The 56,643-nt window shown below is 43.8% G+C and carries 45 protein-coding genes and 3 pseudogenes (2 of these 48 only partly in view); 36 read left to right on the forward strand and 12 right to left on the reverse strand.

Annotated elements, in window-relative coordinates:
• From LFX17_RS04925 to LFX17_RS04955, 8 genes and pseudogenes are all read left to right on the forward strand, one after another.
• Positions 1-3,563: the end of a TIGR04388 family protein gene (locus tag LFX17_RS04925; protein WP_238745376.1), read on the forward strand. Its footprint begins 6,139 nt before the window's first position; only the last 3,563 of its 9,702 coding nucleotides appear in the window; the start codon falls outside the window, past its left edge; the stop codon is at positions 3,561-3,563.
• A complete protein-coding gene (locus LFX17_RS04930) occupies positions 3,545-4,369 on the forward strand; it encodes an NADase-type glycan-binding domain-containing protein (RefSeq protein ID WP_238745378.1) in 825 nt (274 codons plus the stop codon). Before LFX17_RS04925 ends, LFX17_RS04930 begins: the two co-directional genes overlap by 19 nt.
• Before the next feature lie 18 nt (positions 4,370-4,387).
• A complete protein-coding gene (locus LFX17_RS04935; RefSeq protein ID WP_238745382.1) occupies positions 4,388-4,597 on the forward strand; it encodes a hypothetical protein in 210 nt (69 codons plus the stop codon).
• A gap of 427 nt (positions 4,598-5,024) precedes the next feature.
• Positions 5,025-7,776, forward strand: a pseudogene (locus LFX17_RS20945) (TIGR04388 family protein); the annotation flags it as partial.
• A gap of 371 nt (positions 7,777-8,147) precedes the next feature.
• A complete protein-coding gene (locus LFX17_RS20955) occupies positions 8,148-10,463 on the forward strand; it encodes a M23 family metallopeptidase (protein WP_406600697.1) in 2,316 nt (771 codons plus the stop codon).
• An 18-nt stretch (positions 10,464-10,481) separates the two neighbouring features.
• The gene (locus LFX17_RS04945) at positions 10,482-11,144 is read left to right on the forward strand and encodes a hypothetical protein (RefSeq protein ID WP_238745389.1); all 663 of its coding nucleotides are present in this window, start codon (positions 10,482-10,484) and stop codon (positions 11,142-11,144) included.
• A gap of 69 nt (positions 11,145-11,213) precedes the next feature.
• Entirely contained in the window at positions 11,214-11,423 is a 210-nt protein-coding gene (locus tag LFX17_RS04950; protein WP_238745392.1) for a hypothetical protein, read from the forward strand.
• 165 nt (positions 11,424-11,588) lie between these two features.
• Positions 11,589-11,762: a hypothetical protein gene (locus LFX17_RS04955; protein WP_238745395.1), complete on the forward strand. Its 174-nt coding sequence runs from the start codon at positions 11,589-11,591 to the stop codon at positions 11,760-11,762.
• Here the strand turns inward: LFX17_RS04955 and LFX17_RS04960 are convergent.
• From LFX17_RS04960 to LFX17_RS04970, 3 genes are read right to left on the reverse strand one after another with little or no spacing between them, the layout of a single operon-like run.
• Positions 11,759-12,094, reverse strand: coding sequence for a type II toxin-antitoxin system RelE family toxin (locus tag LFX17_RS04960; RefSeq protein WP_238745398.1), 336 nt, complete (start codon positions 12,092-12,094; stop codon positions 11,759-11,761). The two genes, LFX17_RS04955 and LFX17_RS04960, sit on opposite strands and share 4 nt — an antisense overlap.
• A complete protein-coding gene (locus LFX17_RS04965) occupies positions 12,084-12,518 on the reverse strand; it encodes a hypothetical protein (protein WP_238745401.1) in 435 nt (144 codons plus the stop codon). Before LFX17_RS04965 ends, LFX17_RS04960 begins: the two co-directional genes overlap by 11 nt.
• Positions 12,519-12,529: 11 nt before the next feature.
• The gene (locus tag LFX17_RS04970) at positions 12,530-13,057 is read right to left on the reverse strand and encodes a helix-turn-helix domain-containing protein (RefSeq protein WP_238745403.1); all 528 of its coding nucleotides are present in this window, start codon (positions 13,055-13,057) and stop codon (positions 12,530-12,532) included.
• Between LFX17_RS04970 and LFX17_RS04975 the strand changes: the two genes are divergently transcribed.
• The 9 genes from LFX17_RS04975 (at position 13,056) to LFX17_RS05015 (ending at position 26,147) form a co-directional block, all read left to right on the forward strand.
• Entirely contained in the window at positions 13,056-16,061 is a 3,006-nt protein-coding gene (locus tag LFX17_RS04975; protein ID WP_238745405.1) for a CHC2 zinc finger domain-containing protein, read from the forward strand. The two genes, LFX17_RS04970 and LFX17_RS04975, sit on opposite strands and share 2 nt — an antisense overlap.
• Positions 16,062-16,153: 92 nt before the next feature.
• Positions 16,154-17,203 carry a tyrosine-type recombinase/integrase gene (locus LFX17_RS04980; protein WP_238745408.1) on the forward strand — a complete coding sequence of 350 codons (1,050 nt, stop codon included), beginning with the start codon at positions 16,154-16,156 and terminating at the stop codon, positions 17,201-17,203.
• Positions 17,204-17,325: 122 nt separating this feature from the next.
• Positions 17,326-18,105 carry a ParA family protein gene (locus tag LFX17_RS04985; protein WP_238745411.1) on the forward strand — a complete coding sequence of 260 codons (780 nt, stop codon included), beginning with the start codon at positions 17,326-17,328 and terminating at the stop codon, positions 18,103-18,105.
• A gap of 29 nt (positions 18,106-18,134) precedes the next feature.
• Positions 18,135-19,154 carry a ParB N-terminal domain-containing protein gene (locus LFX17_RS04990; RefSeq protein ID WP_238745413.1) on the forward strand — a complete coding sequence of 340 codons (1,020 nt, stop codon included), beginning with the start codon at positions 18,135-18,137 and terminating at the stop codon, positions 19,152-19,154.
• Positions 19,151-19,432 (forward strand): hypothetical protein, encoded by a 282-nt coding sequence (locus tag LFX17_RS04995; protein WP_238745415.1) that lies wholly within the window; start codon positions 19,151-19,153, stop codon positions 19,430-19,432. The genes LFX17_RS04990 and LFX17_RS04995 overlap by 4 nt, the downstream gene beginning before the upstream one ends.
• Positions 19,433-21,659: 2,227 nt before the next feature.
• Complete coding sequence (locus LFX17_RS05000; RefSeq protein WP_238745417.1) at positions 21,660-24,848, forward strand: M23 family metallopeptidase; 3,189 nt, start codon at positions 21,660-21,662, stop codon at positions 24,846-24,848.
• A gap of 18 nt (positions 24,849-24,866) precedes the next feature.
• Complete coding sequence (locus LFX17_RS05005; protein ID WP_238745389.1) at positions 24,867-25,529, forward strand: hypothetical protein; 663 nt, start codon at positions 24,867-24,869, stop codon at positions 25,527-25,529.
• A gap of 69 nt (positions 25,530-25,598) precedes the next feature.
• Positions 25,599-25,808, forward strand: coding sequence for a hypothetical protein (locus LFX17_RS05010; protein ID WP_238745392.1), 210 nt, complete (start codon positions 25,599-25,601; stop codon positions 25,806-25,808).
• A 165-nt stretch (positions 25,809-25,973) separates the two neighbouring features.
• Positions 25,974-26,147: a hypothetical protein gene (locus LFX17_RS05015; RefSeq protein WP_238745395.1), complete on the forward strand. Its 174-nt coding sequence runs from the start codon at positions 25,974-25,976 to the stop codon at positions 26,145-26,147.
• Here the strand turns inward: LFX17_RS05015 and LFX17_RS05020 are convergent.
• Genes LFX17_RS05020 through LFX17_RS05030 form a run of 3 tightly spaced genes read right to left on the reverse strand, consistent with a single transcriptional unit; the run spans position 26,144 to position 27,442 of the window.
• Positions 26,144-26,479, reverse strand: coding sequence for a type II toxin-antitoxin system RelE family toxin (locus tag LFX17_RS05020; protein WP_238745398.1), 336 nt, complete (start codon positions 26,477-26,479; stop codon positions 26,144-26,146). The two genes, LFX17_RS05015 and LFX17_RS05020, sit on opposite strands and share 4 nt — an antisense overlap.
• A complete protein-coding gene (locus LFX17_RS05025) occupies positions 26,469-26,903 on the reverse strand; it encodes a hypothetical protein (protein ID WP_238745401.1) in 435 nt (144 codons plus the stop codon). The genes LFX17_RS05020 and LFX17_RS05025 overlap by 11 nt, the downstream gene beginning before the upstream one ends.
• A gap of 11 nt (positions 26,904-26,914) precedes the next feature.
• The gene (locus LFX17_RS05030; RefSeq protein WP_238745403.1) at positions 26,915-27,442 is read right to left on the reverse strand and encodes a helix-turn-helix domain-containing protein; all 528 of its coding nucleotides are present in this window, start codon (positions 27,440-27,442) and stop codon (positions 26,915-26,917) included.
• Between LFX17_RS05030 and LFX17_RS05035 the strand changes: the two genes are divergently transcribed.
• The 14 genes and pseudogenes from LFX17_RS05035 (at position 27,441) to LFX17_RS05105 (ending at position 47,935) form a co-directional block, all read left to right on the forward strand.
• Complete coding sequence (locus LFX17_RS05035; protein WP_238745405.1) at positions 27,441-30,446, forward strand: CHC2 zinc finger domain-containing protein; 3,006 nt, start codon at positions 27,441-27,443, stop codon at positions 30,444-30,446. The genes LFX17_RS05030 and LFX17_RS05035 overlap by 2 nt on opposite strands.
• Positions 30,447-30,538: 92 nt before the next feature.
• Positions 30,539-31,588, forward strand: coding sequence for a tyrosine-type recombinase/integrase (locus LFX17_RS05040; RefSeq protein ID WP_238745408.1), 1,050 nt, complete (start codon positions 30,539-30,541; stop codon positions 31,586-31,588).
• A gap of 122 nt (positions 31,589-31,710) precedes the next feature.
• Positions 31,711-32,490, forward strand: a complete 780-nt coding sequence (locus LFX17_RS05045) for a ParA family protein (RefSeq protein WP_238745411.1) — start codon at positions 31,711-31,713, stop codon at positions 32,488-32,490.
• Between the two features lie 29 nt (positions 32,491-32,519).
• Positions 32,520-33,539, forward strand: a complete 1,020-nt coding sequence (locus tag LFX17_RS05050) for a ParB N-terminal domain-containing protein (protein ID WP_238745413.1) — start codon at positions 32,520-32,522, stop codon at positions 33,537-33,539.
• Complete coding sequence (locus LFX17_RS05055) at positions 33,536-33,817, forward strand: hypothetical protein (RefSeq protein WP_238745415.1); 282 nt, start codon at positions 33,536-33,538, stop codon at positions 33,815-33,817. Before LFX17_RS05050 ends, LFX17_RS05055 begins: the two co-directional genes overlap by 4 nt.
• Before the next feature lie 2,212 nt (positions 33,818-36,029).
• Positions 36,030-39,371, forward strand: a complete 3,342-nt coding sequence (locus LFX17_RS05060; RefSeq protein WP_238745420.1) for a polymorphic toxin-type HINT domain-containing protein — start codon at positions 36,030-36,032, stop codon at positions 39,369-39,371.
• 28 nt (positions 39,372-39,399) lie between these two features.
• Entirely contained in the window at positions 39,400-40,152 is a 753-nt protein-coding gene (locus tag LFX17_RS05065; protein ID WP_238745424.1) for a hypothetical protein, read from the forward strand.
• A complete protein-coding gene (locus LFX17_RS05070) occupies positions 40,136-40,768 on the forward strand; it encodes an SH3 domain-containing protein (RefSeq protein WP_238745427.1) in 633 nt (210 codons plus the stop codon). The genes LFX17_RS05065 and LFX17_RS05070 overlap by 17 nt, the downstream gene beginning before the upstream one ends.
• Before the next feature lie 21 nt (positions 40,769-40,789).
• Positions 40,790-40,999, forward strand: coding sequence for a hypothetical protein (locus LFX17_RS05075; RefSeq protein WP_238745430.1), 210 nt, complete (start codon positions 40,790-40,792; stop codon positions 40,997-40,999).
• Between the two features lie 278 nt (positions 41,000-41,277).
• A pseudogene (locus tag LFX17_RS21100) lies at positions 41,278-43,303 on the forward strand (TIGR04388 family protein); the annotation flags it as partial.
• 273 nt (positions 43,304-43,576) lie between these two features.
• On the forward strand, positions 43,577-45,997 hold the full coding sequence (locus LFX17_RS21105; protein WP_238747681.1) for a M23 family metallopeptidase: 2,421 nt from the start codon (positions 43,577-43,579) through the stop codon (positions 45,995-45,997).
• Positions 45,998-46,015: 18 nt separating this feature from the next.
• Positions 46,016-46,675 carry a hypothetical protein gene (locus tag LFX17_RS05095; RefSeq protein WP_238745435.1) on the forward strand — a complete coding sequence of 220 codons (660 nt, stop codon included), beginning with the start codon at positions 46,016-46,018 and terminating at the stop codon, positions 46,673-46,675.
• A 60-nt stretch (positions 46,676-46,735) separates the two neighbouring features.
• A complete protein-coding gene (locus LFX17_RS05100; RefSeq protein WP_238745438.1) occupies positions 46,736-46,945 on the forward strand; it encodes a hypothetical protein in 210 nt (69 codons plus the stop codon).
• A 168-nt stretch (positions 46,946-47,113) separates the two neighbouring features.
• The gene (locus LFX17_RS05105) at positions 47,114-47,935 is read left to right on the forward strand and encodes a hypothetical protein (RefSeq protein ID WP_238745441.1); all 822 of its coding nucleotides are present in this window, start codon (positions 47,114-47,116) and stop codon (positions 47,933-47,935) included.
• Positions 47,936-48,248: 313 nt separating this feature from the next.
• Here LFX17_RS05105 and LFX17_RS05110 read toward each other — a convergent pair.
• Positions 48,249-48,623, reverse strand: a pseudogene (locus LFX17_RS05110) (integrase core domain-containing protein); the annotation flags it as partial.
• A gap of 31 nt (positions 48,624-48,654) precedes the next feature.
• On the opposite strand from LFX17_RS05110, the gene tnpA reads away from it, so the two are divergent.
• The 3 genes from tnpA to tnpC are packed head-to-tail and all read left to right on the forward strand — an operon-like array spanning position 48,655 to position 50,901.
• Entirely contained in the window at positions 48,655-48,942 is a 288-nt protein-coding gene (gene tnpA / locus LFX17_RS05115; protein ID WP_118966454.1) for an IS66 family insertion sequence element accessory protein TnpA, read from the forward strand.
• Entirely contained in the window at positions 48,933-49,280 is a 348-nt protein-coding gene (tnpB, locus tag LFX17_RS05120) for an IS66 family insertion sequence element accessory protein TnpB (RefSeq protein ID WP_118966397.1), read from the forward strand. Before tnpA ends, tnpB begins: the two co-directional genes overlap by 10 nt.
• Positions 49,281-49,323: 43 nt before the next feature.
• The gene (gene tnpC / locus LFX17_RS05125) at positions 49,324-50,901 is read left to right on the forward strand and encodes an IS66 family transposase (protein ID WP_118966396.1); all 1,578 of its coding nucleotides are present in this window, start codon (positions 49,324-49,326) and stop codon (positions 50,899-50,901) included.
• On the opposite strand, the gene LFX17_RS05130 is transcribed toward tnpC, so the two are convergent.
• From LFX17_RS05130 to LFX17_RS05150, 5 genes are all read right to left on the reverse strand, one after another.
• Positions 50,898-51,191: an IS3 family transposase gene (locus LFX17_RS05130; protein ID WP_238745443.1), complete on the reverse strand. Its 294-nt coding sequence runs from the start codon at positions 51,189-51,191 to the stop codon at positions 50,898-50,900. The two genes, tnpC and LFX17_RS05130, sit on opposite strands and share 4 nt — an antisense overlap.
• Positions 51,188-51,583 carry a transposase gene (locus LFX17_RS05135; RefSeq protein ID WP_238745446.1) on the reverse strand — a complete coding sequence of 132 codons (396 nt, stop codon included), beginning with the start codon at positions 51,581-51,583 and terminating at the stop codon, positions 51,188-51,190. The genes LFX17_RS05130 and LFX17_RS05135 overlap by 4 nt, the downstream gene beginning before the upstream one ends.
• A 43-nt stretch (positions 51,584-51,626) precedes the next feature.
• Positions 51,627-52,163 (reverse strand): helix-turn-helix domain-containing protein, encoded by a 537-nt coding sequence (locus LFX17_RS05140; protein ID WP_238729302.1) that lies wholly within the window; start codon positions 52,161-52,163, stop codon positions 51,627-51,629.
• An 86-nt stretch (positions 52,164-52,249) separates the two neighbouring features.
• Entirely contained in the window at positions 52,250-52,669 is a 420-nt protein-coding gene (locus tag LFX17_RS05145; protein WP_238729303.1) for an ester cyclase, read from the reverse strand.
• A 280-nt stretch (positions 52,670-52,949) separates the two neighbouring features.
• Positions 52,950-53,813, reverse strand: coding sequence for an endonuclease/exonuclease/phosphatase family protein (locus LFX17_RS05150; protein WP_238745449.1), 864 nt, complete (start codon positions 53,811-53,813; stop codon positions 52,950-52,952).
• Positions 53,814-54,110: 297 nt separating this feature from the next.
• Between LFX17_RS05150 and LFX17_RS05155 the strand changes: the two genes are divergently transcribed.
• On the forward strand, positions 54,111-54,617 hold the full coding sequence (locus LFX17_RS05155; protein WP_238729305.1) for a cytochrome c3 family protein: 507 nt from the start codon (positions 54,111-54,113) through the stop codon (positions 54,615-54,617).
• Positions 54,618-54,635: 18 nt separating this feature from the next.
• Positions 54,636-56,643 carry the 5' portion of a TAT-variant-translocated molybdopterin oxidoreductase gene (locus LFX17_RS05160; protein ID WP_238745452.1) on the forward strand. Its footprint extends 1,058 nt past the window's final position, so only the first 2,008 of its 3,066 coding nucleotides appear in the window; the start codon lies at positions 54,636-54,638; the stop codon falls past the right edge of the window.

A 56,643-nucleotide genomic window follows, 5' to 3' on the forward strand; every position in this document is an offset into this window, starting at 1 on the left:
ATTCGGGTTTCAAAGCGATCGAAGACGTGAAAGTCGGTGACATTGTTCAATCTTGGAACGAAAAGTCGGGTGAGTTTGAGAACAAGAGAGTTACGGAGTTGTTTGTTCACGAGGTTCCTCAGTTATTTTATATGGAACTGGACGGGGAAGAAGTGTTGCAGACTACTTGGAACCACCCGTTTAGACGGAGAAACAAGGAAGCACTTACACAGAACGCGCCTCAGCTTGTGATGGCGTCTGTTTCGGAAAGCATATTCGCAAAAGATCAAGTATCCGAAACAGTTCAAACTTCGGAGTGGGTAAAGGTTGAAGATCTTCGCTTGCGAGATCAGGTTCTGAAGTCAGACGGAAGTTGGGCGAGAGTAACTGGGATCTTTCACTACAACACAGAGCCTACGAAAGTTTACAATATCGAAGTTGAAGACAACCACACGTATGTGGTTGGTGAAGCCGGATATGTTGTTCACAATTACAACAACGCGCAAGAGGCGATGTTTGGCGGATTCAAACGACTTTCGAACGACGTATTTGACGTAGCGAAAAAGTTCGCGGGACTTGAAGGCGGAACGGGCAACGAAGTATATCAGAAAGCGGTTCAACTCCAACAAGAAGTGAAATCGACAAATGCGTTACGAGATTCTTTGAAAGCGGAATCGAACGCTTTGAATTTAGAAAAGTCGAAAGCTGAAGGCGGCTTGGAACTAAACAAAAGGCGTAACAATGAATTTTTAACCGCGATTCGCAATCCAGAGAGCGACAATATTCCTGGTATTGCTGATCTTCGAAAACAACTGAAGGGTGTAGATCCGGCAAAAGGATTTACGAAAGATCAAATGAAGACCGTTTCGAGTTGGGTGAATACGAACGGAATGCGAATGATTGGAATTCAAACCGGAGCAGGCATGTCGGGAGGAAGTCCGATCAAGGCGTATATATCGGGAACGGCTGCTCATATCACTGGAGTTGAAGAGCACACGAAGCTAACCAACACAATCAAAGACTCGAATCAGAAGTTAGCAGAACACAAGATTAAAGAAGACAATATCGGTCGGCAGATGATCGAGCGATCGGAAAAGGTGAAGAGCGACATTGTAAAGCTGATCCAAGAGAAACACCACAACGATCCGAGGTATGCTGAAGTTCTCGTAGAACACGGATTTGTGAAGAAGGACACATTCAATCCGAATGAACACAAGGTAACGTATGAGGAGAAGTTGAAGGCGCTTGGAGACAAGATCAAACCGGAAACGAGAAAACAACTTGCCGAGTTTGACCGCAAGATCACAGACCTTCGCGTGAGCCAAAACAAACAGGAAGCGGAGAGCTACGCGAAATGGAACAAGGATCATCCGAACGAGCCCTACAAGCGAACTCCAGAGATGGAGAAACGCAGAAACGACATGGTGACAATGCAGAAGACTTTGGAGAAGGAAAGGGCGATGATCATCAACCGGGAAGTGGCGCCATATCCAAAAGAGTCTGAGCTGCATCGACTTGAGAAGTTGGGTGAAGGTCATTCACTGAACGACAAGCAGAAGACCGAGCTTACGAATCTGCGAAACGAGAAGAAGACGCACGAGACTCAAGTGGCGGCGCTGTTGGACAAAGACAATACGAAGTTGCATGAAACGTTAGAAACGATGGACGAGAAGTCGTCAAAACCGATGACAATTTCAACGACCCAGAGCCGTTTCGAGACGAAGACGATCGAGAAGATGCAATCGAAGGACAATGTCGCTACGAAACAACTGAATTGGGACGGCAAGACGTACGACCGACAAGTGAACAAGGAAACCGGAGAGGTTCACTTTGACCGGGAATACAAGCCGGGTGTGAAGGAAGAAGTGAGCATTACGGATTCCGGATATGTAAAACAGAAGTTGAGTTGGAAAGACCTTTTTGGAAACCCGCAGGAGAGCGTAAAAGTGTTTGAGGCGAACGGAAAGTTTCTAACCGAGCTTAGCGGAGAACAACCTACGAAGAAATTGAGTGATCCGAACGAGACTCGAACGATTATTCCGAATGAACCGAAGGGCAAGATTGTTAAAAGTGATTTCAATGAGGTAAAGGATTTGATCGCGAACGCGAACTTAAGTGCTAAAGACAGGTTGGAGAAGATCCATTCTTTGGACGAGATTGAGGTCAACGGGAAACGATATGTGAAAGAGACCGTAGTCACTGAAACAAAAACCAAAACGAAAGTGACCAAGGACTCTGAGGTGACGTTCTTTACATTGCAGAACGCGGGTGGCCAGACAGAAAGAATCTCGTTCCGCGAAGTAGATTCCGGATACAAGGATGCAAATGGTAAGACCATCAAAACGATCGAGATGAAACAAGTTCTTGCAGAAGGGACGGTAGCGGAAGATACGAAACGATATGACAAGTATCTGAACGAGAAGCCGGATCAGGACAGGGCAGGGAATTATCCTACGTTTGCAGAGAATCCGAAGTATTACATGGACAGAGCGAGACAAGTATTCAGAGAAAAGAATATTCAACCCGAGCGTGACAGCGACGGCAATTTGATGAGTTACAACGGAAGACCGGAGCTTGTGCGAATTGCAAACAACGGTTTCATGAATATTACACTTCTGACGCAGACGCAGAGAGGCCAGTCTTACTTAGGGCAAACGAACAAGGAAGGAAAACCAGTGTTGTATTCGTTACCTGGTAACAGAGACGGAGACGTAAAAGACAGTAGCGCTTGTCAGTCTCACGGACCGGCAATGGTGATGGCCGCTTCGGGTTTCAAGATGACGCAGGAACAGATCAACCAATACGGAAAGCTGAACGTGATGACTACCCGCCTCATGGCGGAAGCGGGCCAATTGTTACCTGGAAAACCGAAACCGTCTCAGATGGGTATCGAGCAACAGGCAGCTATGGTATATCGAACGATGGGTTTTGACATACCGAAGGATGGTTCTTTGATTGCAAAAGGGAGTGAAGGAACACCGGAGGAACCAAAAGAGAAGGATTATATTGGCAATCCAGAAGAATATGCCGAAGCAAAGGCACAATATGATGCAGATCTTCTATCGTTCAAAAAGCAATTTCAAAAAGAACACTTGATCCCTTGGATCAAGGAGAAGTTGGCTAAGGGAGAGGTTGTAGTAGTTGGCGGTAAGTTTGCGGGACTAGATCACGTAATCACCATAACCGGGGTGGATGACAACGGCTTCGTAACGGAAGATTCTTTTGGAGACGCGAGTACCGGATATGCGAGCCACGACGGAAAGTCGAACCATTACAAGTTTAGCGATTTTGTCTTGGGATACGGATTTACTCTGAAACCGAATGGGCAGAAGCCATTGACTGAGACGGAAAGAAAGGTGTACTGGAAAGATGTTACTTCGTATCCTGGTTTGAAAAAGCAACAAGCGACTCTTTCCGCTTCGATCGAGTCTTTGGAAAAAATCGTTAAGAATACAACGGACGAGAAGAAGAGAGAAGAATCGAATCGGAAGTTGGAAGAACAAAAGAAAAGTTTAGAGACAACGAAAGAGGAAGTGGAAAGGATACGCAAACAATGGAGCAATATATGGAAACCGGCAAATTAAAACATTACAAACTACTGATGCTATTAGGGATTTGGCTCTCTTTAGTCCCTTTGTTTTCTCAAGTGGAAGAATATGAGGATTGTTTTTCAAAAAAGAGCAACGCGGATTTGAAGAACTTGAACAAGAAACAGAAAGGAAATTCTGTAGACGGTGTGTTCTATACCTCAAACGCAAATATACCAGCAAAAGGAATGGTGTGGCAAACTTCGTTTTTTAGAGATAGACCGCCGAAATTTGTAGTTAGTAAAACTAAACCGAAAAACCAGACGCAGAATGAATGGGCAGAAGATACGTGTCGCTTTAACGCATACAAGATTCAAGATCAACAGCCAGGAACATTTTGGTGTGAAGGAGTTCCAGGAACTGGAATTGGTGAAGTTGTGGTAGGATTGGCTGATTTAGAAAACAAGAACTATTTCTATATCTTACCAGGACATCAATATAAAAGAAAAACTTTCGAATCGTATTCCCGCCCATCGGAAGTTGTAGTCCATTATTTACTTCCCGGAGCAACGGATACTTCTCAAGCCGGTGGAACGATGCTACTTGATGTATCGTATTTTGGTAAACAGTCTGTAAAGCTCAGCGCAGAACCTGGCTATCAAAAGATTGAAATCCAACCTTACAAAGACATTTTGAAAGAAATGAAGGGAATGAAGGTAAGAGAGGGTGAGACTTTGATCCTTGTCGCGATCGAAATCAAGTCCGTGATCGAGGGTAAAGAAAACAAAGAGCATACTTGCATTGCGGAGATTGGAAATTTCAAAGACGATGCGTTTTACAAAAAGGCGACGCTTCGGGACTGAATTCCAAAGAAGAAACGCATGAAATCCAACGGAACACAAAAAGGCTTCGTCCTCGGCGAAGCGGTTCGGGACAAAACGACGGGTCAAACGATGTATGTGGAGAAGGCTTGGAGCCCGACTGTACCTTGCATTTACTTCGATGCAGAGACGGAAAGTCTTGTGAAGGTGGATCTGTTGCCTGAAAACTTGGAGAGGATCAAGGAGATATTGCCGTATTTACCGAAGTGAAGAACTTGCAAACCCGCGAATGGCAAGGAACAACAAGAAAGGTTCTCTATTGAAAGGACATACAGTTTTACATGTGAATCAGGCGAACAAAAATTTCCTTCAACTTCTCCTTTCCCATTGACAAAAGCACTCTGTAGACGACTCTTTGATGTATCAAAGAGTCGGTTCCTGACTCAGCAACTTTCCTTTCATTTTTTTCTCCAAACTTTCAACGGCTAACGTTAAAAACATTCCGACTGCACAGGCTGTGCGAAGCAATCAACTGCTGAAAGAGAAAGTATTTCCCCGCGAGAGGGATCGTAGCGTAAATCCGGCATTGCACCATCGAGTAATACGCTGTTCTTTTTCTTTCTTTGCACTTGATGGTGCGATGCTGATTGAAGCGGAGAGCGCGTTTCGCGAAGCGAACTCGCCCAACGCCTTAGGCCAAGTTGCGATCGGATATATGGAGATGCGCCAGGCAAAAGAAGAGCTTGGAATGCGTAGCGGAGCGTTTTCTTTACAATCTCTTGGCGGTGAGTTTAAGCGAGTCGTAGCTGGGATATCTGGTAATATCGGCGAGGTTGTGGGAGCGGGAATTAAATCGAGCGCTCATATCACGGGAGATCTTGGATTAACGTCGGAGAAATACGAAAAACATATCAATCAAGAAACCAGATCGATCCTGAACGAACTGAAACTGAGGGATCTGAAAGAAGATATTAAAAACTGGGATACGACGCAACAGGTGCTTGCGAGCGCTTCTGTGAAGGAATACGGCAGAGTTACGCATATGGATCCTGCTCAAATCGAGCTTTGGTCGAAACAGGCGAGCGACTTTGTGGTGCGCAAACAAGCGGAGCGGGATTTACACAGACGGGACGGGATGCTGACCAACGGACTGCCGCTTACACTGGGATACAGCTCCCTTTTTATCCTTGACAACAAGTTGTTCAACGGAGGAATCACGTCTCTCATATCGAAGGGATTCAAAGGAATTCTGACTTCGGTAGCGGATTTAGGGAACATGCTGGGAGAATCGGTCGTACCTTCGGACCTCCGTTCTTCGATATATGACCAAAGTAAAGAGTGGCACAACAAGATAACGCTGGAAGACGTGAAAGGCAGAACGGGACAAGGCATTATCAACAAAGCGTATGTAGAAACGGAGATGCGTAACGTCCTTTTTGACAAGATCGGCGAGGCATTGACGGGAGATCCTGCAATGGGTCACAATCTGGGGTTATTGCTCAAATACCAAATCGACAAACAAGAGGCGAGAAAGGCAGCGAGAGAACAAAGACTGAAGGATGCTGAGGTATTGGTCCAGTTAGCAGCAGCGGCAGCAGTGACCTATTTCGGCGGTCCCGCGGGAATTCAGATGTTAAATTCGGTGATCGGAACGGGTGCGACGGCGATTAACACAACATTGGCGACGGTTGGGCTTTCGCTTAACAATGCGCAGGTGGCCATGCTTGCGGCGAGTACAGCGGCGACGATGGCGATCGAAAACAGAATCAACGGGGCAAATGGCTCGGCTGCAGCCCTTGTAAACGGCCTCATCTCGACGGCGACCTTAGGAGTAAAAACTCCTCTTACGGGCTACGTAACGTATACCAAACATCAGAACGCGAACCTTTTGACGGGTCAACACGAAGTGAAAGGCGGTTGGGGCGGTGGAGTTAGCTTGAACGTGTCCGGTGTCAAAGGGTTACCTGGGGGAGAAATATTAAAGACCGCGTTGGAAGGAATGAAAATGAGCAATCTAACCTTGGGACTGAGCTACAATGCTGATCAAGGTCTTGGAATGAACGTGAACACGAACTTTACGAACAACGTAGGCTTAGGGTTAGACTACAACTTTAAAAGCGGCAGCTATACCGCGAACGCGAGCTATGACGTGAACAAGGCAGGTGGAAAGTCTTGGGCGAACGGGAGCGTGAACGTATCGGCGAGTAGAGAAGGTCACTCGAGTTTAGCGTTGTCTTACAACCACGACGGAAACACGGCGATTCCTCAGAGACTGAGAGGAGGGGGAGCGACGCTTGACTTAGGGAATGACGGTGTATTGGGTTTTAGCATCCAGGGACTGAAAGGGGCTACGATCGGTACTGTGAGCTACAACACGAACAGTCATGGTTGGGAACAGGCGACTTTGAACCAGAATTTCCAGAACGAATATCTTCAAGGTGTGACAGCTGAGAACAGCTCTTACAATCACGAGAAGTCTCAGATGGAGATCTTGCGTACGGAGCTGAGTATTGCGACGCAGATGGAGAAACCGTTGTTTACGCAAGCAGATGTGGACAAGTATTTACCTAAAAACAAGGACGGCAGTATCGACGTAGAGAATGCACAGCCTGAGAAGTTGTTAGAGAAATGGAACGCGCACAAGGAAGCGATGTCCCAAACGCCTGAGGGCTTGCAGAAGTGGAAGGACGATGTAACGAGAGCCGGAGAAAGATCGGGGATTGAGATCCGCTTCAACGACGGTAAGAGTGCAACGAGCACTTTCGGTAAGTTTGTAACGGGAATGTTCGGAGATATTGCCCAGAGTTTCGGTATTGCGAACGACGGAAGCAAGATGGTGGACAAGGCGGGCGTATTTCATTTAGACACGTGTTTTGTTGCCGGAACACCTGTGCGAACAGAATCAGGCTTCAAGGTTATTGAAGATGTGAAAATCGGAGACAAAGTTTTGTCTTGGAACGAGAAGAGTGGAGTCTTTGAGACAAAGAAAGTCACCGAGACGTTCATACACGAAGTTCCTCAGTTATTTTATATGGAACTCGACGGGGAAGAAGTGTTGCAGACTACTTGGAACCACCCGTTTAGAAGAAGAAACAAGGCCGCGAACTCTGAAGTTGCAACGACCGAGCTTATTTCTCGGAAAGGCGCATTGTTAAATGCGGGAATGAGTGCAAGTGAGGAGATTCCCCTTTCTACAGACGCGAATGCGTCTAATGCAAACACCGACACTGTGCAAACATCAGAGTGGGTGAAGGTAGAAGACCTCCGCTTGAGAGATCAAGTTCTCAAAGCAGACGGAAGTTGGGCGAGAGTTACTGGGATCTTTCACTACAACACAGAACCAACTAAGGTATACAACTTTGAAGTTGAAGACAACCACACGTATATCGTTGGAGAGACAGGATACGTTGTCCACAACTACGTAAACGAAAGTAAGGAAGTCAATGCGGCTTTAGTTAGAACGGATAACCTACTCAAGCTTTCCAAAGGCGACAGAGAATTGGTCAGTAGTTTAGACGACTTGAAGCATTTAGGAAGAGAATTCAACAAGAACGCGATAGAAGCAAACAAAGAGACGAATCGTTTGATGTTCGAGAACGCTTCCGCAATCCAAACACATGAAGTTCAGGGTAAAAAGAATTTAGACTTTGTGAATATGGTTCGGAGTAGAGACGCTGACAACTTACCTGGAATCGGGAAGATGCGTGAGATGTTGAAGGGAGTGAACGGAGAGAAAGGATATACGAAATCCCAGCTTGCGGCCATCGATACCTGGCTGAAACAGGATCTTTCGAAGAATCTACCTTCAGGCGTAGCTGGTATGAAGGATGTGGTAACCGGCTATTCTTCCGGAGCGTTTAGCTTGGGAGGAATTAAGGTCGGAGGCGGAAAGTCTTTAGCTGAGCTTGGAACGCACGTAGGACTTTGGAAACTGGGAAGAGAACTTGGAAGCGTAGACGGTATGAATGCCGGTCGTCAGAAGATTCAGGAAACACAAACGAACATGGCTGCGCATCAGAACAAGATGAAGGAACGCGGGATTGCTGAAGCGAAAGCGATCCGAGAAGTCGAGAATCGTGTTGAGACTTACGTATCGAAAACGTATGGCAATGATCCAAGGTTTGCGGAAGCGATTGTAAATTCGAGAACGATCGGGAAGAACGACCTAAGTAAGAATACGGGCGGAGTTGATTTTGAAACGAAGAAGAAAGCGTTTGAATCGAACTTGAAACCGGAACACGTAACCAAAGTCCAAGAATTTGACAAACAAAAGACCGCGATTTTAGACAATCAGAAGCGACTTGAGAGAGAGGACTACGAGAGACACCAAAGAAATCATGCAGGTGAAAAATATGTTCGATCACCTGAGTTAAATCAGAGACGTGAGAAGATGATTGCAACTTTGGAACATTTGGAGAAGCGGAAGTCGACGTATTTGAATGAGACGGTTGCACCGTTTCCTCATGAAAGCAGGCGTGTTGAACTTGAGAAGCTTGCTCTGAATGGAAAGTTAACCAACGAAGACCGCAACGAGTTAAGCAAAATTAATACTGCGAAGAAGGATCACGAAACAAACGTAGCCGCACTTTTTGACAAAGACTCAACGACGATGCACAATCAGTTGGAGAGAAATTTTGGAGTAGAGAGGAGCGTAGTTGTTAAGAATCGTTTTGAACAATCGGAAACGGTTCAAAACCTTGAGACAAAACTTGCCGGATTAGATCCTAAAGATCCGAAGACCGCAAAAGAGAGATCGGAAGTTCAGAATCAATTGAAGAAGGCAGAGGAACGTCTTGCACAGATTGACAAAAACTTTTTGGAGTATGAGCCGAAGAGAAAGGTGATTAACGGGAAGGAAGAACCGTTAGGCGACTATGTTCTCCGGAAACAGCAATCGTATGAACAGGAAGGGCCCGCGATTAAAGACATTGTGAAACAGTTGGAAACGAGAAAGGAAACGTTGGAAAAGCTGGGTGATGTGAAGAAGGTTGAAGAGATCGATCGTAAAATTGTAAAATATGAAGAGCGCGAAAAGAGATCTAAAGGATTTGCCGAAGACACGGCTTTTACATTAGCGGCGAAAGAAGATGCAAAGTCTCGTGCGGAAGGCAAGCCGGCGACAGCGGTAGCGGCTCTTGAGAGATATATGACTCACAAGGACGAGAAGGGATTTATCACGAGAACGCTTCCGATTGACGAGGCTCATCCGGATTTTGCCCATCCAATCGGAAACAAACCGTTTAACAACAAAGTGACGTATACGTCTCATTATGGCGAAGCGGGATACCGTTACGAAAAAACGGCGGCAGATACGGCTTTAGATCCAGTGAACCACATCGGTAACGACTTTGCTGCGGATTACGGTGAAAAAGTGAATACGATGTTGAATGGAAAGGTGGTTGGGATTTCGAAAGGATTAGAGATCAAGGTTCCTTCGAGCGCGTTAGAAAAAGCGGGAGTGATCTATTTACCGGAAGGCACTCATCCTGACGGAAGCCCTAGAAAAGAAGGCTTGTATCTTGAAGGGGAGAAAACGCCGCTAAGCCGTGACGCATTGGCTAAGTTGGATCCGGACTTTAAAAATTCTAAATATGACGGAATTCGAATGAAGGGTGTGGTCTACAGCAAGGGAGGAACTAAGGAGTTTCCGGTTGCCGGGTTCTATACGATGGTTTCCTCAAACAAAGGTCAATTGTTGAGTGAAAGACAAGTAGAGCATCAGATACCGAGGGAAGCCGTTGAGAGTGTAAACGATCCGAAGAAAATGAATCAGATTGTGAATTCTGGAGGGAACAGTGTAACGATCGAGAGTAAGTTTGACGGAGAATTATCGGGAACTTTCCAAATCGAATACAAACACTTTATGGAAGATCCGAGCCAATGGGTAGAGGTAGGGAAGCCGATCCAAGCTGGTAAACAGATTGGAAACGTAGGAAGCACGGGAAGATCGACAGGTCCGCACATGCACACAACGGTAAAATATTATGTGACGACTGAGAATCCGATGTTAGATCCATCGATTTTACCGAAGGGTATGTATGTGGAAAAGAGTGATTGGAAAGGAACGTATTTAGAGATCAATGGAGACTACTTTTTGAACGAGATGCTTCCAAAAAGATTGAAGAAAAGGAAGTAAGTGGAGGGAATAGCCAGTATGATGCAAAAGTATATTTCGAAAATATTTTATCTTCTTCTAATATTTCTTTTCTTTGAGTGTAAATTTTTCGGACCGGAGTGGAAGTCTGGTCCGAGTGAAGAGATGTTTGCCGAAGATATCAAATACATCCGAGCGAGTTCAGATATTGAAAAGCAGTTTGAAGATGCAAAGTTAGACCCGAGGCAGATTGCAAAGGATCATTTGGTTCCTCAAATTCAAAAATTCAAGGAAGCAATTCGAAAGAAACTTGCTTACAAGTTAGTCGGTTTAACAAGTCCTAGTTTATCTGATTCGTATGCCGCTGGGTATTATTCCTCGTCATACGCTGCAAGTGAAGCTTGGGAAAAAAGTTTTGAAACAGGGCGCGCTTGGTGTGAGTTTGATCTGTTTTTCAAAACGAAGATTGTGTCGTTTGAGATTGTTCCGAGTAGCGTAATCAACAACAATATTTCGTACGAAGTATATCTGAGACAAGAAGGTCAAACGGGGAAATTAACAAGAGAAGATGCGTATGATGAAAGGAAAAACACCTTCTTACTTCATTTTGGAATTCTGAAAGACAAGAAGGGGGAGTTTACTGCAATGGGGATCAGCGGCTTTGCGGGACATTGCCCGTTGACAGAAGACCAGTTTCATCCTGACTTTGGGAAGACGAAGTAGAGAAATTAAAGATTAAGAGAGCCGTTAAGGGACTTTGAGTTTGAGAGACTTTATCAAAAACGCTGAGATATGAAAGAGAGCGGAACACAGAAGGGCTTTGTTTTGGGTGAACCTGTAAGGAACAAAGAGACTGGCCAGAAGATGTATGTAGAAAAAGTTTGGAACCCGACTGTGTCTTGCGTTTACTTTGATGCTGAGAAGGACGCTCTCGTAAAGGTTGAGATGTTGCCTGAGAATTTGGAAAGAATCAAGGGAATGTTACCGTATCTTCCGAAGTGAGGGAGCGTTCGAACTTTTGATTCAAAAAGAAAATTCTCCATCTCTTTTTACCCGGTTCTTCCCCCTTCTCGCCGGGGGTTTTTTGTTTTTGCGGGCGACCAGGTATATCAAAAAAAGAATACGGGGACTCTTGCACTTTGTAAGGCAGTATGATATTGTCAGAATATGCAAAACGTACAATATACTCAGGGTGAAGTTGTGACGGTAAAGGCGACGGGTCAGCAGATGATCGTAGACGCTCAACTTGGAGCTTTCCAGGTGATGTGCCTTGCTTTTGACGAATCAGGTTGGGCTATGTTTGAAATGTCTTTGGATCAGATCGAACCTTTCAAGGACTAATCCGATTCACTGATGGACTTGAGAAAGTCCTTGAGTTCTTTGTCAGTGATATTTTCTTTTTCCGCTTTGTCGTAAATGGAAAGAAGGGATACTACCTTGTCGATTAGGAAGACGCAGGAGATGACTCTGCCTCCGCCTGATTTCCCTTTTCCTTTAGACGCGATCGGAACCCGAATCTTGTAACAGTTTTGACCGATGGAAGTGCCTTGGGTCGGTTCGTTTTCTAAGGAATCAGAGAGTTCTTTGATTTCTTTTTTGAGAGAAGGATACTTTTTGACTAAGTCTTTGAGTTCCTTCTCAAAGTTGGGAGTGGGTTTGATTTCAAAGCTCATCTAAGAGTTGCTTCATCGATTTGGCTTTGAGTTTGCCTTCTTGAATTAGTTTTGCTTCTTTGAAACCTTGTTTGATGCCAGCGAAGATTCCTTTTTTAGAAGGCTCTTCCTCTTTTGATTCTAAGATACCAGACAGTTCGTCAATCGTTTTGATTGTATGGAGAAGAACCTTCTGATATTCCAAATTGAACGCAGATTCGACGGACTTACTTGATTTGCGAATTTGAGATACTACTTTCTTAAATTCTTTTTGGGATTCGCCTTTGTCGGGCAGAGAGGCGACGAGACGAACCAGAAGGGCGTTGATTTTCTCAAGCTCCAAATTATTTGCTATGATGGTATTGTATTCCTCAACAGGTAGAACGACGGATGACTTTTTTCCTTTGTCGTCTATGATGAATTGAGTGTGAATGGTTTTTTCCATACGAGTGTCGTTTACTTACTGCCAATCATTTGTTTCATCTTGCGTTTCATTAGGAACGCATCCAGAAAGTCTGTGACCTTTTCTTTGTCCTCGTTCGAGAGCTTTTCGACTTCACTAAAGAGATTTAAAAGGTCTTTGTTTCCGAGCTGAACCTTCGCTTGATCCTCGGTTGTGTTTCCGAGTAAAAAATCCCCCGTTACTTCTAAGACGCCGGCGAGTTTCGTAATTTTGTCGGCGGTTGGTTGGGAGTCTCCTCGTTCATACCTTCCAATATGATTTTTGTGCAAACCGACGAGTTTTGCAAGATCTTCTTGTGAGAATCCTTTTTGAATCCTCAGCTCTTTTAGACGATCGGGAAAGCCTGTATTTTGGTGTTTAGAGGGAACCTTTTTCATTTCTGAATCAACATATACGTTATCAAAAAGCGAATGTCCATCATTTAGTTGGAACTTTTGTAGTGCGGCTGGCCTCCTAAATGGTTGACTCATTGTAACATGCATGGTATTTGTGGCACCATATATGGTACCAGAAAGAAACATGGGCTTACCGCAAAAAAATCTCAGCCTTGCCGAGCTGAAACGCGACATCGATCTGGTTGCCTTGGTCAGGGAGTATGGAGTGGAGTTAAAGCGTCACGGCAAGAACTTTGTAGGCCGTTGCCCGTTCCACGAAGACAAGAGTCCTTCGTTCGTGGTAACACCAGGGAAGAACTTGTGGCACTGCCTTGGGGCTTGCCAGATGGGAGGAAGCGCGATCGATTTCGTGATGAAGAAAGAGAGAGTGAGCCTCCGGGAAGCAGTATCTCTCCTCAAAAAGAAAAGCACAACGCTTATCGTAACCGAACCTCAAACCGCTCATCCAAAGAAACAAAGCACAAACCAAACTCCCGCTCTCACTCCAAACGAAACACCGCGCAAATCTTTTCAAGACTTTAGCGAAGAAGAGCAGAACCTCATCGATCGAGTGTTCGACTACTATCAAGAGACGTTGTATGAAACTCCGGAGGCAAGAGAGTATCTGAAGAGTCGCGGCGTGTATGACGAAAAGATCCTACGCAAGTTTTGTGTGGGGTGTTCGAACGGAACTCTCGTGGAAAGATTTCTACCGAGTGGAGAGAGTAAAGCGGGAAAGAAAGCAAGAAGAGTTTTAACCGAGTTCGGTCTCTTGCGTGAGAAGCAGGGACACGAACACTTTCGAGGATATCTTGTGTTTCCGCTTTTTGACGAGGACGGTCATCCCGCAGGAGCGTATGGAAGATATCTCACACCAATTAAGATCGCTCACGAGACAAGACACAGATACATGAGAGGGCCGCATACGGGACTTTGGAACCGAGAAGCGTTTCGTGAGAAGGAGTTGGTCCTTTGCGAAAGCGTGATCGATGCACTTACCTTGTATGTGAACGGAATCAGGAACGCAACTTGCAGTTATGGAGTGCAAGGATACACACAGGAACTCCATTCAGAAATTCTAAAGCAAAATCCAAAGCGAGTGAGAATCGCGTATGACAACGATACATCGGGGAACAAGGCGGCTGAGGGGTTAGCGAATCGGCTCTTGAGTGAAGGGATATCCTGCAACCGAGTGTTGTTACCTTTTTCTTTGGATGTGAACGACTACGCGGTAAAGGTAGAGAACCCGGAAGAGAAGTTACAGGCACTCCTCCTCGATGCGGAAGTGATGAGAGAAACGAGTGAAGAAGAGAGCGAACACAGGACTGAGAAAGAAGAGGATATACCTTTGAAAGAGAGTGAAAAAGCAAAAGAGAAGACCGGTGAACAAACGAACGCGAAAGGATTCGAGGTAACAAGAAGCGCGGAAGAGATCGTGTTTCGGAAAGGAGAAAGGGAATATCGTGTGAGGTCACTCTACAGAAATCAGAGCTTGGATCAGATGAAAGTGAATTTGAAGCTCGTGACGGGTGAAGACTATTATATCGAGACCTTGGATCTCATGAATCAAAGGATGCGAAAAGGATATATCCAGAACGCAAGCGAGGCGACTGGAACGAGTGAAGAGACGATCACGAATGACTTGAAAGAAGTGTTTCGGGAAACGGAAGAATTACTGTGGGAACATTTGGAGAAGCTCAAGAAACCGGAGAGAGAAGAGAAACAACTTACCGCCGAGGAAAGAGAGGAAGCTCTTTTGTATTTAAAGGACACAGAGATTGTCGCAAGGATCTTAGAGGACTTTGAGAGGATGGGGTTAGTTGGTGAGAGAACGAACTCGCTACTCGGATACTTAGCGACACTTACAAGACGGACCGAGAATCCTTTGGCTGTTATCATACAAAGTTCATCAAGTGCGGGGAAGTCAACGCTCATGGATTCCATTCTCGATTTAGTACCGGAAGAAGAGAAAGAGAAATATTCGGCGATGACGGGCCAAAGTCTTTTCTATATGTCTTCGACAAATTTGAAGAACAAAGTCCTTGCGATCTCGGAAGAAGAGGGGATCGAGCGCGCTAAGTATGCCTTGAAGATTTTGCAGAGTGAAAAGCGAATCAGTATCGCAACGACGACCAAGGACCAGTTAACGGGGAAGCTCGCGACGACGGAGTATGTGGTGGAAGGGCCGGTGGTGCTTTTCTTAACGACGACGAGTATTGAGATCGACGAAGAACTGCAAAACAGATCGGTGATTTTAACGGTGAACGAGGAGAGAGAGCAGACCAAAACGATCCTTCGAAATCAAAGAGAAGATGAAACCTTAGAAGGAGTTTTAAAGAGAAAGAAAAAAGAGGGAATCACAATACTTCATCAAAACATCCAAAGACTAATACTGCCCTTGTCGGTTGTGAACCCTTACGCAAACGAACTCAAATTTCCAGACACAAAGCTTCGGATGCGCCGGGACCAAAAGAAATATTTAACACTCATTCGAACGATTGCGTTACTTCATCAATACCAAAGAGAAGTGAAGATCGCAAAGGATGATGAAGGAAAGGAAATTTCATATATCGAAGTAGAGAAGAGTGACATCGAACTTGCGGGAGTGTTGTTTAGCCGAGTGTTTGGGAAGAACTTAGATGATTTGAGTCCGCATACAAAGAAACTCCTGAAAGAGATCTCTGAATATGTGGATGAGGTATCGAAGGAGAGGGCGGTAGATCGAAGCGCGGTAAGGCTTACGCGCAAAGAGATCCGAGAAAGAACGGGCGTTAGCGATACTAGGCTTCGTGTTCATCTCAAGAGATTGGAAGAGTTGGAATATTTGTATGCAAGAAGTGGAAAGCAGGGGATTGTCATTGAATACGAACTTCTTTGGGAAGAAGAAAGAGAGAATGAAAACGAATTCTCTTTGACTCTATTCAAGGAAGAACCTTCGAAACCGGAATCAAACTGGAAGACACTTCTTTCGAACTCTGAATTTTCGGGAAAAATTCGCACATCGGATCTAACTTCGCCTAGCAAAACGGACACTTCTCCCCCCGTTCGCCTGCCCCTTACTCCCCCTTTGCCTGGGGGCCGTTTAGTAGCAGAAACAGCTCACAGCTCCAATATACCTGCACACACCGCCGAATTGGAAAAAACCAAGTAAAACCGTTAGTATTAGGAGTGAAAAAAACACAGATGGAAAACCCAGGCATATGGAAAACTCCGGGTATTTAGAAAGAGAGAGAGGAAGAAGAGATGGGATTTAACAGACACGCAAGCACGGGAGGAAGGGAAAAGAAAATCCCGAAGGAGTTAAGGTATCACCAGCCTTTAACGAAAGATTTGAACCCGAGTATATTAGAAAAAAGAATATTAGAATATTTAGGATACCAGAAGGGGCTTGGGACGTGTGTGAATACGATCCGAGGACTTCGGTTCTATTTAGAGGTATATTTCAAGTGGTGTATGGAAAGAGGGCTTGAGGAGCCTAATCAGATGACGATTTCGCTTGTGGATCGGTATCAGAGGTATGTGTCTCAGTATCGCAATCAAGTGACGAAGAAGGTCATCACGCCGGATACACAGAATCATTTGTTAATCAATTTGAAGATATTCTTTGAATGGATGCAAAGACGGGAGTATGTAAAAAAGAATCCGTGTTGGGAGATGAAACTTGCGAAAACTCCGAAACGAATACCGCGTAACGTATTGAAGGTAGAGGAAGCGGAGAAGATATTGTCAGTTCCGGATTTAGAGACAGGTTTGGGAATTAGAAACCGAGCGATCTTGGAGTTATTCTATTCCACGGGAATCCGTAGTTTTGAATTGCAGAAATTAAAAATCAGCGAAGTGGATTTAGCGAATCGGACTTTGTTTGTGAAAGAGGGAAAAAGAAAACAAGACAGACTGATTCCAGTTTCAGAGAGAGCATGTGACTGGATCGGGAGATATTTGGAAGAGGTGAGGCTTGGACTTGTCAAAGGACAGGACGAAGGAGTTTTGTTTTTATCGGTACGAGGTGTGAAGATGGGTAGCAGTCGAATTGGTGAGATTGTGAAGCTCTCGAAGGAGAAAGCGGAAGTTACTAAGAGCGGTTCGACCCACATGTTCAGGCACACGACGGCGACTTTGATGCTCGACAACGGAGCGGATATTCGATACGTGCAGGAGATGTTGGGTCACAGGGATCTGAACTCGACACAAATATATACGCACGTAGCGATTCGTAAACTGCAAGAGGTATATGAGAGAACGCACCCGGCTGAAATGGAGAATCCGGAAACAAAGCAATCGAACACGAGTTAGAATCTGAAGTTACAAAAACCCTTCTCCGGTTAAAGAGAGACTTCTTTCTTTAGCTGAAATCAAAGAAACAAAACCAAAACAAGAAATTTAAAAAAACCTAAACTACTTAGGAGGCCGAAGGCATGCAGATTGTAACGCTTGCGAATTTGAAAGGTGGAGTTGCTAAGACAACGACGGCAATTAACGTGTCGCTTGAACTAAGTCGCCGGAAGAAGAAAGTGTTGTGTATGGATTTGGATCTGAACAACAACCTGACGGACTTCTTCCTGCGTGGAACAAAAGAAGAAGAGTTGGATGCAAGGAACGTGTATCACGCATTACTTGAGCAAAAAGAAATCAGAGCTTGTATATATGAAACTCGGTTTCCAGGAATTTCTATCTTACCGGCGACGCTTTCTTTGGGAAAGCTCACAGAGGAGTTAGGGGGTGAGCCGGAGTTATTGTCTTCGTTTGCGGAGAAGTTAAGAGAAGAGCCGTATGATTATCTTCTCATTGATACTCCTGTGTATTTGAGTTTGGAGCTACGGTTTGCGCTTTGGATCGCGGATCTTGTGTTGTATCCGATCAGGCCGTCGAGATGGAACTTTCAAGGTACAAAGACACTTCTGGAAGAGATCGAGAAGATGTATTTGGAATTTCAGAAAGCTGGATGGAAGGAGACGAATCCGAATACTCTTCTTGTTCCCTCAATCGTGACTAAGAGGAAGAAGGACGCTGAGAGGATATTAAAGCTCAGGCAGAAATACAAAGTATCAAATACGGTGATCTGGCAACTATCGGCGATTGAGACGGCTTCTGAGATGGGAAGGGCGTTGAAAGAGGATACAAAGGGTTACGAGTTATTTCGGGAGTTGACGGAAGAGTTGTTCAGTTGTGTGGAAGAACGGGAGGGGATATCGTGAAGCGATCGGAAGAGAGAGCGAATGAGTGGATGGAAGAACAAGAAGCAAGTCCTCGCCCTGGATCTTCGAACACGAAGACATATATTCCGAAAGGTGTGTCTCTGAATCCAATCGTGAAGATGGTGAAACCAGAGAGTTTGAAGCCGAATCCGAACAACGACTTTGAACCGCTCAGTGAAGAAGAATACCTGAGTCTCAAAGAGAACATTGCTCTCAACGGAATCTTGGATGCACTTACCGCGAAGAAAGACGGAATGCTTGTGACGGGAGAGAACCGTTATCGAATTGCTTTGGAGTTAAAGGAACACGAAGACGAGAACGTTCGACGTCGTGTTGAGAGTATTCCAGTTCGTTACTATATGAACGAGCTTACTCAAGAAGAGGAATACGACATCTTGGAAGGAGACAATTTGTTTCGCAGACATTTGACTCCTGAACAAAGAAAAGAACGACTGAAGAAAAGGATTCTTCGCAAATACAAGGATGAACTTGTTTTGGACAATCGAGGCGGAGACCGCAAGAGCAAATCGTCTAAAATATCAAGTGAAGAAGGGACTTCTTTAACTGGAAACAATTCCGAAGGATCGGAATACCGCCCTGATATTCTGAAAGAAAACACGAATGAAAAATCAAAAGTTCAGGGTGAACTTTTGATCGTTAATACTGTTAAGGATTTAGCCAAGAAGGTATCGGAAAAAGAAAACATACCAGTAGGAACGGCAAAGAAATATATTTCTGAAATTCGTAAGGAATTCAAAGACAAAGATCAACCTTCTACCAAGAAAGAGAAGAAGGAGGAAACAGACAAGAAGACACAAAAGCAGATCGTAGAAACAAAGGCAAAGGCGTTTCAGAAGAAGTATTCGAAGATGAGTAGGAGTCAGAAGAAGGAAGCCGTGAATCGGTTGTTGAACGCGCTTGTGAATGTGAGAAAGAAGACGTCGAAGTTAAACGAACAAATATCTGAATTGGAAAGAAAGGACTACGAGATCGTGACGCAGATCACTGCCGTCGGAGAAAAAGAGAGAATTTGGAAGTTGAAAGTATGAAACCTACAAAAGAGAAAACTCACAAGGGAAATTCGCAAAAAAGACAGGACGCGCAGGAAGAGGTCGCAATTCAAAAGCGAATGGATGCGTATCGCAAGCGATTGGAGAAGATGAGTCCTTTGAAACGGAATGAAGAGTTGAAGTTGTTACTACGAAACTTTAGAGAATATCGCAAGAAGATTCAAGGACTGATTTCTCAAATGAGGAAATTTGTAGAGAAGGAGATCGAGGTCGAAAGAAAACTCAAAATCATCGGAGAGAAGATGAGAGGTTCGTAATGAGGAATTTCCTCATTGCTAACTTCCTGAATTTTTCCCTCACTTTTCCTCGTTTTTCCTCACTTGGATTTATCCTGAAATTTCCTTAATTTTCCTAATCTTGTATTTTCGGAATTCGATGATCTTACTTGGTCACGATTGACTGGAAAACTTTCTTCTTTAGCTGTGAATCGAGGTGCTTTCCTCTTACGAAACGACTGCAATTGTCAGGTGGGGAAATTCCCCACCTGAGAGAAGATCCGCTTTTTTAGAACGGATTTGTTTTTTGCAAAATCTCTATGAGTTCATTTACGATTTCTGCGAACATCAAAACTAATTCAAAGATTTTTAATATTATTTTCAATTTCATCGTTTCCGACCCTCCTCTTTCTAAATTCACGAGCTTATCTTCGATCCCGCTAAAATATCTTTTGTGGCTGATCGGAATTATTTTGAAAAAAATCGGCAAGAGAGAAAAAAACGAACGAGAATCAAGACCACGTTTATCGGAAAGCGTCTTTGTTATTTCATTGTTTTTCGCGCAAACCGCCTTCTTTCTTTAGCTGAAATATATCGGCTCTCATGCGGCATATTGATTGATATGTCGAGCGGATGGAGGGAATCCGAGCGGTGCTATCTCAGAGCCAAGTCTTTCTTGAAGTTATTACCGACAACGATTCAAAGGAAAGATCGCACGCGAGGACACTTCGGATATTGGCCAATATCGGAAGTGCCGACATCCGCGTCATGAGAGCCGCTTTTACTGGAAGGTTTGAAAGCAGGTGATTTGCGGATCTGTTAAATGCCTGTTCTGAGGCCGTGACTTTCGAGTGAGCGATCGCGGAGCTTCCGGCAAGGAACTTGCTTGAAAGAGAAAAAACCGGGAAAAAAACCGAAGTTCTCCGCAGTTTGAAGAAAAAATATGAAAACGAGTCTTGTCCGAGTTCTATCCTTCACCTTTGATCGACTCGTGAGAGAAAACGAGTTGCCGAAGTTCTTTTGAAGCAAGACGCTTTCAAATACATCACTTTCCATTTCTAAAGAAAGGAAAAGCGAGCTTCTCGCCTCAACTACATTGCGCTCCAAACGCGGAGCCTTCTAAATTAAAAAACGATCTTTGGAACTTTCTCTCTAAAGACGATCTCGATGGAAACATCGGGACGGAGGGGGAGAGTAACTACCCCCTCGCAAATCATATTCATATTGAAACCAAGAATTGAAGATATGGGGTTTTTCCAGGTTTTTCCAATGGGAAAAACTACGATACTGAAGATTTTACTATGTATTACTCTTGAAAATGAGTTTTTAGAAGTTTTTCCGAGTTTTTCCGAAAGAAATTAAAGTTGGGGAAAACAAATACAGCACTAGCATTTACTAACGTGGATTTAAGAAGTTTCGGTAAGCAGGGTCAAGCCCTGCTTTACCGCTTCTTCGCAATGTCTTTGATTATCCGAAAAATATTCGAATCAAATCGAGAATCTTCAAAACGATCCGAAGTACTAATTTTAAAACTGATTTATTTTCATTTTTAATCATCTCTTAATCTTACCTCCTTATATTTTATTATATCCTCACCGATTCCGATTTTGATTGGTTGCAGGTCCAATTTTGCCTCGAAATTTGATGAGAGAGCTTTTATATCTAGTTAGTAGAAGTTGCTCTGGTAAATTTGCTTTCGATCAAAGCCCCTGCCCACAAAGACCTTCGGACATTTGAAAGTGAGCAGTGGGTTTATTTTCAAAGTCTGTCTGGAAAAAGTTTCATCAAAAGGTCCGATTTTTCTTCTTTAGCCGATGATTCAGAGTCTTGTTCGTGCTTTGTTCGAGTCCTAACGTTTCCAAAATGAGCTTTATTCGAGTCTTGTTCGCGCCCTATGCCTTTTCAAACGAGTCTTGTTCGGGTTCTATTCAGGTCTTGTGTGAGTCTTGTGAGCGAGTTCGCGAGCAGGGAAAGCGAGAATACGAATTGGAATTGGAGAATACTTGTAAAATACGCAATTAGAGAAATGGAATATTCGAGAAACACTCTTAGAGGATTCTTTCGTGAATTTTTAAAAACGCATGTACTGGAATTTTTTTTCAGAGTGAGACTTTGCTAAGGGTTAAACTGCTTCGGATCGGGAAACGCTCTGAAAGAATTGGAATTTCGCGGAGAATTCGCAATGGGGTGTTGTTTTGTTGCCGGAACACCTGTGCGAACAGAATCAGGCTTCAAGGTTATTGAAGATGTGAAAATCGGAGACAAAGTTTTGTCTTGGAACGAGAAGAGTGGAGTCTTTGAGACAAAGAAAGTCACCGAGACGTTCATACACGAAGTTCCTCAGTTATTTTATATGGAACTCGACGGGGAAGAAGTGTTGCAGACTACTTGGAACCACCCGTTTAGAAGAAGAAACAAGGCCGCGAACTCTGAAGTTGCAACGACCGAGCTTATTTCTCGGAAAGGCGCATTGTTAAATGCGGGAATGAGTGCAAGTGAGGAGATTCCCCTTTCTACAGACGCGAATGCGTCTAATGCAAACACCGACACTGTGCAAACATCAGAGTGGGTGAAGGTAGAAGACCTCCGCTTGAGAGATCAAGTTCTCAAAGCAGACGGAAGTTGGGCGAGAGTTACTGGGATCTTTCACTACAACACAGAACCAACTAAGGTATACAACTTTGAAGTTGAAGACAACCACACGTATATCGTTGGAGAGACAGGATACGTTGTCCACAACTACGTAAACGAAAGTAAGGAAGTCAATGCGGCTTTAGTTAGAACGGATAACCTACTCAAGCTTTCCAAAGGCGACAGAGAATTGGTCAGTAGTTTAGACGACTTGAAGCATTTAGGAAGAGAATTCAACAAGAACGCGATAGAAGCAAACAAAGAGACGAATCGTTTGATGTTCGAGAACGCTTCCGCAATCCAAACACATGAAGTTCAGGGTAAAAAGAATTTAGACTTTGTGAATATGGTTCGGAGTAGAGACGCTGACAACTTACCTGGAATCGGGAAGATGCGTGAGATGTTGAAGGGAGTGAACGGAGAGAAAGGATATACGAAATCCCAGCTTGCGGCCATCGATACCTGGCTGAAACAGGATCTTTCGAAGAATCTACCTTCAGGCGTAGCTGGTATGAAGGATGTGGTAACCGGCTATTCTTCCGGAGCGTTTAGCTTGGGAGGAATTAAGGTCGGAGGCGGAAAGTCTTTAGCTGAGCTTGGAACGCACGTAGGACTTTGGAAACTGGGAAGAGAACTTGGAAGCGTAGACGGTATGAATGCCGGTCGTCAGAAGATTCAGGAAACACAAACGAACATGGCTGCGCATCAGAACAAGATGAAGGAACGCGGGATTGCTGAAGCGAAAGCGATCCGAGAAGTCGAGAATCGTGTTGAGACTTACGTATCGAAAACGTATGGCAATGATCCAAGGTTTGCGGAAGCGATTGTAAATTCGAGAACGATCGGGAAGAACGACCTAAGTAAGAATACGGGCGGAGTTGATTTTGAAACGAAGAAGAAAGCGTTTGAATCGAACTTGAAACCGGAACACGTAACCAAAGTCCAAGAATTTGACAAACAAAAGACCGCGATTTTAGACAATCAGAAGCGACTTGAGAGAGAGGACTACGAGAGACACCAAAGAAATCATGCAGGTGAAAAATATGTTCGATCACCTGAGTTAAATCAGAGACGTGAGAAGATGATTGCAACTTTGGAACATTTGGAGAAGCGGAAGTCGACGTATTTGAATGAGACGGTTGCACCGTTTCCTCATGAAAGCAGGCGTGTTGAACTTGAGAAGCTTGCTCTGAATGGAAAGTTAACCAACGAAGACCGCAACGAGTTAAGCAAAATTAATACTGCGAAGAAGGATCACGAAACAAACGTAGCCGCACTTTTTGACAAAGACTCAACGACGATGCACAATCAGTTGGAGAGAAATTTTGGAGTAGAGAGGAGCGTAGTTGTTAAGAATCGTTTTGAACAATCGGAAACGGTTCAAAACCTTGAGACAAAACTTGCCGGATTAGATCCTAAAGATCCGAAGACCGCAAAAGAGAGATCGGAAGTTCAGAATCAATTGAAGAAGGCAGAGGAACGTCTTGCACAGATTGACAAAAACTTTTTGGAGTATGAGCCGAAGAGAAAGGTGATTAACGGGAAGGAAGAACCGTTAGGCGACTATGTTCTCCGGAAACAGCAATCGTATGAACAGGAAGGGCCCGCGATTAAAGACATTGTGAAACAGTTGGAAACGAGAAAGGAAACGTTGGAAAAGCTGGGTGATGTGAAGAAGGTTGAAGAGATCGATCGTAAAATTGTAAAATATGAAGAGCGCGAAAAGAGATCTAAAGGATTTGCCGAAGACACGGCTTTTACATTAGCGGCGAAAGAAGATGCAAAGTCTCGTGCGGAAGGCAAGCCGGCGACAGCGGTAGCGGCTCTTGAGAGATATATGACTCACAAGGACGAGAAGGGATTTATCACGAGAACGCTTCCGATTGACGAGGCTCATCCGGATTTTGCCCATCCAATCGGAAACAAACCGTTTAACAACAAAGTGACGTATACGTCTCATTATGGCGAAGCGGGATACCGTTACGAAAAAACGGCGGCAGATACGGCTTTAGATCCAGTGAACCACATCGGTAACGACTTTGCTGCGGATTACGGTGAAAAAGTGAATACGATGTTGAATGGAAAGGTGGTTGGGATTTCGAAAGGATTAGAGATCAAGGTTCCTTCGAGCGCGTTAGAAAAAGCGGGAGTGATCTATTTACCGGAAGGCACTCATCCTGACGGAAGCCCTAGAAAAGAAGGCTTGTATCTTGAAGGGGAGAAAACGCCGCTAAGCCGTGACGCATTGGCTAAGTTGGATCCGGACTTTAAAAATTCTAAATATGACGGAATTCGAATGAAGGGTGTGGTCTACAGCAAGGGAGGAACTAAGGAGTTTCCGGTTGCCGGGTTCTATACGATGGTTTCCTCAAACAAAGGTCAATTGTTGAGTGAAAGACAAGTAGAGCATCAGATACCGAGGGAAGCCGTTGAGAGTGTAAACGATCCGAAGAAAATGAATCAGATTGTGAATTCTGGAGGGAACAGTGTAACGATCGAGAGTAAGTTTGACGGAGAATTATCGGGAACTTTCCAAATCGAATACAAACACTTTATGGAAGATCCGAGCCAATGGGTAGAGGTAGGGAAGCCGATCCAAGCTGGTAAACAGATTGGAAACGTAGGAAGCACGGGAAGATCGACAGGTCCGCACATGCACACAACGGTAAAATATTATGTGACGACTGAGAATCCGATGTTAGATCCATCGATTTTACCGAAGGGTATGTATGTGGAAAAGAGTGATTGGAAAGGAACGTATTTAGAGATCAATGGAGACTACTTTTTGAACGAGATGCTTCCAAAAAGATTGAAGAAAAGGAAGTAAGTGGAGGGAATAGCCAGTATGATGCAAAAGTATATTTCGAAAATATTTTATCTTCTTCTAATATTTCTTTTCTTTGAGTGTAAATTTTTCGGACCGGAGTGGAAGTCTGGTCCGAGTGAAGAGATGTTTGCCGAAGATATCAAATACATCCGAGCGAGTTCAGATATTGAAAAGCAGTTTGAAGATGCAAAGTTAGACCCGAGGCAGATTGCAAAGGATCATTTGGTTCCTCAAATTCAAAAATTCAAGGAAGCAATTCGAAAGAAACTTGCTTACAAGTTAGTCGGTTTAACAAGTCCTAGTTTATCTGATTCGTATGCCGCTGGGTATTATTCCTCGTCATACGCTGCAAGTGAAGCTTGGGAAAAAAGTTTTGAAACAGGGCGCGCTTGGTGTGAGTTTGATCTGTTTTTCAAAACGAAGATTGTGTCGTTTGAGATTGTTCCGAGTAGCGTAATCAACAACAATATTTCGTACGAAGTATATCTGAGACAAGAAGGTCAAACGGGGAAATTAACAAGAGAAGATGCGTATGATGAAAGGAAAAACACCTTCTTACTTCATTTTGGAATTCTGAAAGACAAGAAGGGGGAGTTTACTGCAATGGGGATCAGCGGCTTTGCGGGACATTGCCCGTTGACAGAAGACCAGTTTCATCCTGACTTTGGGAAGACGAAGTAGAGAAATTAAAGATTAAGAGAGCCGTTAAGGGACTTTGAGTTTGAGAGACTTTATCAAAAACGCTGAGATATGAAAGAGAGCGGAACACAGAAGGGCTTTGTTTTGGGTGAACCTGTAAGGAACAAAGAGACTGGCCAGAAGATGTATGTAGAAAAAGTTTGGAACCCGACTGTGTCTTGCGTTTACTTTGATGCTGAGAAGGACGCTCTCGTAAAGGTTGAGATGTTGCCTGAGAATTTGGAAAGAATCAAGGGAATGTTACCGTATCTTCCGAAGTGAGGGAGCGTTCGAACTTTTGATTCAAAAAGAAAATTCTCCATCTCTTTTTACCCGGTTCTTCCCCCTTCTCGCCGGGGGTTTTTTGTTTTTGCGGGCGACCAGGTATATCAAAAAAAGAATACGGGGACTCTTGCACTTTGTAAGGCAGTATGATATTGTCAGAATATGCAAAACGTACAATATACTCAGGGTGAAGTTGTGACGGTAAAGGCGACGGGTCAGCAGATGATCGTAGACGCTCAACTTGGAGCTTTCCAGGTGATGTGCCTTGCTTTTGACGAATCAGGTTGGGCTATGTTTGAAATGTCTTTGGATCAGATCGAACCTTTCAAGGACTAATCCGATTCACTGATGGACTTGAGAAAGTCCTTGAGTTCTTTGTCAGTGATATTTTCTTTTTCCGCTTTGTCGTAAATGGAAAGAAGGGATACTACCTTGTCGATTAGGAAGACGCAGGAGATGACTCTGCCTCCGCCTGATTTCCCTTTTCCTTTAGACGCGATCGGAACCCGAATCTTGTAACAGTTTTGACCGATGGAAGTGCCTTGGGTCGGTTCGTTTTCTAAGGAATCAGAGAGTTCTTTGATTTCTTTTTTGAGAGAAGGATACTTTTTGACTAAGTCTTTGAGTTCCTTCTCAAAGTTGGGAGTGGGTTTGATTTCAAAGCTCATCTAAGAGTTGCTTCATCGATTTGGCTTTGAGTTTGCCTTCTTGAATTAGTTTTGCTTCTTTGAAACCTTGTTTGATGCCAGCGAAGATTCCTTTTTTAGAAGGCTCTTCCTCTTTTGATTCTAAGATACCAGACAGTTCGTCAATCGTTTTGATTGTATGGAGAAGAACCTTCTGATATTCCAAATTGAACGCAGATTCGACGGACTTACTTGATTTGCGAATTTGAGATACTACTTTCTTAAATTCTTTTTGGGATTCGCCTTTGTCGGGCAGAGAGGCGACGAGACGAACCAGAAGGGCGTTGATTTTCTCAAGCTCCAAATTATTTGCTATGATGGTATTGTATTCCTCAACAGGTAGAACGACGGATGACTTTTTTCCTTTGTCGTCTATGATGAATTGAGTGTGAATGGTTTTTTCCATACGAGTGTCGTTTACTTACTGCCAATCATTTGTTTCATCTTGCGTTTCATTAGGAACGCATCCAGAAAGTCTGTGACCTTTTCTTTGTCCTCGTTCGAGAGCTTTTCGACTTCACTAAAGAGATTTAAAAGGTCTTTGTTTCCGAGCTGAACCTTCGCTTGATCCTCGGTTGTGTTTCCGAGTAAAAAATCCCCCGTTACTTCTAAGACGCCGGCGAGTTTCGTAATTTTGTCGGCGGTTGGTTGGGAGTCTCCTCGTTCATACCTTCCAATATGATTTTTGTGCAAACCGACGAGTTTTGCAAGATCTTCTTGTGAGAATCCTTTTTGAATCCTCAGCTCTTTTAGACGATCGGGAAAGCCTGTATTTTGGTGTTTAGAGGGAACCTTTTTCATTTCTGAATCAACATATACGTTATCAAAAAGCGAATGTCCATCATTTAGTTGGAACTTTTGTAGTGCGGCTGGCCTCCTAAATGGTTGACTCATTGTAACATGCATGGTATTTGTGGCACCATATATGGTACCAGAAAGAAACATGGGCTTACCGCAAAAAAATCTCAGCCTTGCCGAGCTGAAACGCGACATCGATCTGGTTGCCTTGGTCAGGGAGTATGGAGTGGAGTTAAAGCGTCACGGCAAGAACTTTGTAGGCCGTTGCCCGTTCCACGAAGACAAGAGTCCTTCGTTCGTGGTAACACCAGGGAAGAACTTGTGGCACTGCCTTGGGGCTTGCCAGATGGGAGGAAGCGCGATCGATTTCGTGATGAAGAAAGAGAGAGTGAGCCTCCGGGAAGCAGTATCTCTCCTCAAAAAGAAAAGCACAACGCTTATCGTAACCGAACCTCAAACCGCTCATCCAAAGAAACAAAGCACAAACCAAACTCCCGCTCTCACTCCAAACGAAACACCGCGCAAATCTTTTCAAGACTTTAGCGAAGAAGAGCAGAACCTCATCGATCGAGTGTTCGACTACTATCAAGAGACGTTGTATGAAACTCCGGAGGCAAGAGAGTATCTGAAGAGTCGCGGCGTGTATGACGAAAAGATCCTACGCAAGTTTTGTGTGGGGTGTTCGAACGGAACTCTCGTGGAAAGATTTCTACCGAGTGGAGAGAGTAAAGCGGGAAAGAAAGCAAGAAGAGTTTTAACCGAGTTCGGTCTCTTGCGTGAGAAGCAGGGACACGAACACTTTCGAGGATATCTTGTGTTTCCGCTTTTTGACGAGGACGGTCATCCCGCAGGAGCGTATGGAAGATATCTCACACCAATTAAGATCGCTCACGAGACAAGACACAGATACATGAGAGGGCCGCATACGGGACTTTGGAACCGAGAAGCGTTTCGTGAGAAGGAGTTGGTCCTTTGCGAAAGCGTGATCGATGCACTTACCTTGTATGTGAACGGAATCAGGAACGCAACTTGCAGTTATGGAGTGCAAGGATACACACAGGAACTCCATTCAGAAATTCTAAAGCAAAATCCAAAGCGAGTGAGAATCGCGTATGACAACGATACATCGGGGAACAAGGCGGCTGAGGGGTTAGCGAATCGGCTCTTGAGTGAAGGGATATCCTGCAACCGAGTGTTGTTACCTTTTTCTTTGGATGTGAACGACTACGCGGTAAAGGTAGAGAACCCGGAAGAGAAGTTACAGGCACTCCTCCTCGATGCGGAAGTGATGAGAGAAACGAGTGAAGAAGAGAGCGAACACAGGACTGAGAAAGAAGAGGATATACCTTTGAAAGAGAGTGAAAAAGCAAAAGAGAAGACCGGTGAACAAACGAACGCGAAAGGATTCGAGGTAACAAGAAGCGCGGAAGAGATCGTGTTTCGGAAAGGAGAAAGGGAATATCGTGTGAGGTCACTCTACAGAAATCAGAGCTTGGATCAGATGAAAGTGAATTTGAAGCTCGTGACGGGTGAAGACTATTATATCGAGACCTTGGATCTCATGAATCAAAGGATGCGAAAAGGATATATCCAGAACGCAAGCGAGGCGACTGGAACGAGTGAAGAGACGATCACGAATGACTTGAAAGAAGTGTTTCGGGAAACGGAAGAATTACTGTGGGAACATTTGGAGAAGCTCAAGAAACCGGAGAGAGAAGAGAAACAACTTACCGCCGAGGAAAGAGAGGAAGCTCTTTTGTATTTAAAGGACACAGAGATTGTCGCAAGGATCTTAGAGGACTTTGAGAGGATGGGGTTAGTTGGTGAGAGAACGAACTCGCTACTCGGATACTTAGCGACACTTACAAGACGGACCGAGAATCCTTTGGCTGTTATCATACAAAGTTCATCAAGTGCGGGGAAGTCAACGCTCATGGATTCCATTCTCGATTTAGTACCGGAAGAAGAGAAAGAGAAATATTCGGCGATGACGGGCCAAAGTCTTTTCTATATGTCTTCGACAAATTTGAAGAACAAAGTCCTTGCGATCTCGGAAGAAGAGGGGATCGAGCGCGCTAAGTATGCCTTGAAGATTTTGCAGAGTGAAAAGCGAATCAGTATCGCAACGACGACCAAGGACCAGTTAACGGGGAAGCTCGCGACGACGGAGTATGTGGTGGAAGGGCCGGTGGTGCTTTTCTTAACGACGACGAGTATTGAGATCGACGAAGAACTGCAAAACAGATCGGTGATTTTAACGGTGAACGAGGAGAGAGAGCAGACCAAAACGATCCTTCGAAATCAAAGAGAAGATGAAACCTTAGAAGGAGTTTTAAAGAGAAAGAAAAAAGAGGGAATCACAATACTTCATCAAAACATCCAAAGACTAATACTGCCCTTGTCGGTTGTGAACCCTTACGCAAACGAACTCAAATTTCCAGACACAAAGCTTCGGATGCGCCGGGACCAAAAGAAATATTTAACACTCATTCGAACGATTGCGTTACTTCATCAATACCAAAGAGAAGTGAAGATCGCAAAGGATGATGAAGGAAAGGAAATTTCATATATCGAAGTAGAGAAGAGTGACATCGAACTTGCGGGAGTGTTGTTTAGCCGAGTGTTTGGGAAGAACTTAGATGATTTGAGTCCGCATACAAAGAAACTCCTGAAAGAGATCTCTGAATATGTGGATGAGGTATCGAAGGAGAGGGCGGTAGATCGAAGCGCGGTAAGGCTTACGCGCAAAGAGATCCGAGAAAGAACGGGCGTTAGCGATACTAGGCTTCGTGTTCATCTCAAGAGATTGGAAGAGTTGGAATATTTGTATGCAAGAAGTGGAAAGCAGGGGATTGTCATTGAATACGAACTTCTTTGGGAAGAAGAAAGAGAGAATGAAAACGAATTCTCTTTGACTCTATTCAAGGAAGAACCTTCGAAACCGGAATCAAACTGGAAGACACTTCTTTCGAACTCTGAATTTTCGGGAAAAATTCGCACATCGGATCTAACTTCGCCTAGCAAAACGGACACTTCTCCCCCCGTTCGCCTGCCCCTTACTCCCCCTTTGCCTGGGGGCCGTTTAGTAGCAGAAACAGCTCACAGCTCCAATATACCTGCACACACCGCCGAATTGGAAAAAACCAAGTAAAACCGTTAGTATTAGGAGTGAAAAAAACACAGATGGAAAACCCAGGCATATGGAAAACTCCGGGTATTTAGAAAGAGAGAGAGGAAGAAGAGATGGGATTTAACAGACACGCAAGCACGGGAGGAAGGGAAAAGAAAATCCCGAAGGAGTTAAGGTATCACCAGCCTTTAACGAAAGATTTGAACCCGAGTATATTAGAAAAAAGAATATTAGAATATTTAGGATACCAGAAGGGGCTTGGGACGTGTGTGAATACGATCCGAGGACTTCGGTTCTATTTAGAGGTATATTTCAAGTGGTGTATGGAAAGAGGGCTTGAGGAGCCTAATCAGATGACGATTTCGCTTGTGGATCGGTATCAGAGGTATGTGTCTCAGTATCGCAATCAAGTGACGAAGAAGGTCATCACGCCGGATACACAGAATCATTTGTTAATCAATTTGAAGATATTCTTTGAATGGATGCAAAGACGGGAGTATGTAAAAAAGAATCCGTGTTGGGAGATGAAACTTGCGAAAACTCCGAAACGAATACCGCGTAACGTATTGAAGGTAGAGGAAGCGGAGAAGATATTGTCAGTTCCGGATTTAGAGACAGGTTTGGGAATTAGAAACCGAGCGATCTTGGAGTTATTCTATTCCACGGGAATCCGTAGTTTTGAATTGCAGAAATTAAAAATCAGCGAAGTGGATTTAGCGAATCGGACTTTGTTTGTGAAAGAGGGAAAAAGAAAACAAGACAGACTGATTCCAGTTTCAGAGAGAGCATGTGACTGGATCGGGAGATATTTGGAAGAGGTGAGGCTTGGACTTGTCAAAGGACAGGACGAAGGAGTTTTGTTTTTATCGGTACGAGGTGTGAAGATGGGTAGCAGTCGAATTGGTGAGATTGTGAAGCTCTCGAAGGAGAAAGCGGAAGTTACTAAGAGCGGTTCGACCCACATGTTCAGGCACACGACGGCGACTTTGATGCTCGACAACGGAGCGGATATTCGATACGTGCAGGAGATGTTGGGTCACAGGGATCTGAACTCGACACAAATATATACGCACGTAGCGATTCGTAAACTGCAAGAGGTATATGAGAGAACGCACCCGGCTGAAATGGAGAATCCGGAAACAAAGCAATCGAACACGAGTTAGAATCTGAAGTTACAAAAACCCTTCTCCGGTTAAAGAGAGACTTCTTTCTTTAGCTGAAATCAAAGAAACAAAACCAAAACAAGAAATTTAAAAAAACCTAAACTACTTAGGAGGCCGAAGGCATGCAGATTGTAACGCTTGCGAATTTGAAAGGTGGAGTTGCTAAGACAACGACGGCAATTAACGTGTCGCTTGAACTAAGTCGCCGGAAGAAGAAAGTGTTGTGTATGGATTTGGATCTGAACAACAACCTGACGGACTTCTTCCTGCGTGGAACAAAAGAAGAAGAGTTGGATGCAAGGAACGTGTATCACGCATTACTTGAGCAAAAAGAAATCAGAGCTTGTATATATGAAACTCGGTTTCCAGGAATTTCTATCTTACCGGCGACGCTTTCTTTGGGAAAGCTCACAGAGGAGTTAGGGGGTGAGCCGGAGTTATTGTCTTCGTTTGCGGAGAAGTTAAGAGAAGAGCCGTATGATTATCTTCTCATTGATACTCCTGTGTATTTGAGTTTGGAGCTACGGTTTGCGCTTTGGATCGCGGATCTTGTGTTGTATCCGATCAGGCCGTCGAGATGGAACTTTCAAGGTACAAAGACACTTCTGGAAGAGATCGAGAAGATGTATTTGGAATTTCAGAAAGCTGGATGGAAGGAGACGAATCCGAATACTCTTCTTGTTCCCTCAATCGTGACTAAGAGGAAGAAGGACGCTGAGAGGATATTAAAGCTCAGGCAGAAATACAAAGTATCAAATACGGTGATCTGGCAACTATCGGCGATTGAGACGGCTTCTGAGATGGGAAGGGCGTTGAAAGAGGATACAAAGGGTTACGAGTTATTTCGGGAGTTGACGGAAGAGTTGTTCAGTTGTGTGGAAGAACGGGAGGGGATATCGTGAAGCGATCGGAAGAGAGAGCGAATGAGTGGATGGAAGAACAAGAAGCAAGTCCTCGCCCTGGATCTTCGAACACGAAGACATATATTCCGAAAGGTGTGTCTCTGAATCCAATCGTGAAGATGGTGAAACCAGAGAGTTTGAAGCCGAATCCGAACAACGACTTTGAACCGCTCAGTGAAGAAGAATACCTGAGTCTCAAAGAGAACATTGCTCTCAACGGAATCTTGGATGCACTTACCGCGAAGAAAGACGGAATGCTTGTGACGGGAGAGAACCGTTATCGAATTGCTTTGGAGTTAAAGGAACACGAAGACGAGAACGTTCGACGTCGTGTTGAGAGTATTCCAGTTCGTTACTATATGAACGAGCTTACTCAAGAAGAGGAATACGACATCTTGGAAGGAGACAATTTGTTTCGCAGACATTTGACTCCTGAACAAAGAAAAGAACGACTGAAGAAAAGGATTCTTCGCAAATACAAGGATGAACTTGTTTTGGACAATCGAGGCGGAGACCGCAAGAGCAAATCGTCTAAAATATCAAGTGAAGAAGGGACTTCTTTAACTGGAAACAATTCCGAAGGATCGGAATACCGCCCTGATATTCTGAAAGAAAACACGAATGAAAAATCAAAAGTTCAGGGTGAACTTTTGATCGTTAATACTGTTAAGGATTTAGCCAAGAAGGTATCGGAAAAAGAAAACATACCAGTAGGAACGGCAAAGAAATATATTTCTGAAATTCGTAAGGAATTCAAAGACAAAGATCAACCTTCTACCAAGAAAGAGAAGAAGGAGGAAACAGACAAGAAGACACAAAAGCAGATCGTAGAAACAAAGGCAAAGGCGTTTCAGAAGAAGTATTCGAAGATGAGTAGGAGTCAGAAGAAGGAAGCCGTGAATCGGTTGTTGAACGCGCTTGTGAATGTGAGAAAGAAGACGTCGAAGTTAAACGAACAAATATCTGAATTGGAAAGAAAGGACTACGAGATCGTGACGCAGATCACTGCCGTCGGAGAAAAAGAGAGAATTTGGAAGTTGAAAGTATGAAACCTACAAAAGAGAAAACTCACAAGGGAAATTCGCAAAAAAGACAGGACGCGCAGGAAGAGGTCGCAATTCAAAAGCGAATGGATGCGTATCGCAAGCGATTGGAGAAGATGAGTCCTTTGAAACGGAATGAAGAGTTGAAGTTGTTACTACGAAACTTTAGAGAATATCGCAAGAAGATTCAAGGACTGATTTCTCAAATGAGGAAATTTGTAGAGAAGGAGATCGAGGTCGAAAGAAAACTCAAAATCATCGGAGAGAAGATGAGAGGTTCGTAATGAGGAATTTCCTCATTGCTAACTTCCTGAATTTTTCCCTCACTTTTCCTCGTTTTTCCTCACTTGGATTTATCCTGAAATTTCCTTAATTTTCCTAATCTTGTATTTTCGGAATTCGATGATCTTACTTGGTCACGATTGACTGGAAAACTTTCTTCTTTAGCTGTGAATCGAGGTGCTTTCCTCTTACGAAACGACTGCAATTGTCAGGTGGGGAAATTCCCCACCTGAGAGAAGATCCGCTTTTTTAGAACGGATTTGTTTTTTGCAAAATCTCTATGAGTTCATTTACGATTTCTGCGAACATCAAAACTAATTCAAAGATTTTTAATATTATTTTCAATTTCATCGTTTCCGACCCTCCTCTTTCTAAATTCACGAGCTTATCTTCGATCCCGCTAAAATATCTTTTGTGGCTGATCGGAATTATTTTGAAAAAAATCGGCAAGAGAGAAAAAAACGAACGAGAATCAAGACCACGTTTATCGGAAAGCGTCTTTGTTATTTCATTGTTTTTCGCGCAAACCGCCTTCTTTCTTTAGCTGAAATATATCGGCTCTCATGCGGCATATTGATTGATATGTCGAGCGGATGGAGGGAATCCGAGCGGTGCTATCTCAGAGCCAAGTCTTTCTTGAAGTTATTACCGACAACGATTCAAAGGAAAGATCGCACGCGAGGACACTTCGGATATTGGCCAATATCGGAAGTGCCGACATCCGCGTCATGAGAGCCGCTTTTACTGGAAGGTTTGAAAGCAGGTGATTTGCGGATCTGTTAAATGCCTGTTCTGAGGCCGTGACTTTCGAGTGAGCGATCGCGGAGCTTCCGGCAAGGAACTTGCTTGAAAGAGAAAAAACCGGGAAAAAAACCGAAGTTCTCCGCAGTTTGAAGAAAAAATATGAAAACGAGTCTTGTCCGAGTTCTATCCTTCACCTTTGATCGACTCGTGAGAGAAAACGAGTTGCCGAAGTTCTTTTGAAGCAAGACGCTTTCAAATACATCACTTTCCATTTCTAAAGAAAGGAAAAGCGAGCTTCTCGCCTCAACTACATTGCGCTCCAAACGCGGAGCCTTCTAAATTAAAAAACGATCTTTGGAACTTTCTCTCTAAAGACGATCTCGATGGAAACATCGGGACGGAGGGGGAGAGTAACTACCCCCTCGCAAATCATATTCATATTGAAACCAAGAATTGAAGATATGGGGTTTTTCCAGGTTTTTCCAATGGGAAAAACTACGATACTGAAGATTTTACTATGTATTACTCTTGAAAATGAGTTTTTAGAAGTTTTTCCGAGTTTTTCCGAAAGAAATTAAAGTTGGGGAAAACAAATACAGCACTAGCATTTACTAACGTGGATTTAAGAAGTTTCGGTAAGCAGGGTCAAGCCCTGCTTTACCGCTTCTTCGCAATGTCTTTGATTATCCGAAAAATATTCGAATCAAATCGAGAATCTTCAAAACGATCCGAAGTACTAATTTTAAAACTGATTTATTTTCATTTTTAATCATCTCTTAATCTTACCTCCTTATATTTTATTATATCCTCACCGATTCCGATTTTGATTGGTTGCAGGTCCAATTTTGCCTCGAAATTTGATGAGAGAGCTTTTATATCTAGTTAGTAGAAGTTGCTCTGGTAAATTTGCTTTCGATCAAAGCCCCTGCCCACAAAGACCTTCGGACATTTGAAAGTGAGCAGTGGGTTTATTTTCAAAGTCTGTCTGGAAAAAGTTTCATCAAAAGGTCCGATTTTTCTTCTTTAGCCGATGATTCAGAGTCTTGTTCGTGCTTTGTTCGAGTCCTAACGTTTCCAAAATGAGCTTTATTCGAGTCTTGTTCGCGCCCTATGCCTTTTCAAACGAGTCTTGTTCGGGTTCTATTCAGGTCTTGTGTGAGTCTTGTGAGCGAGTTCGCGAGCAGGGAAAGCGAGAATACGAATTGGAATTGGAGAATACTTGTAAAATACGCAATTAGAGAAATGGAATATTCGAGAAACACTCTTAGAGGATTCTTTCGTGAATTTTTAAAAACGCATGTACTGGAATTTTTTTTCAGAGTGAGACTTTGCTAAGGGTTAAACTGCTTCGGATCGGGAAACGCTCTGAAAGAATTGGAATTTCGCGGAGAATTCGCAATGGGGTGTTGTTTTCGCGGAGACGTCCCGGTATTGCGTTTGAAACACAAAGAAAACGGAATATACGGGAATGTGAAATCTTCTTTCGAGAAGAGTGACTACGAGCTAATTGCGATCGAAGAAGTAAAGATCGGCGACGTAGTCCAGTCCTGGAACGAAAGAACCGGAAAACTCGAGAACAAGAGAGTCACGGAAACGTTTGTCCACGAAGTTCCGCAGCTTTTCTTTCTTGAGTTAGACGGGGAAGACGAGATTCATACGACTTGGAACCACCCGTTTAGACGGAGGGTGAGTGCAAACGGAAGTCAGAACACAAACCAAAACAGAGTATCACCGTTTGATCTAAAGGGAATCCAAAGAGATTTCAAAACTCATGAACATCTGCTTCATCCGCGAGAAGCAAGAATCGTGACGAGCCTTTTGGGCTCGGGAAGCGAGAGCGAAACAAAGACAGCGAGTGTAATAGAGGAGCTTCCCCATTCTACAGATTCTAACCATTCAGCCACGGATGTACCGTTGACGAAGACGGAAAGGTTCTCTTCTAACACCACGACCCAAACCTCGGAATGGGTGAAGGTGGAAGATCTGAAAGTGAAGGACCAAGTTCTCCGTTCCGATGGCAGCTGGGGAACTGTAACGGGGATTTACTACTACAACACGGAACCGACTAAGGTATACAACTTAGAAGTAGAGGAGAATCATACTTACGTTGTGGGCGGAAGAGAATCCAATTCCGGCGCGGGATATGTTGTCCACAACTACAACAACGCGCAAGAGGCGATGTTCGGAGGATTCAAACGACTTTCGAACGATGTGTATGACGTAGCGAAGAAGTTCGCGGGTCTTGAAGGCGGGGCCGGCAACGAGGTATATCAGAAAGCTGTAGAGTTTCAGCAGGCAGTGAAGGAAACGAACGCGTCCCGGGAAACGTTAAACAAGGAGTCGAACATTCTTGTTACGAAACAAAAAGCAGCGGAAGCGAGTATGCAACTGGGAGTGATCCGCAACAATGAATTCTTGAAAGCGATCCATGATCCGAAGAGCGATTCGATACCGGGAATAGCAGACCTTCGCAAACAACTGAAGGGAAGCGATCCAAGTAAGGGTTTTAGGCAGAAACACATGAAAGCGGTTTCAGCTTGGTTGGGTTCTAACGGAGTGGGCACGAGCGGATTCTTGAAACCTGGAGTTGGCCTTGGTAATCTTCCTGGGGGTAATACGCTTCCGATGAAAGGATATATCATGTCTGCTGCACTGAGTATATCGAGTGCGGAAGAACGCGGAAAGCTGACAAACACGATTAAAGAAACGAATCAGAAGTTAGCAGAACACAAGATTAAAGAAGACAATATCGGGCGGCAGATGATCGAGCGATCGGAAAAGGTGAAGAGCGACATTGTAAAGCTGATCCAAGAAAAACACCACAACGATCCAAAGTATGCAGAAATTCTTGTGGAACACGGCTTTGTGAAGAAGGACACATTCAATGAAAAAGAACACAAGGTAACGTATGAGGAGAAGTTGAAGGCACTCGGAGACAAGATCAAACCGGATACGAGAAAGCAACTTGCCGAGTTTGACCGCAAGATCACAGACCTTCGCGTGAGCCAAAACAAACACGAAGCCGAGAGCTATGCTCAGTGGAACAAAGATCATCCGAACGAACCATACAAACGCAGTCCAGCGGACGAGAAACGCAGAAACGACATGGTGACAATGCAGAAGACTTTGGAGAAGGAAAGGGCGATGATCATCAACCGGGAAGTCGCACCCTATCCGAAAGAGTCTGAGCTGCATCGACTGGAGAAGTTGGGTGAAGGTCATTCACTGAACGACAAGCAGAAGACCGAACTGACTCAACTGCGAAACGAGAAGAAGACGCATGAGACTCAAGTGGCGGCGTTGTTGGATCGTGATGCGAATGCGATTGAAACGAATTTGAACAAACTCCTTGGAAAACCTGAGGTTCCAAAAGACTTTAAGGCTGTCGTGAAAGAAGCGGATACTCGGAAGTCGTATGACAAATATATGGGGTTAAATGCGGAGCAAGCAGCCGAGCGTACTAAAACGATTGCATTGGAGCATGATGCTAAGAACAACTCAGAAGCGGTTTGGCAGAAGTCGAAAGATACTTTGGAAACTGCGGAAAAAGATTTGAAAAAGATCGACGCAAGTCTTGCTTCTCTGAATTCGAAAAAAGCGGATTACGAGACAAAGAAAGCCGCGCTGGAAGAGCAAAGAAAGGCGGCTGCTGATAAGGTCTCGAACTTAAACAGAGACCATCAGGAATATACGAAACAAAAGAACGAAGCTTTTGAGACAGTAAACAAGCGCGAGGACAGAGAATCGAAGGAGCTGATTGCTAAATTAGGAAATCAGAATCTTGACAAGATCGAGAAGAATATTGTAGCGAAAAAGAAAGAGTTAGCGGAAGCGTTTTTAAACGAGAAGAATTCAGAGAAAAAGGTAAAAGAGCTGACGAAAGAGATTACGAAGTTAACTGCTCAGAAAGATGAGTTGAACGACAAGATGGCTGCGGCTATCAAGGCGATCGATGACAAGAACAAAAGCAGTGATGTTGTGATTGGCACGTTGCCAAACGATCTTTTACCGGATCATCTTGCGAAGTTTATGGACCCGGTACAAAGAAAGGTAGAGTGGGTAGAAAAGAATCTTGAATACATGAAGAAAGAGTTGTACGCGGGTGAGGATGTGGAATATACCGTAAAAGGCAACCAGGCGATTTTGGAAGACGGTGTGATCAATTTGGGAACGGCACACTCCAATCAGTTTGTAGATTATGGAGCGACTGTGAAGATCATTTCGGACAGCGACAAGTCGATGTTTGGGAATTCGAACGGACTGAGTTACAACGAAAAAACGGGTAAATATGAGTATGTTCAGAGCGGAAGAAACACTTGTCAAAGTTACAGTTTCTTGGAGCAGTTGTTGTATGTCGGAGTGTTGTTTCGAGATTCGGGAAGGTCTCCCATTCATGAGCTGACCAAGCTTCAATACAACCTTGGTTTAACAGCGGAGATGTCGACGAACACGGCCGCGGCGTATACCAAGTTGTTGGAGCCGTATGGAATGAAGACGGTAACATTAGGTGATGGTGATCATGGAGCTGCGGAAAACTTTGCTAATATCAAAGCGGCTTTGAAGCGCGGTGAAATTGTAAATGCGGGGATGTATATCGACGGTCCTGTGAACGGAGAGCATCGTGCTGGATATGACAAGGACGGTTTTAAATTGCAACCAACTAAAGGCCATCGTGTGGATATCATCGGATTTGACGACAAACGGGGCGAATGGATCGTGAATGATTCTGCAAGACCGAATCAAATGATTCGATACAAATATAACGACTACGAACTTGGTCATCGTTGGTCGATGGTGATTCGGAAAAAATAACGAAAGGAAGATGAGGAAACGAATATATATGAAATTAGTAAAGCAGAGAAAAAGAATATTCGCAATTGGTTTACTTATTTTGGCCTTGCCCTTATTGGGTGGGGAGAAGGAAGAATTGGGTAATGTTAAAAAGAATATCGATAAAACGGGTGATACCGGCTCTGATTACAGGTTGGTTACTTCTTCTGAAGATGAGAAGGTATATGGAGTTAACTACTATGTCGGTTTTTTTAAGGATTTGATAAAAGACAAAAATGCAAATGCTAAACAGAATTGGGGCAACAAGAGAAAGTGGATCGTCTCCAAATCCCAAGGTGTGGGAGAGTCTGTTTACTTTCATACCAGTTATTCTGGCGAAAGCGGTATCAAAGTTTTGAATGATACTTACAATCTCAATTTCAAGAACTACTGCGAAGCCGACGGCAAAAAGGAAGAATATTCCAGAATTAAAACCGCAAAACTTACCTTCATGGAAGCCCCGTATACTTTAGTGAACAATGCAAACACTCCCCGCTTAGATGCGAACTTCAAAAAGACAAAAGAATTTGATGTAGAGCTCGGAGAGTCGGATGAGATCGTTTCGATTCTGCCAGCATATACGGTCCTTGGAACCAAAAAGGGAGCGGGTGAGGGTGGAAACGTTGTCGTCGTTAAGCTGACCGTTACGGGTGTATATCCAGGAAAAAAATCTCCTCTTTGTGTTCAGGACTTTTTCATGGGTGGCAAGTCATTCGGCAAATACACGGACTTAGTGAAACAAGTGGATGAAATCAACAAGTAATCTTTCAAAACGAATCTTCTTCATTGCGGGAACGACACTTGTTGTTCTCATAGTCGGATTTTTTTCTTTTTTCCTTTTTCCAAAGAAGGAGGAGTCCTTGGATTTAAAGAAGGAAGAGAACTGGGTGAAGGTATTTCCATCGGCGTATCCGCAAGAGGATGACCTTACGCCGATCCCCGGCCCTTTTGAAAAATACAAACGAGATGGTTATTATACCCTGATTGACCCGTATCCTTTGGCGCAACTTTTAAAATTGGATTCGGGTTCAAGACGTGCGTTTGCTTGTTTGGCTCTGGATGTGACACATGGTGTGGCTGTGGTTAAGTTTTTGTTTGATCGGAATTTTTACTCGGTGGATGTGAAAAGGCGTCATGGCGACCATTACGATTTTATAAACGATGGCGAGATGCTTTCGTTTCGATTAGAGCCTGAAATGAAACTCAAAAGCGGAGATATTATATATATGATCCGTTACGAGGATGATGATTATTTTCGAGGCGAGCATTACTATGACAGAGGTACTAATTCGGGAACGAATTCAACGGATATGGAAAATGATATGACTGGATGTATTCGATCGGTGTTGGAACAATCTGTTAATTTAAATACGAATTAGTTTTAGAGAGAAGACGCAGATATGAAATCCAACGGAACACAAAAAGGCTTCGTGCTTGGCGAGGCCGTCCGCGACAAAACGACGGGCCAAACGATGTATGTGGAGAAGGCTTGGAGTCCGGCAGTACCTTGCATTTACTTTGATCCGAAGACGGAAAGTCTTGTGAAGGTGGATCTGTTGCCTGAGGATCTAGAGAGGATCAAGGAGATATTGCCGTATTTACCGAAGTGAAGAACTTGCAAACCCGCCCTTGAGCGGGTTTTTCACTTTTAAGGGGTAAGGACTAAAGAAGGTTTACTTAGCAAAGCATGATGAAGACAGAAAGAACAAAGAAGAACAAAAGAACTCGCGAGAGCGATCGTAGCGTAAATCCGGCATTGCACCATCGTGTACTACGCTGTTCTTTTTCTTTCTTTGCACTTGATGGTGCGATGCTGATTGAAGCGGAGAGCGCGTTTCGCGAAGCGAACTCGCCCGAAGCCTTAGGCCAAGTTGCGATCGGATATATGGAGATGCGTAACGTCCTTTTTGACAAGATCGGCGAGGCATTGACGGGAGATCCTGCAATGGGTCACAATCTGGGGTTATTGCTCAAATACCAAATCGACAAACAAGAGGCGAGAAAGGCAGCGAGAGAACAAAGACTGAAGGATGCTGAGGTATTGGTCCAGTTAGCAGCAGCGGCAGCAGTGACCTATTTCGGCGGTCCCGCGGGAATTCAGATGTTAAATTCGGTGATCGGAACGGGTGCGACGGCGATTAACACAACATTGGCGACGGTTGGGCTTTCGCTTAACAATGCGCAGGTGGCCATGCTTGCGGCGAGTACAGCGGCGACGATGGCGATCGAAAACAGAATCAACGGGGCAAATGGCTCGGCTGCAGCCCTTGTAAACGGCCTCATCTCGACGGCGACCTTAGGAGTAAAAACTCCTCTTACGGGCTACGTAACGTATACCAAACATCAGAACGCGAACCTTTTGACGGGTCAACACGAAGTGAAAGGCGGTTGGGGCGGTGGAGTTAGCTTGAACGTGTCCGGTGTCAAAGGGTTACCTGGGGGAGAAATATTAAAGACCGCGTTGGAAGGAATGAAAATGAGCAATCTAACCTTGGGACTGAGCTACAATGCTGATCAAGGTCTTGGAATGAACGTGAACACGAACTTTACGAACAACGTAGGCTTAGGGTTAGACTACAACTTTAAAAGCGGCAGCTATACCGCGAACGCGAGCTATGACGTGAACAAGGCAGGTGGCAAATCTTGGGCGAACGGGAGCATCAACGTATCTGCGAGTAGAGAAGGTCACTCGAGTTTAGCGTTGTCTTACAACCACGACGGAAACACGGCGATTCCTCAGAGACTTCGCGGAGGTGGAGCGACGCTTGACTTAGGTAATGACGGTGTATTGGGTTTTAGCATCCAGGGACTGAAAGGGGCTACGATCGGTACTGTGAGCTACAACACGAACAGTCATGGTTGGGAACAGGCGACTTTGAACCAGAATTTCCAGAACGAATATCTTCAAGGTGTGACAGCTGAGAACAGCTCTTACAATCACGAGAAGTCTCAGATGGAGATCTTGCGTACGGAGCTGAGTATTGCGACGAAGATGGAGAAACCGTTGTTTACGCAAGCAGATGTGGACAAGTATTTACCTAAAAACAAGGACGGCAGTATCGACGTAGAGAATGCACAGCCTGAGAAGTTGTTAGAGAAATGGAACGCGCACAAGGAAGCGATGTCCCAAACGCCTGAGGGCTTGCAGAAATGGAAGGACGATGTAACGAGAGCCGGAGAAAGATCGGGGATTGAGATCCGCTTCAACGACGGTAAGAGTGCAACGAGCACTTTCGGTAAGTTTGTAACGGGGAATGTTCGGAGATATTGCCCAGAGCTTCGGTATTGCGAACGACGGAAGCAAGATGGTGGACAAACAAGGCGTATTTCATTTAGACACGTGTTTTGTTGCGGGGACAGCTGTGCGAACAGAGACAGGCTTCAAGGTCATTGAAGATGTGAAAGTTGGGGACAAGGTAGTTTCTTGGAACGAAAAGTCGGGTGAATTTGAGACGAAACGTGTAACAGAACTATTTGTTCATGAAGTCCCTCAGTTGTTCTATCTCGAACTGGATGGGGAAGAAGAACTGCATACGACTTGGAATCACCCTTTTAGAAGAAGGAACAAGACCGCGAACTCCGATGTTGCAACGAGCGAGTTGATTTCTCGGAAAGGTGCGTTGCTGAATGTTGGAATGAGTGCGAGTGAGGAGATTTCCCTTTCTACGGGATCTGTGGCGTCTAACGCAAATGCTTCAACCGCACAAATCTCCGAGTGGGTGAAGGTGGAAGACCTGAGAGTGAACGATCAGGTTTTGAAATCAGACGGAAGCTGGGCGAGAGTAACGGGGATCTTTCACTACAACACGGAGCCGACTAAAGTTTACAACTTGGAAGTGGAAGACAACCATACATATATCGTCGGAGAGAACGTAGGAGCAGTTGTTCACAATTACGTAAATGAAAGTAAGGAAGTAAATGCTGCGTTAGCTAGAACGGATAGCTTACTCAAACTTTCCAAAGGGGATAGAGAATTTGCAAACAGTTTAGACGAGTTGAAGAATTTAGGAAGAGAATTCCAAAAGAACGCATCTGAGGCGAGCAAGGAAACAAACCGTTTGTTATTCGAGAGTTTCTCCGCAAGACAAACTCAGGAAATTCAGGGTAAAAAGAATTTAGACTTCGTGAATATGGTTCGAAGCAAAGATGCGGACAGTTTACCGGGAATTGGTAAGATTCGGGATGCGTTGAAAGGCATTGATCCGGTAAAAGGATACTCAAAGAATCAGCTTGCGGCGATCGACACTTGGCTTAGACAGGATCTTTCCAAAAATTTACCTTCCGGTGTGGCAGGAATCAAGGACATGGTAGGCGGGTATTCTTCGGGAGCATTTCAGCTTGGTGGTTTAAACAAACCTGGCACTGCGCGTACTCTTTCTGAAATGGGAACGCATGTAGGTCTTTGGAAATTGGGCAGAGAGCTTGGTAGCGTAGAAGGAATGACTGGGGGACGCCAGAAGATTCAAGAGGCAGAATCGAATATGGCAGCCCATCAGAACAAAATGAAGGAGCGTGGAATTGTTGAAGCGAAAGCGATCCGCGAGATTGAGAATCGGGTTGAAACTTACGTATCGAAGACGTATGGCAACGATCCGAGATTTGCGGAAGCGATTGTAAATTCGAGAACGATCGGGAAGAACGACCTAAGTAAGAATACGGGCGGAGTTGATTTTGAAACGAAGAAGAAAGCGTTTGAATTGAAACCTGAACATACAGCTAAGCTTCAAGAGTTTGACAAACAGAAGACGGCGATTTTAGACAAACAAAAGACACTTGAGAGAGAGGACTACGAGAAGCACCAAAGAAATCATCCCGGTGAAAAGTATGTTCGATCACCTGAGTTAAATCAGAGACGTGAGAAGGCGCTTGCAACCTTGGATCATTTGGAGAAGCGGAAGTCGACGTATTTGAATGAGACTGTAGCACCGTTTCCTCATGAAAGCAGACGTGTTGAACTTGAGAAGCTTGCTCTGAATGGAAAGTTAACCAACGAAGACCGTAACGAGTTAAGCAAAATTAATACTGCGAAGAAGGATCACGAAACAAACGTAGCCGCACTTTTTGACAAAGACTCAACGACGATGCACAATCAGTTGGAGAGAAATTTTGGAGGAGAGAGAAGCGTAGTTGTTAAGAATCGTTTTGAACAATCGGAAACAGTTCAAAACCTTGAGACAAAACTTGCGGGATTAGATCCTAAAGATCCGAAGACCGCAAAAGAGAGAACTGAAGTTCAAAACCAATTGAAGAAGGCAGAGGAACGTCTTGCACAGATTGACAAAAACTTTTTGGAGTATGAGCCGAAGAGAAAGGTGATTAACGGCAAGGAAGAGCCATTAGGCGACTATGTTCTCCGGAAACAGCAATCGTATGAACAGGAAGGACCCGCGATTAAAGACATCGTGAAACAGTTGGAAACGAGAAAGGAAACGTTGGAAAAGCTGGGTGATGTGAAGAGGGTTAAGGAGATTAAGGATCAAGTAGGTATTTATGAGGAGCGTGCAAAAAAAGCTAAAGGATTTGCCGAAGACACGGCTTTTACATTAGCGGCGAAAGAAGATGCAAAGTCTCGTGCGGAAGGGAAGCCGGCGACAGCGGTAGCGGCTCTTGAGAGATATATGACTCACAAGGACGAGAAGGGATTCATAACGAGAACGCTTCCGATTGATGAAGCTCATCCGGATTTTGCACATCCAATCGGAAACAAACCGTTTAACAACAAAGTGACGTATACCTCTCATTATGGCGAAGCGGGATACCGTTACGAAAAAACGGCGGCAGATACAGCTTTAGATCCTGTGAACCACATCGGTAACGACTTTGCTGCGGATTACGGTGAAAAAGTGAATACGATGTTGAATGGAAAGGTGATCGGGATTTCGAAAGGCTTGGAGATTAAGGTTCCTTCAAGCGCGTTGGAAAAAGCAGGTGTGATTTATTTACCGGAAGGTAAACATCCCGATGGAAGTCCGAGAAAAGAAGGCTTGTATCGCGAAGGGGAGAAGACACCTCTAAGCCGTGATGTATTGGCTAAGTTGGATCCGGACTTCAAAAATTCTAACTATGACGGAATTCGAATGAAGGGTGTGGTCTACAGTCAAGGAGGAACTAAAGAATTTCCGGTTGCCGGGTTCTATACAATGGTTTCTTCAAACAAAGGCCAGTTGCTGAGCGAAAGGCAAGTCGAACATCAGATACCGAGGGAAGCTGTTGCGAGCGTAAACGATCCGAAGAAAATGAATCAGATTGTGAATTCCGGAGGGAACAGTGTAACGATCGAGAGTAAGTTTGACGGAGAATTATCCGGAACTTTCCAAATCGAATACAAACACTTTATGGAAGATCCGAGCCAATGGGTAGAGGTAGGGAAACCGATCCAAGCCGGTAAACAGATTGGTAACGTTGGAAGCACGGGAAGATCGACAGGCCCGCATATGCATACTACGGTAAAATACTATGTGACGACTGAGAATCCGATGTTAGATCCATCGATTTTGCCGAAGGGTTTGTATGTGGAAAAGAGTGATTGGAAAGGAAAGTATTTAGAGATCAATGGAGACTACTTTTTGAACGAGATGCTTCCAAAAAGATTGAAGAAAAGGAAGTAAGCGGGGGGAATAGCCAGTATGATGCAAAAGTATATTTCAAAAGTATTTTATCTTCTTCTAATGTTTTTTTTCTTTGAGTGTAAATTTTTCGGACCGGAGTGGAAGTCTGGTCCGAGTGAAGAGATGTTTGCCGAAGATATCAAATACATTCGAGCAAGTTCAGATATTGAAAAGCAGTTTGAAGATGCAAAGTTAGACCCGAGGCAAATTGCAAAGGAACATTTAGTTCGGAGCATTAAAAAATTTAAAGAAGCAATTGAAGACAAATCGTCTTCAAGACTTGTATCATTATCTAGTCCTAACTTATCTGATTCGTATGCCGCTGGATATTATTCCTCGTCATACGCCGCAAGTGAAGCTTGGAAGAAAAGTTTTGAAACGGGGCATGCTTGGTGCGAGTATGATCTATTTTTCAAAACGAAGATTGTGTCGTTTGAGATTGTTCCGAGTAGCGTAATCAACAACAATATTTCGTACGAAGTATATCTGAGACAAGAAGGTCAAACGGAGAAATTAACAAGAGAAGATGCGTATGATGGTAAAAACTTTCTACTTCATTTTTCAGCCGACAAAAAATATTTAGGACAGGTAGGGGGACATTTTTCAATTGATGGCTTTGCGGGACATTGCCCGTTGACAGAAGATCAGTTTCATCCTGACTTTGGGAAGACAAAGTAGAGAAATTAAAGATGAAAGAGAGCCGTTAAAGGGACTTGAGACTTTAGAGAAGGCGCAGATATGAAAGAGAACGTAACACAGAAAGGCTTTGTTTTGGGTGAACCTGTAAGGAACAAAGAGACGGGCCAGAAGATGTATGTAGAAAAAGTTTGGAACCCGACTGTGTCTTGCGTTTACTTTGATGCTGAGAAGGACGCTCTCGTAAAGGTTGAGATGTTGCCTGAGAATTTGGAAAGAATCAAGGGAATGTTACCGTATCTTCCGAAGTGAGGGAGCGTTCGAACTTTTGATTGAGGAAGAAAGATTTAAAGGAAGGTTGTGTTAATGCGAAATAAAATTATACAAATTATTTTCTACCTTATGGTATGGGTGTGCATATTGGATTGTCGGTTTCAATATAAGGATTGTAGAAAAGAGAGTTCTTGTCCAATTTTCTTTTTGAAGTTCACAGTATATAATTTTATTTATGATGGTAATTCAATAAAGGAATTGGAAAATATTAAGTTAGATGAAGGTAGGAGCGTAACTTTATTATTAGATTTGGAGGGGGAGCCGCAATCATTTAAAGATTCCAATGGGAATGTCCATTATAAAATTGAATACGAGAATAAAGATTATTATATTCGAGCTCTCCCCATCGGATACAAGAAATCAATGAGGGTAGCTCCTACTTCCGGTACGATATTAAGAAAGCTACCAAATGATGAGCCTTCATCTGCAATAAAAATATTACCATATAATGCAATAGTAAAGGTTTTAAGTGAGGCTTATTTTGGGAATGATGATCCGGAAAAATATAAATGGTTTCAAGTGTCTTATGGAAGTCGCCTAGGCTGGGTTGAAAAAAAAGATCTGGTTTCGGGAGAATATGATCTCAGGATAATAGGAAAGACATTCAAAGATATTGTAAAGGATGTTTATATAAAGGCTGAAACGTATAGTGATCCACAAATAGAACTTAAGTGGAAAGGTGTTAAGGCAGAAAAATCGTCTTGTCGGATTGGCAATAAACGATGTGGTTTCAGTATAAGTTTTCAAAAGGATAGTAATGAACAAGAAATAATAGTAGCATTATTACGATATTCAATTAAGGGGGAAGGAGAAGACACCGAAATCGTAAAAAAGATAAAATGTATAATCGATAAAGAAAATTTTATGCACGCTTTTACTTACGTTGAATCCAATGATTTAGAGTATTTTTCTCAAGAATTTGAGCCAGTCCCTCTAAGTATGACTTGTCGTTCTGTAGATACAGATTGAGGCTTGCAAACGCTAAAATTGCAGGGTTTTTTAATATAGTGATACTTTCATATAGGATTGCGGGATTGCTTTCGCGCCGTATTTGAGAGCTGAGGCTCGCAAAAACTAAAATTGCAGATGATTTTCTAATATAGCGAAATTGTGAATAAGTTTTGATTCAGTTTTGAACTCAAGTTTGAATGTTTTGGAAAAGAAATCACTTTCGAAAGGTTGAATTTAGGAATTTTTGAAGTGATTTTTGGAGATGAAAGAATAGTCAGGGCATGAGTTGACGGACTCGTTTTCTGACGAGTTTTTAAAGAATCAAAGAATGTTAAGCAACATTTTCGTAAGAATATGTATGATACAAACCACCGAGAACGGGAGTGGAAACGAGTTTTGTTTTTCCGCCGTTTGGTGGTTTTAGAATCTTTGAAGGAACGGGTGAATCTTTATTCAAAGCAATATGCGTTCGATGATAATTGTAAAAATGAATAAACTCTTCTAGCTTCTTTTCCAGATGATATTGATTGATCGGGATGAAGAAATCTAAAAACTCGTTTCTACAAGTTTTAACCCAGCGCTCCGCATAGCAGTTTTGCCAAGGAGATCGAATGGCGGTCTTTTTGTATTTGATCCCAATCCGTTCTAAATATTTAGAAAACCTTTTTCCAAAAATCGGTAAGCGCCTAAACAACCGCACCTTTTTCTAATCGTATAAATGTTGTAAACTGTCTTTGATGAAAAAAACGAAAATAGATTGGCCCAAAGAGTTTGATGACTTTTCAAAGAGTGGACTTTCCCAGCCTCAGTATTGTAAAGAAAGACACCTCAAATACACGACGTTTCGATATCATTGGGAGAGACGTTCTAAGCATTCAGAGAAGAACGACTTTGTAGAAATTCCTCCTTCCTCGACAAATTCTCAGTCATTGGTAGAAGCCGAATTTTTGACCCTAAAGATAGATACGTCGGGGAAGGCATCGCTCCAAGTAAACGTTCAGTTTAGTTTAGGACGATGGAGTTAAATCCCGGAAACAGAAAAGTGTATCTTCGACCTGGGGCGACGGATTTAAGGAAATCGATCAATACGCTCTCTGTAATCGTAGAAGGAAAGATGAAAAAAGATCCGTATTCGGCGAGCGTCTTTCTCTTCTGCAATCGCAAGAAAGATAAACTGAAGATGCTCTACTGGGATAAGAGCGGGTTTTGCCTTTGGCAGAAGAGACTGGAAGAGAGTAAATTCCCGTGGCCGAACTCAGAGGAGGAAGTGCATAAAATACCCGTTGAAAGGTTTCATTGGCTATTGAATGGGATCGATTTTTTCAAAGAGCACAAGAAACTAAAATACAAGAATGTCAGTTGAAAATGTTTGACTCAAGAAAAGAAAGTATTAAGACTGAATCCGAATGTCTTTGGATCTAAACTCTCTTCCTGATGATGTAGAAGAACTAAAAAGAATCATTATATTAGAGAATAATAAATATCAGGAAGAATTACGACTCCAAAAACAGAAAGAATCCGAACATTTGGATCAGATCGAGAGATTGAAGATCCAGCTTTTCGGGAGAAAGACTGAGAAATGGAGTCAGATCGAAAAAGATCAAGGATTTCTTTTTAACGAAATAGAAAGCTCCTTGCAAGAAGATTCTCCTGAACCCGAAGAAGAAAGTCTTTTTAGTCCTGTTAAAAGCCATACAAGAAAGAAGACGGGAAGAAAACCTTTCCCGGACTACTTTCCAAGAATCGAAATCCTACATGATATTCCTGAAATTGATAAAACCTGTTCTTGTGGTCACGAGCTTACTCGTATCGGAGAAGACAAGTCCGAGAAGTTAGATATTATCCCGGCTAAAATACAAGTCGAAGTTCATATTCGCCCTAAGTATGCGTGTAAGCATTGTGAAGGAACTTCTGATGAAACTCTACCTGTCGTAAGAATCGCGCCGGTTCCCCATCAGATCGCTGAGAAGAGTATGCTTTCTTCCGGATTCTTAGCTCACACGCTTACTCAAAAGTTTGCGGATGCTCTTCCGTTTTACAGACAAGCCGGGATTCTCCAGAGATCGGGAGTGGATATTTCAAGGAGCACCCTTTCCAATACCGCAATTCAAGTTTTTGAAAAACTTTCTCCGATGATCGAGGATGTGAGAAGGGAACTTTTCAAATCGAAGTATTTGCAGATCGATGAGACGATTCTTCAAGTGTTAAACGAAGAAGGAAAGTTGAATACATCCAAATCGTATATGTGGGTGATCCGAGGGTTCATCAGAGAAAAGCCCGTTGTTCTCTATCATTATGAGCCGAGTCGGAGCGCTAAGTTTTTAGAAGAATGGATCCAGGGATTTGAAGGAATCATCCAAACGGACGGTTTTGAATCTTACGATTCTTTGTTGAAAGTTAAATCTAAGATTCTTCACGCGGGATGTTGGAATCATGCGAGGAGGAGATTTTTCGAAATTCTAAAAATCGATTCTAAGAATGTGCAAGCAGAATGGATCGTAAAGAAAATCGGTAAGCTTTATACAATCGAGTCAAAAGCTAAGGTAGAAAGTTTAAGTTCTGAAGAACATCTGAAACTCAGGCAATCCGAATCTAAGCCTATCGTTGATGAGATTCGTTCTTGGATGAACAAACGGATCGTCGAAGTTGCTCCCAAATCTTCTATGGGAAAAGCGCTCTCTTATCTTTCTGGCCAGTGGGAAAAACTGCTTCTCTTTTTGGATCATCCGGAATTGCAATTAGATACGAATCTCGTTGAGAACGACATTCGTCCTTTTGTGATCGGTAGAAAAAACTGGCTCTTCTCCGGTTGTCCACAAGGGGCAACTGCGAGCGCGGGATTCTATTCGTTAATTCAAAATGCAAAGATCTCAGGTATCGATCCTTACGCTTATTTACGAGATCTTTTTAAGTCTTGGGAAACGATACCGAGAAGTCTTTCTTGCGAGGATCTGCCAAAAAACGGTGGGCTTGTGGTTCGTTAGGCGGTTACTTTTAACCTTGGAACATTCCTTTGTAAAAGTAGATTTTGTTCCTTCATGATTCGGTAAATCCGCTTGTGATTCACTCGTGGCAAATCCTTGTTTCTATTGATCCGATTGACGATCGCTGTAATTCTTGGATATCCGTAGGTAGGTCTATCATGGCAGACATCTTTAATCGTTTGCAAGATATGTTCTTTGAATTCGCTGATCGAATGTTTTTTCTCGCGCACGCGATTCTTGTAGTTAAAAATCGACCGAGAAACGCCTAATGCGGTAGCAATTCTACTCATTGGAAACCTTCGATTCCTTCCAATGGCTTTTGCGAGATCAGTTTTTTTTTACGAGCAAGAATGACAGCTTCTTTGAGAATCTCGTTCTCTTCGGTCTTTCTTCCGAGAAGGCGTTCCAAATTCTTAATTCTCTGTTCGAGCTTTTTATACTCTGATTCTGGGACCAAGTTCTCTTCATTCTCGATTCCTTTGCTTGCGCCGTTTTCCATAAACCGCCTCCACTGAAAAAGCTGACTGGCGGCTATATTATACTTTCTCGCCACTAAAGAAACTGAATTTCCTGGTTCAAAGGTCTCTTTTACTATCTGTTCTTTGTCCTTTGAAGACCATCTTCTTCTTCGTTGAACCGATGTGATTACAGTAACCGGGTCATTAATAATAGTATTATTCATAGCATTACTCCTATTATTTAGAAGCTAACTCAGCTGTACGGTTTTAAGTGGGGTAACTACAGTCATCAATAGCTGTATATTGAAATCTCTTAATTTCCTTGCCTTTGGAATTACGGAAAGAAAGGAATTTTACGTCTATTTGTACATGATGTCCTGGAACTTTTTTTTCATATCGAATAAACGAAGATGGAATAGATCGCCTTCTTTGATTCTCCGGTAACTTGTTCATACCATTTCGTTTTAATACATAATATACTGCAGCAGCAGTGATTTTTATCGAGAGATAGCGTTCTAAGTGCCATGAGATTCTTTGTGGACCGAAATGATAGGTTCTACGTAGGTGTAAGATTTTTTCTTCAGTATCCTTGTTCGTTCGCCAAGGGCAGGCACCAGGACGAAATCCCGGTTTCTTATCAATGAGTCCTTCTTCTCCATAGGTCTCATATGCCTTTTTCCACTGATAAAATGTTTCTCTTGAAATTCCAAAGTGTCTACATGTTTTGGAAACGTTCTGAGATTCCTTGGCATGATTTAATACTTTGATCTTTTTCTGAATACATCGCTGAGAATCCTTCGACATATTATATACCTCGGCTTGAAGATTTTATCATATCTGTCAACCGAGGTCATTAGTTTCATACCAAATTCGACGGAGATCCGATTTGTTCAACGATTCATATCGATTTTGAGTTGAGAGAACATCGTCTCCTTGTCCCAATATCCGTGTTGAACCAGAATTTTACCGTTTACGATCTGAAAGATTTCGCAGCCGTGCATATCAAAAGAATTGTTGTTGGGAGTATGGCCCGCAAATTCTCCTTTCATTGTCCCGCTGAAACGCCACTCGACTACAACCCAAGGTTCTTGTTCGATCATATTCATGACTTCAATGCGAATGTCGGGAAACGCCTTAAATACATTGACGTACGTATTTCGCATCGCCTCGCGTCCTTGAACGGTTTTTCCCCAAGGAAACTGTAAATTCGCAATATTTTCGTCGTAAAGCGATATGGCGGCATCGGGATTGTGGCTGTTATACGCTTCGATCCAGCTCATTGCGATTTGTTTGGGAGATCGGTTATTCAAAATTTGGACTCCTTTCGTTGAAAATTTTACTTCGGTCAAAGTGGTGCGGTCGTTATAGGTTACAATCAAAACTGCGAGTAAGCGATCGCACGTGCGAGAATATTTACGACTGTCGCCTAAACGCGCGTGAACTCACGGTAAGTGTGTGATTTGCTGATTGTCCGTTCGTCCTGTCGCCTAAACGCGCGTGAACTCACGGTAAGTGTGTGAATTGCTGATTGTCCGCTCGTCCTGTCTCTTAAACACGCGTGAATTCGCGACTCGCAATCATCTCCGGAGTCTATCCCTCCAACCTAACGTCCAATACAACCGGACAGTGGTCGGACAAGCCGCTTTCGTTTGCAGGAACTCCGTCGAACGCTCCATCGTCTTCCGCAAACGGAACCGGAACCAATTTCGAATTTCCGATCGAAACATCCGTTAAGATCAAATCGATCAAATCCTTGTGTCCCCAGCAGCTCTGTTTCACATAACGTCCCGGATTTTTCAGATTCAGACCTTCCGATAGAAGCTTCCAGGACCGATGATCCTTTCCGAGAGGAGAATTCATGTCCCCCAGAAGAAAAAAATTCTCTTTTGTTTTTAAGATCTCGTTTAAGACGAGAAGTTGTTTCGATCTGAGATTTTTATCTCTCTTCGAGTTTCCGGCTTTCAGATGAACGCTCAAAAAAGAATAGTTCCTATTTCCGATGGAAAGAGTCGCTTCCACTCCGCTTCTCAAGCCGGGTTCAATCGCAAGAGCGGAGTAGTGGGCCGCATCCGCGAAGCGAAATTTGTTTTTCCAGCAGATTCCTACCCTTTGATCGTATCCGGAAATTTTCTTTGTTAGGGAACAGGAAAAAGATGCGGGGAGAATTTTCCAGATCGCTTCTTCGTTTTCCACCTCTTGGAGTGCGATGACGTCGGGATCGATTTTCAAAAGATGTGATTTGATTTTTTCAAAGTCGGATTCTTTTCTCGGGATTCTTCCTCGAGGCGATTTTTTCTCGTCTCCGACCTCGTCATACAGAAACATCGCGTTGAAACTCGCGAGTCTCAGTCGAGAATCCTGTGCCTTGAGCGGTTCCGGAATAAGGAGCGGTGCAAAAAAAAGAAGAAGATACGGAAGAATTCTTCCTAAGAACGAGAGAAAGCTTTTTTGCATCGTAAAAAAATCTCCTTAGACGGAGCCTTTGAGAAAGGTTTCCGTATTTTTAAATTCTCTATTCTGAAAAAAGGAAAACTTTTTCCGCCGTTTTACGATAGGTTGCAAAATTTTTTTCGAACTTTTTGAAAATTAATTTTTCATTTATGAAACTTTCCTAATTGATACCTATTCTCAAATAGACTCCAAAATAAACGCAAAGGAAAAGGCCTCAGATCTTCGTTTACTTGCAATTTTTCACAGAGCCAAAAATCCTGTTTCCAATACCAATATTGGATTCATAGGGACTTCATACGAATGAATAACAGAGCACTGAAACTTTCGGTACCGCTCATTGCCCTCGCGGCCGTAGCGTATCTGATTTTCTCTCCCTCCAAGTATGTTGGGTATGCGCCCGATCAGCCTATACCCTTTAATCACAAGATACATGCCGGAGACAATAAGATAGACTGTAAATACTGTCACACCGGGGTAGAAACCTCAGCACACGCCACAGTCCCATCCTCTTCCACTTGCATGAACTGCCACTCTCTCGTTGCAACCAACAAACCTCTGATCAAGAAACTCGCTAAGTCGTATAACGACAACAAGCCGATCGAATGGATTAAGGTTCATGACATGCCAGACCACGTTCAGTTCAATCACTCTCGTCACATTTCGAGAGGAGTGGATTGTTCTCAGTGTCACGGTAACGTAGCGGAGATGGTGAAAGTAAAACAGGTAGCATCCTTAAACATGGGATACTGCGTGGATTGTCACAGAGAGAACAACGCTCCGACAGATTGTTCCACCTGCCACAGATAACCGGGAGTAATACTGAACATGGATCAAAAAAATTTCCAAAAAGAAAAGAAGGCTCACTGGCTGTCTTACGATCTTAGAGACAAAGACGAAGAAGTCAAAGAGATGCAGAAATCCGAATTCTTCACTTCTCCCGATCCTTTGATCGCGAGAATCAAATCCGGAGAATTCGATCGTAAATCCTTTTTAAAACTGATGGGCGCGGGAGTCGCGATGACTTCCTTAAACTGTATCCGCAAACCCGTTGAGAAGATCGTTCCTTACGTGGATCTCAACAAAGCGGATGAAAACGCTCAATACGATTTCGTTAAACACGGACATTCTTATTACTACGCTTCCGTTTTTGCGGGAACCGGTATTCTTGTGAAAGCAAGAGACGGTCGTCCTCTTAAATTGGAAGGAAATCCGGATCACCCGGTTTCTCAAGGTGCGTTAAGCGCTGCGGGTCAAGCGGCAATCTTTGATCTTTACGATCCCGATCGTTCTCAAAACCCTGCGACCATCGAAGGTGGAATCGAAGTTAAATCCGATTGGGCGACCGTAGACGCAAAAGTAAAAGCGGCTCTTGCGGCCAACAAAGGCAAGACGGTTGTCGTAACAAAACCATTGGATTCTCCTTCCACAAAATCGATCATCGGCGATTTCTTAAGAACCGTCGGCGGCGGAAAACACTACGAAATTTCTCTTACTTCGGCGGAAGAAGCGGTTTCCAAAGGTCAGGCGGCTTCTTACGGAAAGGCTCTGATTCCGAACTACCACTTCGATCTCGCAAACGTGATTCTTTCGATCGATTGCGACTTCATGGGCAACTGGCTTTCTCCCGAAGAACACCAAAAGGATTTTTCCAAAAGAAGAAACCTTCGCGACGGCGCAAAAGACGTTAACTTCTTCGTAGCTGCGGAATCGATTCCTACTATGTCCGGTTCCAACGCGGATCTTCGTCTTCCGATTCGTCCCGGCGACCAAACCAAACTCGCTCTTGCGATCGCGGCGGCCCTCGGTGAACTCGGGGCGAACACGAAAGACGCTCTCGGCGGAGAAACCGTAGCGAGCCTCTCTTCTTCTCTCGGTGTGAGCGAAGAAAGTATCCGCAAAACCGCGAAGGCTCTTTGGTCGAACAAAGGAAAGTCCCTCGTGGTTGCGGGAAGTCTTGCGGCTTCCACAAAAGACGCGGTGGATCTTCAAGTTCTTGTAAATCTTCTCAACAGCGTGTTGGAAAACGACGGCAAAACCGTGGATCATTCCAACCCGAAAAAAGAAGGCCTCGCGGATTATTCCGGCAATTTCAATTCTCTCGCGGCGGAACTCAAATCGACCAAGGTTGGAGTTCTTTTCGTGAACGACGTAAACCTGGTTTATCAAGCGGGGGAAGAATGGAAGAATCTTCTTCACCAAGCGGCTTTGGTCGTGGCGCTTACGGACCGCGCGGACGAAACCGCTCTTGCGTCTAACGTTCTCGCGACTACGACTCACTTCCTCGAATCCTGGGGAGACGCGGAAGTTACGAAGGGAATTTTTTCCATTCAACAGCCTGCGATTCGTCCTCTCTTCAATGCTCGTTCGTTCGAAGACAGCTTGATCGCGTTTGCGGGCGGCTCACTCGGCGGAGAATCCAGCTTTTACGAATACGTGAAGAATTCTTGGACCAAAAAACTCGGCTCGAAACAAAGATGGGAAGACCTCTTACGAGCGGGAACCACGGTCAAAGCTTCCGAGCGCAAAAAAGTTGCCGGTTCTTCCAGAAACTTCAACCGTTCTTCTTTGAAAAAAGTCGAGTCCGCTTCCGCCGGTCTCAAACTCGCGTTGTATGAAACATCGGCGATCGGAGACGGTAGAGCGGCGAACAACGCTCAACTTCAAGAACTTCCGGACCCGGTGACCAAAGTCACTTGGGATAACTACATCCTGCTTTCTCCCGCTCTTGCAAAAGAAAAGGGAATTTCTTCCAACGACGTTCTCGTTCTGAAAACGGCGACTCAGACCATCGAACTTCCCGCGCAGATCCAACCTGGAATGCACAAAGAAGCGA

The sequence above is a fragment of the Leptospira sanjuanensis genome (assembly GCF_022267375.1).
Classification (GTDB): Bacteria; Spirochaetota; Leptospiria; order Leptospirales; family Leptospiraceae; genus Leptospira; species Leptospira sanjuanensis.

What these genes read in the sequence shown, in the direction of transcription:
- LFX17_RS04930 (WP_238745378.1), top strand. Translation starts at nt 3,545, where the DNA reads ATGGAAACCGGCAAATTAAAACATTACAAACTACTGATGCTATTAGGG.
- LFX17_RS04935 (WP_238745382.1), top strand. Translation starts at nt 4,388, where the DNA reads ATGAAATCCAACGGAACACAAAAAGGCTTCGTCCTCGGCGAAGCGGTT.
- LFX17_RS20955 (WP_406600697.1), top strand. Translation starts at nt 8,148, where the DNA reads ATGAAGGATGTGGTAACCGGCTATTCTTCCGGAGCGTTTAGCTTGGGA.
- LFX17_RS04945 (WP_238745389.1), top strand. Translation starts at nt 10,482, where the DNA reads ATGATGCAAAAGTATATTTCGAAAATATTTTATCTTCTTCTAATATTT.
- LFX17_RS04950 (WP_238745392.1), top strand. Translation starts at nt 11,214, where the DNA reads ATGAAAGAGAGCGGAACACAGAAGGGCTTTGTTTTGGGTGAACCTGTA.
- LFX17_RS04955 (WP_238745395.1), top strand. Translation starts at nt 11,589, where the DNA reads ATGCAAAACGTACAATATACTCAGGGTGAAGTTGTGACGGTAAAGGCG.
- LFX17_RS04960 (WP_238745398.1), bottom strand. Translation starts at nt 12,094, where the DNA reads ATGAGCTTTGAAATCAAACCCACTCCCAACTTTGAGAAGGAACTCAAA.
- LFX17_RS04965 (WP_238745401.1), bottom strand. Translation starts at nt 12,518, where the DNA reads ATGGAAAAAACCATTCACACTCAATTCATCATAGACGACAAAGGAAAA.
- LFX17_RS04975 (WP_238745405.1), top strand. Translation starts at nt 13,056, where the DNA reads ATGGGCTTACCGCAAAAAAATCTCAGCCTTGCCGAGCTGAAACGCGAC.
- LFX17_RS04970 (WP_238745403.1), bottom strand. Translation starts at nt 13,057, where the DNA reads ATGTTTCTTTCTGGTACCATATATGGTGCCACAAATACCATGCATGTT.
- LFX17_RS04980 (WP_238745408.1), top strand. Translation starts at nt 16,154, where the DNA reads ATGGGATTTAACAGACACGCAAGCACGGGAGGAAGGGAAAAGAAAATC.
- LFX17_RS04985 (WP_238745411.1), top strand. Translation starts at nt 17,326, where the DNA reads ATGCAGATTGTAACGCTTGCGAATTTGAAAGGTGGAGTTGCTAAGACA.
- LFX17_RS04990 (WP_238745413.1), top strand. Translation starts at nt 18,135, where the DNA reads ATGGAAGAACAAGAAGCAAGTCCTCGCCCTGGATCTTCGAACACGAAG.
- LFX17_RS04995 (WP_238745415.1), top strand. Translation starts at nt 19,151, where the DNA reads ATGAAACCTACAAAAGAGAAAACTCACAAGGGAAATTCGCAAAAAAGA.
- LFX17_RS05005 (WP_238745389.1), top strand. Translation starts at nt 24,867, where the DNA reads ATGATGCAAAAGTATATTTCGAAAATATTTTATCTTCTTCTAATATTT.
- LFX17_RS05010 (WP_238745392.1), top strand. Translation starts at nt 25,599, where the DNA reads ATGAAAGAGAGCGGAACACAGAAGGGCTTTGTTTTGGGTGAACCTGTA.
- LFX17_RS05015 (WP_238745395.1), top strand. Translation starts at nt 25,974, where the DNA reads ATGCAAAACGTACAATATACTCAGGGTGAAGTTGTGACGGTAAAGGCG.
- LFX17_RS05020 (WP_238745398.1), bottom strand. Translation starts at nt 26,479, where the DNA reads ATGAGCTTTGAAATCAAACCCACTCCCAACTTTGAGAAGGAACTCAAA.
- LFX17_RS05025 (WP_238745401.1), bottom strand. Translation starts at nt 26,903, where the DNA reads ATGGAAAAAACCATTCACACTCAATTCATCATAGACGACAAAGGAAAA.
- LFX17_RS05035 (WP_238745405.1), top strand. Translation starts at nt 27,441, where the DNA reads ATGGGCTTACCGCAAAAAAATCTCAGCCTTGCCGAGCTGAAACGCGAC.
- LFX17_RS05030 (WP_238745403.1), bottom strand. Translation starts at nt 27,442, where the DNA reads ATGTTTCTTTCTGGTACCATATATGGTGCCACAAATACCATGCATGTT.
- LFX17_RS05040 (WP_238745408.1), top strand. Translation starts at nt 30,539, where the DNA reads ATGGGATTTAACAGACACGCAAGCACGGGAGGAAGGGAAAAGAAAATC.
- LFX17_RS05045 (WP_238745411.1), top strand. Translation starts at nt 31,711, where the DNA reads ATGCAGATTGTAACGCTTGCGAATTTGAAAGGTGGAGTTGCTAAGACA.
- LFX17_RS05050 (WP_238745413.1), top strand. Translation starts at nt 32,520, where the DNA reads ATGGAAGAACAAGAAGCAAGTCCTCGCCCTGGATCTTCGAACACGAAG.
- LFX17_RS05055 (WP_238745415.1), top strand. Translation starts at nt 33,536, where the DNA reads ATGAAACCTACAAAAGAGAAAACTCACAAGGGAAATTCGCAAAAAAGA.
- LFX17_RS05065 (WP_238745424.1), top strand. Translation starts at nt 39,400, where the DNA reads ATGAAATTAGTAAAGCAGAGAAAAAGAATATTCGCAATTGGTTTACTT.
- LFX17_RS05070 (WP_238745427.1), top strand. Translation starts at nt 40,136, where the DNA reads ATGAAATCAACAAGTAATCTTTCAAAACGAATCTTCTTCATTGCGGGA.
- LFX17_RS05075 (WP_238745430.1), top strand. Translation starts at nt 40,790, where the DNA reads ATGAAATCCAACGGAACACAAAAAGGCTTCGTGCTTGGCGAGGCCGTC.
- LFX17_RS05095 (WP_238745435.1), top strand. Translation starts at nt 46,016, where the DNA reads ATGATGCAAAAGTATATTTCAAAAGTATTTTATCTTCTTCTAATGTTT.
- LFX17_RS05100 (WP_238745438.1), top strand. Translation starts at nt 46,736, where the DNA reads ATGAAAGAGAACGTAACACAGAAAGGCTTTGTTTTGGGTGAACCTGTA.
- tnpA (WP_118966454.1), top strand. Translation starts at nt 48,655, where the DNA reads ATGAAAAAAACGAAAATAGATTGGCCCAAAGAGTTTGATGACTTTTCA.
- tnpB (WP_118966397.1), top strand. Translation starts at nt 48,933, where the DNA reads ATGGAGTTAAATCCCGGAAACAGAAAAGTGTATCTTCGACCTGGGGCG.
- tnpC (WP_118966396.1), top strand. Translation starts at nt 49,324, where the DNA reads ATGTCTTTGGATCTAAACTCTCTTCCTGATGATGTAGAAGAACTAAAA.
- LFX17_RS05130 (WP_238745443.1), bottom strand. Translation starts at nt 51,191, where the DNA reads ATGAGTAGAATTGCTACCGCATTAGGCGTTTCTCGGTCGATTTTTAAC.
- LFX17_RS05135 (WP_238745446.1), bottom strand. Translation starts at nt 51,583, where the DNA reads ATGAATAATACTATTATTAATGACCCGGTTACTGTAATCACATCGGTT.
- LFX17_RS05140 (WP_238729302.1), bottom strand. Translation starts at nt 52,163, where the DNA reads ATGTCGAAGGATTCTCAGCGATGTATTCAGAAAAAGATCAAAGTATTA.
- LFX17_RS05150 (WP_238745449.1), bottom strand. Translation starts at nt 53,813, where the DNA reads ATGCAAAAAAGCTTTCTCTCGTTCTTAGGAAGAATTCTTCCGTATCTT.
- LFX17_RS05155 (WP_238729305.1), top strand. Translation starts at nt 54,111, where the DNA reads ATGAATAACAGAGCACTGAAACTTTCGGTACCGCTCATTGCCCTCGCG.